The sequence below is a fragment of the Kitasatospora sp. SolWspMP-SS2h genome, from assembly GCF_003259315.1.
In the GTDB taxonomy this organism is placed as follows: domain Bacteria; phylum Actinomycetota; class Actinomycetes; order Streptomycetales; family Streptomycetaceae; genus Kitasatospora; species Kitasatospora fiedleri.
The window spans coordinates 1-46,862 of the sequence record NZ_QLLT01000040.1 but is presented as its reverse complement, the minus strand read 5'-3'; the positions used below and the strand labels follow the sequence as shown (position 1 = coordinate 46,862).

Annotated in this window: 42 protein-coding genes, 2 tRNA genes and 2 pseudogenes; 26 read left to right on the top strand and 20 right to left on the bottom strand. The window is 72.1% G+C overall.

What is annotated here, in order from left to right:
* Positions 1-549 (bottom strand): transposase family protein (locus K353_RS31560; protein WP_111556797.1); only part of this gene is annotated, 549 nt, incomplete at its 3' end.
* A 158-nt stretch (positions 550-707) separates the two neighbouring features.
* On the opposite strand from K353_RS31560, the gene K353_RS31555 reads away from it, so the two are divergent.
* From K353_RS31555 to K353_RS31545, 3 genes are read left to right on the top strand one after another with little or no spacing between them, the layout of a single operon-like run.
* On the top strand, positions 708-1,202 hold the full coding sequence (locus K353_RS31555) for a hypothetical protein (protein WP_111556912.1): 495 nt from the start codon (positions 708-710) through the stop codon (positions 1,200-1,202).
* Positions 1,202-2,566, top strand: coding sequence for a KGGVGR-motif variant AAA ATPase (locus K353_RS31550; protein WP_111556911.1), 1,365 nt, complete (start codon positions 1,202-1,204; stop codon positions 2,564-2,566). Before K353_RS31555 ends, K353_RS31550 begins: the two co-directional genes overlap by 1 nt.
* A complete protein-coding gene (locus tag K353_RS31545) occupies positions 2,563-4,035 on the top strand; it encodes a hypothetical protein (RefSeq protein WP_111556910.1) in 1,473 nt (490 codons plus the stop codon). The genes K353_RS31550 and K353_RS31545 overlap by 4 nt, the downstream gene beginning before the upstream one ends.
* Here K353_RS31545 and K353_RS36300 read toward each other — a convergent pair.
* Positions 4,032-5,354 carry a transposase gene (locus tag K353_RS36300; RefSeq protein WP_233533954.1) on the bottom strand — a complete coding sequence of 441 codons (1,323 nt, stop codon included), beginning with the start codon at positions 5,352-5,354 and terminating at the stop codon, positions 4,032-4,034. The two genes, K353_RS31545 and K353_RS36300, sit on opposite strands and share 4 nt — an antisense overlap.
* On the opposite strand from K353_RS36300, the gene K353_RS36295 reads away from it, so the two are divergent.
* Positions 5,259-5,678, top strand: a complete 420-nt coding sequence (locus tag K353_RS36295; protein WP_233533955.1) for a hypothetical protein — start codon at positions 5,259-5,261, stop codon at positions 5,676-5,678. The genes K353_RS36300 and K353_RS36295 overlap by 96 nt on opposite strands.
* Before the next feature lie 30 nt (positions 5,679-5,708).
* On the opposite strand, the pseudogene K353_RS36290 reads toward K353_RS36295, so the two are convergent.
* Positions 5,709-5,753: pseudogene (locus tag K353_RS36290) on the bottom strand (hypothetical protein); the annotation flags it as partial.
* 712 nt (positions 5,754-6,465) lie between these two features.
* A tRNA-Gly gene (locus tag K353_RS31535) sits at positions 6,466-6,539 on the bottom strand.
* 157 nt (positions 6,540-6,696) lie between these two features.
* Here K353_RS31535 and K353_RS31530 point away from each other — a divergent pair.
* A complete protein-coding gene (locus tag K353_RS31530) occupies positions 6,697-6,918 on the top strand; it encodes a hypothetical protein (RefSeq protein ID WP_100837305.1) in 222 nt (73 codons plus the stop codon).
* A gap of 71 nt (positions 6,919-6,989) precedes the next feature.
* Complete coding sequence (dcd, locus tag K353_RS31525) at positions 6,990-7,565, top strand: dCTP deaminase (protein WP_111556909.1); 576 nt, start codon at positions 6,990-6,992, stop codon at positions 7,563-7,565.
* A 67-nt stretch (positions 7,566-7,632) separates the two neighbouring features.
* Here the strand turns inward: dcd and K353_RS31520 are convergent, their stop codons facing one another.
* The 4 genes and pseudogenes from K353_RS31520 to K353_RS31500 form a co-directional block, all read right to left on the bottom strand.
* Positions 7,633-8,526: a metal-dependent hydrolase gene (locus tag K353_RS31520; RefSeq protein WP_111556908.1), complete on the bottom strand. Its 894-nt coding sequence runs from the start codon at positions 8,524-8,526 to the stop codon at positions 7,633-7,635.
* 178 nt (positions 8,527-8,704) lie between these two features.
* Entirely contained in the window at positions 8,705-9,715 is a 1,011-nt protein-coding gene (locus K353_RS31515) for a Yip1 family protein (protein ID WP_233533953.1), read from the bottom strand.
* 206 nt (positions 9,716-9,921) lie between these two features.
* Positions 9,922-10,995: pseudogene (locus tag K353_RS31510) on the bottom strand (sugar phosphate nucleotidyltransferase); the annotation flags it as partial.
* A gap of 283 nt (positions 10,996-11,278) precedes the next feature.
* Entirely contained in the window at positions 11,279-13,492 is a 2,214-nt protein-coding gene (locus K353_RS31500; protein WP_111556905.1) for a (Fe-S)-binding protein, read from the bottom strand.
* Between the two features lie 305 nt (positions 13,493-13,797).
* Between K353_RS31500 and dnaK the strand changes: the two genes are divergently transcribed.
* The 5 genes from dnaK to K353_RS31475 all read left to right on the top strand — a co-directional run bounded on the left by dnaK (position 13,798) and on the right by K353_RS31475 (position 19,254).
* Positions 13,798-15,645, top strand: a complete 1,848-nt coding sequence (dnaK, locus tag K353_RS31495) for a molecular chaperone DnaK (RefSeq protein ID WP_111556904.1) — start codon at positions 13,798-13,800, stop codon at positions 15,643-15,645.
* Positions 15,642-16,232, top strand: coding sequence for a nucleotide exchange factor GrpE (gene grpE / locus K353_RS31490; RefSeq protein WP_100837298.1), 591 nt, complete (start codon positions 15,642-15,644; stop codon positions 16,230-16,232). The genes dnaK and grpE overlap by 4 nt, the downstream gene beginning before the upstream one ends.
* A gap of 138 nt (positions 16,233-16,370) precedes the next feature.
* Complete coding sequence (gene dnaJ / locus K353_RS31485) at positions 16,371-17,519, top strand: molecular chaperone DnaJ (protein WP_111556903.1); 1,149 nt, start codon at positions 16,371-16,373, stop codon at positions 17,517-17,519.
* A 7-nt stretch (positions 17,520-17,526) separates the two neighbouring features.
* Positions 17,527-18,045, top strand: a complete 519-nt coding sequence (locus tag K353_RS31480; protein ID WP_233533952.1) for a heat shock protein transcriptional repressor HspR — start codon at positions 17,527-17,529, stop codon at positions 18,043-18,045.
* Positions 18,046-18,252: 207 nt separating this feature from the next.
* Positions 18,253-19,254, top strand: coding sequence for a hypothetical protein (locus K353_RS31475; RefSeq protein WP_146616632.1), 1,002 nt, complete (start codon positions 18,253-18,255; stop codon positions 19,252-19,254).
* Positions 19,255-19,280: 26 nt separating this feature from the next.
* On the opposite strand, the gene K353_RS34670 is transcribed toward K353_RS31475, so the two are convergent.
* Complete coding sequence (locus K353_RS34670) at positions 19,281-19,436, bottom strand: hypothetical protein (RefSeq protein WP_158585551.1); 156 nt, start codon at positions 19,434-19,436, stop codon at positions 19,281-19,283.
* A gap of 405 nt (positions 19,437-19,841) precedes the next feature.
* Here K353_RS34670 and K353_RS31470 point away from each other — a divergent pair, with 405 nt between their 5' ends.
* A complete protein-coding gene (locus K353_RS31470) occupies positions 19,842-20,450 on the top strand; it encodes a hypothetical protein (RefSeq protein ID WP_030905655.1) in 609 nt (202 codons plus the stop codon).
* Positions 20,451-20,492: 42 nt separating this feature from the next.
* Here K353_RS31470 and K353_RS31465 read toward each other — a convergent pair whose 3' ends face one another.
* The 6 genes from K353_RS31465 to K353_RS31440 form a co-directional block, all read right to left on the bottom strand.
* Positions 20,493-21,464, bottom strand: a complete 972-nt coding sequence (locus K353_RS31465; protein WP_111556901.1) for a LuxR C-terminal-related transcriptional regulator — start codon at positions 21,462-21,464, stop codon at positions 20,493-20,495.
* Positions 21,461-22,471: a LuxR family transcriptional regulator gene (locus K353_RS31460; RefSeq protein ID WP_111556900.1), complete on the bottom strand. Its 1,011-nt coding sequence runs from the start codon at positions 22,469-22,471 to the stop codon at positions 21,461-21,463. The genes K353_RS31465 and K353_RS31460 overlap by 4 nt, the downstream gene beginning before the upstream one ends.
* Positions 22,468-22,659, bottom strand: coding sequence for a hypothetical protein (locus tag K353_RS31455; RefSeq protein ID WP_111556899.1), 192 nt, complete (start codon positions 22,657-22,659; stop codon positions 22,468-22,470). The genes K353_RS31460 and K353_RS31455 overlap by 4 nt, the downstream gene beginning before the upstream one ends.
* Positions 22,652-23,677: a LuxR C-terminal-related transcriptional regulator gene (locus K353_RS31450; protein WP_111556898.1), complete on the bottom strand. Its 1,026-nt coding sequence runs from the start codon at positions 23,675-23,677 to the stop codon at positions 22,652-22,654. Before K353_RS31450 ends, K353_RS31455 begins: the two co-directional genes overlap by 8 nt.
* The gene (locus K353_RS37025; protein WP_146616631.1) at positions 23,670-24,767 is read right to left on the bottom strand and encodes a LuxR family transcriptional regulator; all 1,098 of its coding nucleotides are present in this window, start codon (positions 24,765-24,767) and stop codon (positions 23,670-23,672) included. Before K353_RS37025 ends, K353_RS31450 begins: the two co-directional genes overlap by 8 nt.
* 765 nt (positions 24,768-25,532) lie before the next feature.
* The gene (locus K353_RS31440) at positions 25,533-26,633 is read right to left on the bottom strand and encodes a C4-dicarboxylate ABC transporter (protein WP_111556896.1); all 1,101 of its coding nucleotides are present in this window, start codon (positions 26,631-26,633) and stop codon (positions 25,533-25,535) included.
* A gap of 70 nt (positions 26,634-26,703) precedes the next feature.
* On the opposite strand from K353_RS31440, the gene K353_RS31435 reads away from it, so the two are divergent.
* The 8 genes from K353_RS31435 to pyrE all read left to right on the top strand — a co-directional run bounded on the left by K353_RS31435 (position 26,704) and on the right by pyrE (position 36,981).
* Positions 26,704-27,633 (top strand): LysR family transcriptional regulator, encoded by a 930-nt coding sequence (locus K353_RS31435; RefSeq protein ID WP_111556895.1) that lies wholly within the window; start codon positions 26,704-26,706, stop codon positions 27,631-27,633.
* A gap of 181 nt (positions 27,634-27,814) precedes the next feature.
* Positions 27,815-30,418, top strand: coding sequence for an ATP-dependent chaperone ClpB (clpB, locus tag K353_RS31430; protein ID WP_111556894.1), 2,604 nt, complete (start codon positions 27,815-27,817; stop codon positions 30,416-30,418).
* A gap of 191 nt (positions 30,419-30,609) precedes the next feature.
* Positions 30,610-31,173 (top strand): YbjN domain-containing protein, encoded by a 564-nt coding sequence (locus K353_RS31425; protein ID WP_111556893.1) that lies wholly within the window; start codon positions 30,610-30,612, stop codon positions 31,171-31,173.
* Positions 31,174-31,362: 189 nt separating this feature from the next.
* On the top strand, positions 31,363-32,532 hold the full coding sequence (locus K353_RS31420; protein WP_111556892.1) for a pyridoxal phosphate-dependent aminotransferase: 1,170 nt from the start codon (positions 31,363-31,365) through the stop codon (positions 32,530-32,532).
* A gap of 419 nt (positions 32,533-32,951) precedes the next feature.
* Positions 32,952-33,602, top strand: a complete 651-nt coding sequence (locus K353_RS31415) for a DUF2617 family protein (protein WP_233533951.1) — start codon at positions 32,952-32,954, stop codon at positions 33,600-33,602.
* A 79-nt stretch (positions 33,603-33,681) separates the two neighbouring features.
* A complete protein-coding gene (locus K353_RS31410) occupies positions 33,682-35,379 on the top strand; it encodes a spermidine synthase (protein ID WP_199528306.1) in 1,698 nt (565 codons plus the stop codon).
* A gap of 149 nt (positions 35,380-35,528) precedes the next feature.
* Positions 35,529-36,410 (top strand): CoxG family protein, encoded by an 882-nt coding sequence (locus K353_RS31405; protein ID WP_111556891.1) that lies wholly within the window; start codon positions 35,529-35,531, stop codon positions 36,408-36,410.
* 34 nt (positions 36,411-36,444) lie between these two features.
* The gene (pyrE, locus tag K353_RS31400; protein ID WP_014136939.1) at positions 36,445-36,981 is read left to right on the top strand and encodes an orotate phosphoribosyltransferase; all 537 of its coding nucleotides are present in this window, start codon (positions 36,445-36,447) and stop codon (positions 36,979-36,981) included.
* Positions 36,982-37,103: 122 nt separating this feature from the next.
* Here the strand turns inward: pyrE and K353_RS31395 are convergent, their stop codons facing one another.
* Positions 37,104-37,826 (bottom strand): DedA family protein, encoded by a 723-nt coding sequence (locus K353_RS31395; RefSeq protein ID WP_100837280.1) that lies wholly within the window; start codon positions 37,824-37,826, stop codon positions 37,104-37,106.
* A gap of 289 nt (positions 37,827-38,115) precedes the next feature.
* Here K353_RS31395 and fbaA point away from each other — a divergent pair, with 289 nt between their 5' ends.
* The 4 genes from fbaA (at position 38,116) to K353_RS31370 (ending at position 41,831) form a co-directional block, all read left to right on the top strand.
* A complete protein-coding gene (fbaA, locus tag K353_RS31390) occupies positions 38,116-39,138 on the top strand; it encodes a class II fructose-bisphosphate aldolase (RefSeq protein ID WP_111556890.1) in 1,023 nt (340 codons plus the stop codon).
* A gap of 161 nt (positions 39,139-39,299) precedes the next feature.
* Positions 39,300-39,725 carry a DUF3151 domain-containing protein gene (locus K353_RS31380; protein ID WP_100837278.1) on the top strand — a complete coding sequence of 142 codons (426 nt, stop codon included), beginning with the start codon at positions 39,300-39,302 and terminating at the stop codon, positions 39,723-39,725.
* Positions 39,726-39,972: 247 nt separating this feature from the next.
* Positions 39,973-40,842 (top strand): DUF3152 domain-containing protein, encoded by an 870-nt coding sequence (locus K353_RS31375; protein WP_111556888.1) that lies wholly within the window; start codon positions 39,973-39,975, stop codon positions 40,840-40,842.
* A gap of 101 nt (positions 40,843-40,943) precedes the next feature.
* Positions 40,944-41,831, top strand: coding sequence for a nucleic acid/nucleotide deaminase domain-containing protein (locus K353_RS31370; RefSeq protein WP_111556887.1), 888 nt, complete (start codon positions 40,944-40,946; stop codon positions 41,829-41,831).
* Here K353_RS31370 and K353_RS31365 read toward each other — a convergent pair.
* The 4 genes from K353_RS31365 to purS form a co-directional block, all read right to left on the bottom strand.
* Complete coding sequence (locus K353_RS31365) at positions 41,810-42,622, bottom strand: maleylpyruvate isomerase family mycothiol-dependent enzyme (protein WP_199528305.1); 813 nt, start codon at positions 42,620-42,622, stop codon at positions 41,810-41,812. The two genes, K353_RS31370 and K353_RS31365, sit on opposite strands and share 22 nt — an antisense overlap.
* Positions 42,623-42,701: 79 nt before the next feature.
* Positions 42,702-44,957, bottom strand: coding sequence for a phosphoribosylformylglycinamidine synthase subunit PurL (purL, locus tag K353_RS31360; RefSeq protein ID WP_111556886.1), 2,256 nt, complete (start codon positions 44,955-44,957; stop codon positions 42,702-42,704).
* The gene (gene purQ / locus K353_RS31355) at positions 44,957-45,634 is read right to left on the bottom strand and encodes a phosphoribosylformylglycinamidine synthase subunit PurQ (protein ID WP_100837274.1); all 678 of its coding nucleotides are present in this window, start codon (positions 45,632-45,634) and stop codon (positions 44,957-44,959) included. Before purQ ends, purL begins: the two co-directional genes overlap by 1 nt.
* Positions 45,631-45,888, bottom strand: a complete 258-nt coding sequence (gene purS, locus K353_RS31350) for a phosphoribosylformylglycinamidine synthase subunit PurS (protein ID WP_100837273.1) — start codon at positions 45,886-45,888, stop codon at positions 45,631-45,633. The genes purQ and purS overlap by 4 nt, the downstream gene beginning before the upstream one ends.
* A 410-nt stretch (positions 45,889-46,298) precedes the next feature.
* On the opposite strand from purS, the gene K353_RS31345 reads away from it, so the two are divergent.
* Both K353_RS31345 and K353_RS31340 read left to right on the top strand, forming a co-directional pair.
* Positions 46,299-46,616 (top strand): Lsr2 family protein, encoded by a 318-nt coding sequence (locus tag K353_RS31345; RefSeq protein WP_014136949.1) that lies wholly within the window; start codon positions 46,299-46,301, stop codon positions 46,614-46,616.
* 152 nt (positions 46,617-46,768) lie between these two features.
* Positions 46,769-46,841: transfer RNA gene (locus K353_RS31340), tRNA-Gly, on the top strand.
* The last annotated feature ends 21 nt before the right edge of the window (positions 46,842-46,862 follow it).

The following is a 46,862-nucleotide window of genomic DNA, read 5'->3' as shown; positions in this document are numbered from 1 at the left end:
GGCGAAGGTGCCGCCGGCGCCGGTGTACGCCATGTCGGCCAGGGCTGGGATGCGGAGTCGGACGCATGTCTTCACGATGCGGTGAGTACGGGCGGCGGTCAGGTCGTGGGTGCGGCCGGGCAGGACGCGGGAGATCCACACGAGTTTGCCTGTCGGACCGGTGATGACCTGGTGGTCCACGCCGTGGCGGCGGTGCTTTCCCAAGTAGTCGGCGCGGCCGTCGCCGACGCAGTGGCACTCGGCGGGGGTGCCATTGACCAGGACGTACTCCACATCGGCGTCGCGCAGGGCCCGGGTCAGGCCGGGCGCCTTCCGGGCCAGCAGGTCAGTGACCTGGTGGACATAGGCGTGGGCGGTGCCGACGCTGGTCCGGAAGCCGGCCGCGATCTGCGCGAGGGTGTCGTGCCTGCGCAGGTACACCAGCGCGACCAAGGCGCGTTGCGAGGGAGGGAGTTTGCAGCGGCGGTCACCCTCGCGGGTGACCATGAGCATGGTGACCCACTCGACGAGCGCGTGCGGCAGGTCCAGTGCGGCAGGATAAGTGACCAACGAGGCTTCCTGGCTGGCTGCTTGAGACGTAAGACATCTCGCTCAACAGCCCGGGAGCCTCGTTCGTTCTGCCCTCATCCCCACCGCTCGACCATCACCCGTTCGGTGGCCGCCCTGAAAAGGCTCATTGGCTGCTTTCGCACTACTAGGATCCTGACGTGCCGCAGACACCAACCCAGCCCTCCCAGCCTGTCCAAGATGAGACGCAGTACGCGAAGGCTGCCAAGCGTCATTACGACGATGCCATCCACCTACACTCCATCAAGCGACTGGCCAACGCGGACTACCACTTCGGGTTCGCTGTGGAGTGCGCCCTGAAGAGTCTGTTGATGCGGTACGCCGGAGCGTCACTGAGCCCGAAGCCAAATGGGAGGGCAGCGAAGGCTCCATGGATCCTCGACGCTAGTGGCACGGTGAAGGAGCTTTCCCACCTACCAACGCTATGGACCGCCGTGGCACTGCACCTCCAGGGCCGACAGGGCGGCAGACTGAGCGCAGTGCTGCTAGCTAACAACCCCTTCGCCAACTGGTCAGTCGACCACCGCTACCTCGACGGGACCGCTGTCACAGAGAACGATGTGTCCGGTCACCGTACGGCCGCCGAGCAGATCCTTCGTCTGCATGACCACGCCCTGATTGCTGGAGCTCTCTGATGAACCTCTCTTCTGAACCGATCCGCTTCGACCACGTACGCGGTTTGGCCCTTGTTACCGCCAGGGAGGTCGCAGCGACCGGTATCGACGTGCTAATTGTTCGAGACCTTCTCGGCCGGATCACTCTGCTCATCGACGACCGCGAGCAAGCTCCAGACGAAGATTCACTGCTCGCCTGGGGTGAAAGCCTCAAACAGGCACTCGGCCCCTACGTATCGGGCCAAGGAATCGCGCTCGGATCCACACTATTCCAGGCCACCGCTTTGTTCGATTCCTCTCGTGTCCTCAATGAGATCACCTACGTACCCACAGCTAGCCAGGGGAACATTCGGTGGCTGGAAAACACAGTCGTGGGCGAGGACTGGACACGGGTGTCCGAGGTGCCCGAGCCAAGCATTGAACGTGTTCCAAAAGTGACCCTTTATGGCTTCAAAGGCGGCGTTGGACGCTCCACCGCGACAGCCGTTCTGGCCCGACACCTGGCAGACTCCGGAAAGCGCGTGCTCGTCGTCGACCTTGACCTGGAGTCACCTGGATCTGGCCCTCTATTGCTCACCATGGAGGAGACTCCCCAGTTTGGCTTGGTAGACCAACTCGTTGAGTCGGCTCTGGGTAACGCTAACGGGTTGGATCTGGTGGCTCCAGCATCCCATTACACGCCTACCCGAGGTGAGCTGTGGGTCGCGCCCGCTCGAGGCCGAGGCATTCCTGGCACCCCGTATTCTTACGTGGAAAAGCTGAACCGAATCTACACAGACTCCCCCACCGAGGACGATACTGACTTCGCAAACCGTCTAGCCGAAGCGATCACGGCCTGTGAGTTGGCAATGACAGAGGCCGTTGGAGCGCCAGAGGTTGTGCTATTGGACAGCCGTGCAGGCATTCACGACATCGCAGCTGTCGCAATCTCTCGACTTTGTGATGTCGCCCTGCTTTTCGGCGCCGACAACGCCCATACCTGGGCTGGATACAGCGACCTTTTCACTGCCTGGCGAGACTCAGGCCAAGCCCCTACTGTTCGAGAGCGGCTACACATGGTCGCATCGATGGTCCCAGATACTCCGTCGCGCCCCAAGGACTCTTACCTTGAGGAATTCCGTGACCATTCTTGGTCCTGCTTCTCCGTGCTCTACGACAACGAGGTCACCGACGGCTCCTCACCCCTCCCCAATGAGGCATTCAACCCCAGCCCAGAGGACGACTCGGCCCCGCACTCACCCATCCCCATCCTCTTCTCCTTGGACCTCATCGGTCTCGACTCAATCGCAACACCCGATTGGCCGAGCAGGGGATACATCCAAACCGCGTATGATGAGTTTTTGAAGACCACCACCCACCTGATCTTTCCCGAGGGATCCTCATGACGACCGAACTCACTGTCGGTGAATACCGAGACCTGATGAGTTCGGCGCTGCCATCGGCACAGGACGCCGACACCGTCGAGCCCTCGCTATCATCGCTGTTCACACCAGATAGCCACCGCGCAGCACTGCATGTCGACGCCACGGTGGTACGCGGTGGACGTGGTGTCGGCAAGACTTTCTGGTACCGCTCACTGCTAGACGAGGATCTACGTACTGTCGCTGCCAACGAGTACCGAATTGAGCGACTTCGAAACCTGACAGTCCACCAGGGATACGGGGCCGGCACGGCACCGGAGCTGTATCCGTCTCCCGGCGAGATGAGCAGCATCGTTGAACAGAACGTGCGCCCCTACGATCTATGGAACGCAGTACTGCTGACAGCACTGGGCCTACCAGAGCTGACTGCCCACTCTCATCAGAGATGGGAGGAGCGTGTCCAATGGGTGCGCTCCCACCCGAGCGAGCGGGACCATGCCATTGCGCAAGCGGATCGGCAAGCCACAGAAAAACGCACCACTGTACTGATCCTTTTCGACGCCCTGGAACACTTGCACTGGGATCGCGCCCAGGCAGACCGACTCGTGGCCGGAATCCTCCAACTGGCTCTTGAGATGCGACTGCGTACCAAGAGTATCCGATTCAAGGTATTCATTCGTCCCGACATGTTCGATGGAGCCCTCCTCAACTTTCCTGACGCCTCGAAACTCACGGCCAATGCGGCCAGCCTTCAATGGTCGCGAACAAATCTTTACGGACTCTTCTTCCACTACCTTGGTAACGACAGAAGCCAGGAGTCCGCCAGGTTTCGCGAGTTGACCGGAGATTGGACAGAGCACGTTGAGGGGCGACACCTACCGCCATCCACTCTGCGCGGCGATGAATCCATTCAAGCGGATACCTTCAGCGCGATCGCCGGCCCCTACATGGGAGCCAACTATCGAAAGGGGATCACCTACACATGGCTACCAAACCACCTAATGGACGGCGTCGAGCAGGTTAGTCCACGAAGCTTTCTCAATGCCCTAGTGAAGGCAGTCGAGGAAACTCGCGACAACTACGCCGGCCACGAGTACGCCCTGAATCATGAGGGAATTCGACGCGGGGTCCAATCCGCATCACAGGTCCGCGTTACTGAAATGCGCGAGGATATCCCCTGGGTGAATACTGCCGTAGAGCCGCTGAGAGGCCAGCAGGTCCCCATTGACCCTTCCCTGGTGCTGGATCTCTGGGCAGAATACCGCCTCACCGAACGACTTCATCGCGAGGTAGACCGCGCGGAGTCGATCAAAAGCACCGACAAAATTCGTACCGGTCCACGGTATGCAGATGATCCGCAACGCCTGATCGACGAACTAATCACACTAGGCGTGATGCGTCGACGCAAAGATGGCCGGATCGATCTTCCAGATGTCTATCGAATCGCTTTCTCCATTGGCCGCAAAGGCGGCGTCCCTATGGTTCAAATTTAACCCTGCCAAAAACCACCCCGCCCCAAATCTTTCCAGAATGAGCATGGGACTCTTACAGGAAAGATTACCGGGGCATTGGGCTCCGACCCCTGCCTGCACTGCCCTGGTCGCAGTCTTGATCGAAGGTCCGGACCGCACCTGCGGTCCGGAACTTCGCCGTTCTCAGCCTCCGCCCTCAGCTTGACTCTGTCGGGGATCTTGGCCGTTGTCCTTTCAGCTGACGGCTCGCCAGGAGCGTGGGCGTGGGATGCCGTGTTGGTCGAGGTGGTCCTGGAGGGTTGTCGGCAGTCGTGGGCGTGGGCTTTCGTCGGGGGCCTGCTCTTACTGAGGCGTTCGATGTTGACGGCGATTGCGGTCAGCACGTGCTGCAGATGGGCCTTGGCCTGCCCGCGGTAGCGGCAGTGGCGCATGCCGTGGTCGTGGGCGAACTCGCAGATGGTGCCCCCGATGCCGGACAGGACCGCGTATCGCTTGTGCCAGGCCGGGTCCTGCTGGTCGACGCGGTTGCGCAGTTGCAGTTCGAGCAGTTCGCGCGGAGGGAAGCCGACGGTGCGGTGAGCGTCGCGGGAGCTGGTGCACTTGGCACGTGCCGGGCAGGGCTGGCACTGGCTCTTGGCGAAGCGGGCGACGATCAGCGGGGCTGTGGTCGGTGAGGAGGTCGGGTAGGGGCCATGCCAGCCGGCGCTGGTCTGTCCCTGTGGGCAGGTGACCTTCTTGCAGTCGAAGTCGGTCCGGAAGTCGTCGCGGGCGAAGCCCTCGCTGCGGCGGTGCTGGCGGGTGGGATTGCCCGGCAGCGGTCCGACGAGGGCGATCCGGTGTCGGCGTTCGGCCTGTTCCAGGTGGGCAGAGAGATGTAGCCGGCGTCGACCAAGTGCTGGTCGGGTAGCAGCCCGCGGCGTTCGAACCGGGTGTGGACGCCGGGCAGGACCTCGGTGTCGGCGCTGGTGGCCGGCGTGGTCGCCACATCGGTGGCCACGTTGGGTTCCTCGCCCGAGCAGGTCTCGGCCGCATGGGCGAGGAATCCGGTCCAGCGGGTGACCTGTCCGCAGCGCGCGTAGCGGGCCCTCGGGTCGTAGGGCGAGACGATCCGGCTTGCCGAGGGCGGCAGGCCGCTGCCGTCGTCCTCGTCGCGCCAGCGGAAACGACCGGCGGGGTCCCCGTGGTAGTCCTGCACCAGGATCTGCCGCAGGGCCTGGACTTGAGGGCCTGCCGAGCAGGGACAGGTGGTCGCGGCTGAGGTGTTCGAGTGGGCGGCGGGCATCTTCACCGGTGGTGTTGATCCGGATCTTGGGCCGGGTGGGGTTCTTGCCCAGGCGCACCGGACGGCCGTAGCGGCGGCCCCAGTCCTCTCCGACCAGGCCGTCCAGTGCATGGTCGGCGGTGCGGGCGATTTCCTCCAGGGCCGCGCACACTACCTCGGTGACCAGTTCGAGGCGTGTCAGGTCGCGGACGGCAGCCAGGATGTGGGTGGAGTCGGTGCGCTGGGTGGTGCGTTCGCGGACCAGGCCGTCCTCTTTCAACGGACCAGGGTGAGATCGAGGAGGCGGTCCGCCTGGCCGTCCCGCAGCAGGTGGTCGCGGAAGTCGGTCAGCACGCTGTGGTGGAAGCCGGAAGCCTGGGTCGTCGAGTTCGAGGCCGAGTGAGTACTTGAAGTCGATGCGGCGGCGCATGGCCTCGGCGGCGTCGCGGTCGGACAGGCCAAGTAGGAACTGCAGCACGCTCACCGTGGCCAACTGGGCCGGGGAGAGGCCTGGTCGACCGTCGCGCAGGTATCAGTCGGCGAAGTCCTCGTCCCGTCATAAGCCGTCGAGACGGTCGCGCACCCACATCGCTGTTGTGCCACGGGGGTTGCTGGCCCTGGCTGTCCTCGCCGTCGACTCCGAGACCTCGGCGCCCGAACGGGGACGGACCGACATCTCGCGCTCCTTGGGACTCTCGCGAGCATCGTGCACCCGCGAGACTGGCGCATCACCATGATCACTTGCAGTCAAACACCAAAATTCCCGACAGAGCCAAGCTCGGAGCCCGAAAAGCTCATAGCTCAGGACGCGCCACGGAGGCGAAACGACGCGGAATCTGCCACTGTTGGCCGGCCCTCTGGACTACTCGTGCGCTACTCGTGCGCAACTACGACCAGGCTTCGCCCGCCCCACCCACCAACGGGCGGATCCGCCTCTCACGAAGGAACTTATCCACCAGAAGAACCCGGTCACTCATGGGCAAACGAAGCCAAGACCCGCTCCAGGAGCACTACCTGAGGTGGCCACAGATTCCGACCCGACAGCCCGCACGAATCCGATCCGGCGAACCTGACAGCGGGACTCCCGCTAGATCTCCAAGAAATGTCGAGAAATCCAAGCTCATAGCCTAAAACCCCGAATTGGTCTAGACAACCAGAAAGCCCCAGGCCGCTGACCTGGGGCTTTCTCATGGAGCGGGTGACGAGAATCGAACTCGCGCTCTAAGCTTGGGAAGCTCATGTTCTACCATTAAACTACACCCGCAGCTGACGGTCCGTCAGTGACGGCCCGATCAAGGACCACTGTACCCCATGGTGCGGGGCGGTGAGCACAGGGTTCCGGTGGCGGCGAGCCTGGGTGGGTGGTGTCCGGTAGATCCCCTAATGTGACGCTGTCGGCGGAGAGTGTGGGAAGGGGACCGATGGAGCAGCGCACCGTGGTTCGTTGTGTCGAGGGGCACGTGTTCAGTACGGCGGCGTTTCCGATGCAGCATCTGCAGGCGGGGCGGCTGGGGCCGGGGCGGTTGTTGCGGTGTCCCGGGTGCGGGCGGTTGCGGAGTTCGGTGCCGGCGGACGTGTCGGAGCTGTCGGCGGACGAACTGGCGCGCGGGCTGCGGCTGGTGGCGGTGGAGTCGCTGTCGTAGCGGGCGGCCGGAGCGGTCCACGGGGCGGGCGCTTTTGGGGCGCCCGCCCCGTGGCACGTACGCTCGGGGGCGTGCTGCTCTCCGACAACGACATCCGTGCCGAGATCGACAAGGGGCGGGTCGTGATCGACCCGTTCGAGTCGTCGATGGTCCAGCCGTCGAGCATCGACGTTCGACTGGACCGGTTCTTCCGGGTCTTCGAGAACCACCGCTACCCGCACATCGACCCTTCGGAGGAGCAGCCGGACCTGACGCGGCTGGTCGAGCCGGACGGGGACGACGCGTTCATCCTGCACCCGGGCGAGTTCGTGCTGGCGTCCACCTTCGAGGTGATCACGCTGCCGGACGACGTGGCCTCGCGGCTGGAGGGGAAGTCGAGCCTGGGACGGCTGGGGCTGCTGACGCACTCGACGGCGGGGTTCATCGACCCGGGGTTCAGCGGGCACGTGACGCTGGAGCTGTCGAACGTGGCGACGCTGCCGATCAAGCTGTACCCGGGGATGAAGATCGGGCAGCTGTGCCTGTTCCGGCTCTCCTCGCCGGCCGAGCACCCGTACGGCTCGGAGCGCTACGGCTCGCGGTACCAGGGGCAGCGCGGCCCGACGCCGTCCCGCTCCTACCTGAACTTCCACCGCACCCGGATCTGAACGGACGTGCGAACGAGGGCCGGCCCCGACGGACGGGGCCGGCCCTCGGCGTGTGCGGGGGCGGGCGTCAGGCGCGGACGGGGGTGGTGACGGCGACGAGTTCGGCGCCGTCCGCGGTGAGGGTGAGTGCGGTGCGCAGGCCGGTGAGCTGGCCGAGGCGGTGCAGGTGGGTGCCGCCGCAGGCGATGGCGGCGGGGCCCTCGGGGAGTTCGGTGTGCCAGCGGCGGCGGGCGGTGAGTTCGGGGCCGGGGGTGTCGATGCCGACGGGGGCGTCGGCGGCGACCCAGGCGGCGAGCCGGGCGTTGACGTCCGCGGTGAGGGCGGGGAGGGCGTCGGCGAGGGCCGGGAGGGTGTCGGTGGCGTCGACGGTGAAGCCCTTCTTCTTCAGCGACTTGCCGATCCGGTAGGTGTCGGTGCTGGCGGTGGTGTCCATCACCGAGCTGTCCATGGCGAGGCTGTCGAAGTCGGGGTGGCCGAGGGCGTCGGTGCGGCCGGGGTCCTTGCGCCAGCGCGGGGCGAGGGCGGCGTTCAGGGCGAGGGCGAGCAGGTGGCAGCCGGTGTGCGCGGCGGAGAGCGCGGCGCGGCGTCCGGCGTCGACGGCGAGGTGGGCGGTGCGTCCGACGGCCTCGGGTCCGAGCGCGTCGGCGGGGAGCACGTGCAGCACCAGCCAGGACCAGTCCTCGTCGCCGCGCCGGACCGGGATGTCGGCGCCGACCGCGAACTCGCCCGCGGGCCCGGCCGCGCCGGTGAGGCAGTCGACGACGGGGTGGGCGGTGCCGTCGAGGGTGAGGGTGCCGTGGTCGGCGGGCTGGTCGGGCCAGGTGTGGTCGACGGGGTGGAACGGGGTCGTCGCGGTGACCACCGCGGTGCGGCCGTCCGGCAGGGCGTGCACGGCGAGGACCGGTGACTCGCCGGTCACCTCCCCGGCCGGAAAGCTGACGTGGGTGGTGGGCAGGCTCATGCGCGGGCTCCGGACGGGGTGCGAGGGTGGGTCGAACACCTCACCCTACAAACCCGGCCGGACCGGGCCGGACGCCCGACCCGAGGGGGCCGTCCGCCCGGGCCCGGAGCCCCGGTGCTAGGCCCGGGGGCCTGGGTGCCGGGCCCCGAGCCCCGGTGCCGGGCCCGCGCGCCGCGCCTCAGCCCAGGGTCGGCAGCTTGATCAGCACCAGCAGCGCCAGCAGCTGCACCGCCGCCGCACCGGCCGCCTTGCCCCAGGGCAGGTCGTGGATCCGCCGCACCATGGTGGTCAGCAGGACCGCGCAGCCCACCCAGGTCGCCCAGCCGACCACCTGCACGACCGGGTTGCCGGCCGGCAGGAAGAGGGCGAGCAGCAGCCGCGGGGCGTCGGTGGTCCAGCTGATCAGCGCGGCCAGGCCGACCGTGGACTGCCAGGGGCCGTCGCCGCCGAACTGCCGGGCCAGGGCGTAGGTGACCGCGGAGAGCACCCCGCCGGCCAGCGTGAAGGCGACCGCGGCGCCGCCGATCGCCCACAGCGCGACCGCGAAGGTGGAGTGCACCACCTGGTCGTAGGTGGAGTCGAGGGCGAACACCGCGAGCACGCCGTACAGCAGCGACACGCACAGCGCGGGCAGCCACACCTGGTGGTCGCGCATCCGGTCGAAGGTGGCGCCGGGGCTGCGGTACATGCCGACCAGCAGCTGCCGCCAGGGCAGCCGGGGCCCGCCCGCGTGCGGCGCGGCCTGGCCGCCGGCCCGGTAGACGGCGACGTTGTCCGCCGCCCCGGGGGCGTAGCCGCCCGGCTCGGGGCCGTCCGGGTGGTGGCCGTAGCCGTAGCCGTCCGGCCCCGCCGGGTGGCCCGGGTGGCCGCCGTACCCGTCGTCGTAGCCCTGGCCGTCGTAGCCCTGGCCGTCGCCGTACGGGTACGGCTGCTCGCCGTATGGCTGCTCGTCGTAGGACTGGTCGCCGTACGGCTGGTCGCCGTAGGGCTGCTCGCCGAGCGCGAAGGCCCTGGTGTGGCCGGGCCGGTCGCCGGGGCCGGTGGGCCCGGGGTGCGGGGCGGTGAAGTACTCGGGGGCGCCGGTGGGCGCGCCGGGGTACGGGTCGCCCTGGGGGGTGCCAGGTGCGGGTGCCGTCCAGCGCTGCCGGGGGTCGGCGCCCCGTCCGTCGTCGTGTCGATTGCCAGCCACGCCTCGACGGTACCCGCAACGGCTGACCCACCGTCGGGTGATCATGGCGGCGGGACCGGATTGCAGCCGTCCTGTGACGGTGCGCCCGGCTCCGGCCCGACGTGTTCCGGCGGAGTCCGGGCGGGAGGGGCTCAGCCGGTGACGCCGGCGCCGGGCGCGTGCACCGCGGCGGCGTTGCTGAGGCCGGCCTCGCAGCCGCCGGGGCCCGCCGACAGCCGGACGGCGCCGACCGGGAGCCGGGTGCCGCAGGCGATCCGCAGGCCGGACGGGAGCTCGTTCTCGGCCTCCAGGACGGCGCCGTCGCCGATCACCACGCCGTCCAGCGAGCAGCGCTCGCCGATCTCGGCGTAGGCGCCGACGATGGAGTCCCGGACGTACGCGCCGGCCTCGATCCGGGCGCCGGGCAGCACCACGCTGCCCTCGACGATGGCGCCGGCGGCGACCCGGGCGCCCTCGGAGACCACGGTGCCGGAGCTGAGCACGGCGGCCGGGTCGACGTGCGAGCCGGGCAGCAGCAGCGCCTCGCCGGTGGGGCCGGGGACGGCCGGGGAGTCGACCTTGCCGAGCACCAGGTCGGCCGAGCCGCGGACGAAGGCGGCGGGGGTGCCCAGGTCCAGCCAGTAGGAGGTGTCGACGACGCCGCGCAGCAGCGCGCCGGTGGCGAGCAGTTCGGGGAAGGTCTCGCGCTCGACCGAGACCTCGCGGCCGGTCGGGATGCGGTCGATCACCGAGCGGGTGAAGACGTAGCAGCCCGCGTTGATCTGGTCGGTGACGATCTGCTCGGGGGTCTCGGGCTTCTCCAGGAAGGCGAGCACCCGGCCGTCCGGATCGGTCGGGACGAGGCCGAAGGCACGCGGATCGGCCACCCGGGTGAGGTGCAGGGTGACGTCGGCGCCGGAGGCGCTGTGCCCGTCGCGCAGGGCGGCGATGTCCAGGCCGGAGAGGATGTCGCCGTTGAAGACCAGCACCGGCTCCTCGGGGCCGCAGGTGAGGCCGGTGGCGGCGTTGCGGATCGCGCCGCCGGTGCCCAGCGGCTCCTCCTCGGTGAGGTAGACCAGTTCGATGCCGTAGGGGCTGCCGTCCTGGAAGTGGTCGACGAAGACCTCGGCGAGGTAGGAGGTGGCGAGCACCACGCGGGTGACGCCGGCGGCGGCGGCCCGGGCGAGCTGGTGCGCGATGAACGGGACACCCGCCACGGGCAGCATCGGTTTCGGCGTGTGGGTGGTCAACGGACGGAGGCGGGTGCCCTTGCCTCCGACCAGCATGATCGCCTGGGTCATGGTGCTGTCTCCCGTGGTCGAATTCCGGCGGCCCGGCACGACAGGGTCCGGTGCGCTCGCTCGGTGAACTGGCCGGGGCGGCGTGCCATGGCCTCCGACGGAACCGGTCCTTCCCGCGGTTCCGTCGCACACTCTATTTGCTCGAACATCGTCTGGGTGCCACCGCCCCGGTCGTTTCGGGCTGCGGACCCACGCGCCGGACCCCGGGGCCGCGACGGGCGCCCGGGGTCCGGGTGGTGCGGGTGGTGCAGGTGGTGCAAGCAGTGCGGGTGGTGCGGGGGCGTCAGGCCTCGACCGGCTCCGCCTCGGCGGCGGGGGCGGCCTTGACCGACTCCAGCAGCAGCTGGGCGACGTCGACGACCTTGAGGTGCTCCTTGGCCGCGCCCTCGTTCTTCTTGCCGTTGACCGAGTCGGAGAGCATCACCAGGCAGAACGGGCAGGCGGTGGAGACGATGTCCGGGTTCAGCGACAGCGCCTCGTCCACCCGCTCGGTGTTGATCCGCTTGCCGATCCGCTCCTCCATCCACATCCGGGCGCCGCCTGCGCCGCAGCAGAAGCCGCGCTCCTTGTGGCGGTGCATCTCCTCGTTGCGCAGGCCGGGCACCCGGCCGATGATCTCGCGCGGCGGGGTGTAGACCTTGTTGTGCCGGCCGAGGTAGCACGGGTCGTGGTAGGTGATCAGGCCCTCCACCGGGTTCACCGGCAGCAGCTTGCCCTCGTCGATCAGGTGCTGGAGCAGCTGGGTGTGGTGGATGACCTCGAAGTGGCCGCCGAGCTGCGGGTACTCGTTGGCGATGGTGTTGAAGCAGTGCGGGCAGGTGGCGACGATCCGCTTGGTGGGGGCGTCCTCCAGCGCGGCGTTCAGGGTCTCGACGTTCTGCGCGCCGAGCATCTGGAACAGGAACTCGTTGCCGAGGCGGCGCGGGGAGTCACCGGTGCAGGTCTCCTCCTTGCCGAGGATGGCGAACTTCACGCCCGCGGTGTGCAGCAGTTCGGCGAACGCCTTGGTGGTCTTCTTGGCCCGGTCCTCCAGGGCGCCGGCGCAGCCGACCCAGTACAGGTACTCGACCTCGGCGGGGTCGATGTCCTCGCCGATCACCGGCACCTCGATGCCGGTCTCCTTCTTCAGCTCCTTGACCCAGTCCAGCCGGGCCTTGGTGGCTAGGCCCCACGGGTTGCCCTTGTTCTCCAGGTTCTTGAGCATCGTCCCGGCCTCGGTCGGGAAGCTGCTCTCGATCATCACCTGGTAGCGGCGCATGTCGACGATGTGGTCGATGTGCTCGATGTCGACCGGGCACTGCTCGACGCAGGCGCCGCAGGTGGTGCAGGACCACAGCACGTCCGGGTCGATGACGCCGTTCTCCTCGGCGGTGCCGATCAGCGGGCGCTCGGCCTCGGCCAGGGCGGCGGCGGGGACGCCGGCGAGCTGCTCGGCGGTGGCCCGCTCCTCGCCCTCCATCGACTTGCCGCCGCCGGCCAGCAGGTAGGGGGCCTTGGCGAAGGCGTGCTCGCGCAGGCTCATGATCAGCAGCTTGGGCGAGAGCGGCTTGCCGGTGTTCCAGGCCGGGCACTGCGACTGGCAGCGGCCGCACTCGGTGCAGGTGGAGAAGTCGAGGATGCCCTTCCAGGAGAAGTGCTCGACCTGGGAGACGCCGAACACGGCGTCGTCGGCCGGGTCCTCGAAGTCGATCGGGGCGCCGCCGCTGGTCATCGGGCGCAGCGCGCCGAGCGCGGTGCCGCCGTCGTCCTCGCGCTTGAAGTAGATGTTGAAGAAGGCCAGGAAGCGGTGCCAGGCGACGCCCATCGAGGGGTTGACGCCGATGGTGATCGCCCAGGCGAAGGAGATGCAGATCTTCAGCATCGCGAACAGGTAGACCAGGTTGACCAGGGTGCCGTGCGCGGTGCCGTGGAAGGCGGCGGCGATCGGGTACGAGACCAGGTAGGCCGGGTCGTAGGAGTCGACGCCCTCCAGGGCGCCCTCCAGGCCGCGCAGCATCATGATGCACAGGCCGATGCCGAGGATCGTGTACTCGACGTAGAACGCCTGCCAGGCGATCGAGCCGGCGAACCGGGACTTGCGGCCGGCCCGGGAGGGCAGGCTGAGCAGGCGGATCACCATCAGGGTGAGGATGCCCAGGGTGGTGAGGGTGCCGATCAGCTCGACGAAGATGTTCCACGGCAGCCAGTGGCCGATGACCGGGAGCACGAACTCGGCGTCGAAGAGCTGCCCGAAGGCGTTCACCAGGGTGAGCACCAGCGAGAAGAACCCGACGGCGACGAACCAGTGGGCGACGCCGACGACGCCCCAGCGGTTCATCCGGGTGTGGCCGAGGAACTCCTTGGCCACGGTGGCGACCCGCTGCGCGGGCTGCCCGAATCGGGTGCCGTCGGCGGAGCCGGTGCGCACCACCTTGTAGATGTACAGCGCCGCACGGGCGGCGAGCGCGGTGCCGATCACGAATGTGACCAGCGAGATGACGATCGCTGCTAGCTGCATCGGCTCTCCGTCTCCAGCGGCTCTGGTCCGAGTCTTCCCTTGGGTCCCCCGCAGATTGTACTGGTCGGTAACTTGCAGGGTCGACGCGCCGGACATTACCGCGCGTTAACACTCCGCCAGAAGATGTTCAAGGTATGGCGGCAGTCACTAAGCCCAGACTCACCCGCCCGGAGCAGCCGCCGGACCCCTCGCGACATAAGCGCTCAGTAAAGTTGAGCGACACGGACTCAAAGCTGTTGACGCGGCCCGATCGGTCGTGCATCCTTGAGTCCGTACTGCTCAACTTCTCCTCGGAGGTATTCACGATGGCACGCGCGGTCGGCATCGACCTCGGTACGACGAACTCCGTCGTCAGTGTTCTTGAGGGCGGTGAGCCCACGGTCATCACCAACGCCGAGGGCGCTCGGACCACGCCGTCCGTCGTCGCCTTCGCCAAGAACGGCGAGGTGCTCGTCGGCGAGGTCGCCAAGCGGCAGGCGGTCACCAACGTCGACCGCACCATCCGCTCGGTGAAGCGCCACATGGGCACCGACTGGAAGATCGGCATCGACGGCAAGGACTTCACGCCGCAGCAGATCTCCGCCTTCGTCCTGCAGAAGCTCAAGCGGGACGCCGAGGCCTACCTGGGCGAGACGGTCACCGACGCCGTCATCACCGTCCCGGCCTACTTCAACGACTCCGAGCGCCAGGCCACCAAGGAGGCCGGCGAGATCGCGGGCCTGAACGTCCTGCGCATCGTCAACGAGCCGACCGCGGCCGCCCTGGCCTACGGCCTGGACAAGGACGACCAGACCATCCTGGTCTTCGACCTCGGCGGCGGCACCTTCGACGTCTCGCTGCTGGAGATCGGCGACGGCGTGGTCGAGGTCAAGGCCACCAACGGCGACAACCACCTCGGCGGCGACGACTGGGACCAGCGGGTCGTCGACCACCTGGTGAAGGTCTTCCAGTCCGGCCACGGCGTCGACCTGTCCAAGGACAAGATGGCCGTCCAGCGCCTGCGCGAGGCCGCCGAGAAGGCCAAGATCGAGCTGTCCTCGTCCTCCGAGACCTCGATCAACCTGCCCTACATCACGGCCTCCGCCGAGGGCCCGCTGCACCTGGACGAGAAGCTCACCCGCTCGCAGTTCCAGCAGCTCACCTCGGACCTGCTGGACCGCTGCAAGGTCCCGTTCCACAACGTGATCAAGGACGCCGGCATCCAGCTGTCCGAGATCGACCACGTGGTCCTGGTCGGCGGCTCGACCCGCATGCCGGCCGTCGCCGAGCTGGTCAAGGAGCTGACCGGCGGCAAGGACGCCAACAAGGGCGTCAACCCGGACGAGGTCGTCGCCATCGGCGCCTCGCTCCAGGCCGGTGTCCTCAAGGGCGAGGTCAAGGACGTCCTGCTGCTCGACGTCACCCCGCTGTCCCTCGGCATCGAGACCAAGGGCGGCATCATGACCAAGCTGATCGAGCGCAACACCACGATCCCGACCAAGCGCTCCGAGATCTTCACCACCGCCGAGGACAACCAGCCCTCCGTGCAGATCCAGGTCTACCAGGGCGAGCGCGAGATCGCGGCGTACAACAAGAAGCTCGGCATGTTCGAGCTGACCGGCCTGCCGCCGGCCCCGCGCGGCCTGCCGCAGATCGAGGTCACCTTCGACATCGACGCCAACGGCATCATGCACGTGGCCGCGAAGGACCTCGGCACCGGCAAGGAGCAGAAGATGACCGTCACCGGCGGCTCCTCGCTGCCGAAGGACGAGGTCAACCGCATGCGCGAGGAGGCCGAGCGCTACGCGGAGGAGGACACCAAGCGCCGCGAGGCCGTCGAGACCCGCAACCAGGGCGAGCAGCTCGTCTACTCGACCGAGAAGTTCATCGCGGACAACGCGGACAAGCTCCCGGCGGACGTCAAGACCGAGGTCGAGACCGCCATCGGCGAGCTCAAGGAGACCCTCAAGGGCGAGGACGTCGCGGCCATCCGCACCGCCACCGAGAAGGTCTCCACCACCGCCCAGAAGCTCGGCGCGGCGCTGTACGCGCAGGCCGACGGCGCGGGCGCGGCGGCCGGCGCGGCCGGGGCCGGCGAGGCGGGCGCCAAGGAGGACGACGTGGTCGACGCCGAGATCGTCGACGACGAGAAGCCCAAGGGCGGTGCGGCATGACGGAGAAGCCGCAGGGCGAGCAGCCCGGCGACGACTCCGCCGCCGAGGAGGCCGTGCTCAAGGCAGCCGAGGAGGCCGTCGCGGGTGCGGGTGCCGACGAACTGGCCGCCGCCAAGCGCGAGGCCGGCGAGCGCACCGCCGACCTGCAGCGGCTCCAGGCCGAGTACCAGAACTACCGCAAGCGGGTCGAGCGCGACCGGGCCACCGTCCGGGAGATCGCGGTCTCCAGCATCCTGGAGTCGCTGGTCCCGGTGCTGGACGACATCGGCCGGGCCCGCGAGCACGGCGAGGTGACGGGCGGCTTCAAGTCGGTCGCCGAGTCGCTGGAGACGGTCGTCGCCAAGCTCGGGCTGCAGCAGTTCGGCAAGGAGGGCGAGCCCTTCGACCCGACCATCCACGAGGCGCTGATGCACAGTTACTCGTCGGACGTGACGGAGGACACCTGCGTGCAGATCCTCCAGCCCGGGTACCGGATCGGCGAGCGGATCATCCGCCCGGCGATGGTCGCGGTCGCGGAGCCCCAGCCGGGCACCCAGACCACCGGCGAGCCGGACGGCGACCAGGCTGACGGCCCGTCCGACAGCTGAGTAGAGTCCCCGTGCGCTGCGGAGTCGTACGTCGTCCAGTACGACGGCCGGCTCCGCAGCGCCGTATCACGGCACCGCGCCGCGCGGTGCCGGCAGGCAACAGAACTTCGGGATTCCGGGAGGTGGCGGTCAAAGGCCATGAGCGCTAAGGACTACGTGGAGAAGGACTACTACAAGGTCCTCGGCGTGCCCAAGGACGCCACCGCCGCAGAGATCAAGAAGACGTACCGCAAGCTGGCCCGCGAGTTCCACCCGGACGCGAACAAGGGCGACGCCAAGGCCGAGGAGCGCTTCAAGGACATCTCCGAGGCGTACGACGTGCTCTCCGACGAGAAGCGCCGCAAGGAGTACGACGAGGCCCGCTCGCTGTTCGCGGGCGGCGGCTTCCGGCCCGGCGGGGCGGGCGCGGCCGGGGGCTTCGACTTCGGCGACCTCTTCAACGGCGGGAGCGGCTCGGCCGGTGGCGGGATCGGCGACGTGTTCGGCGGCCTGTTCAACCGCGGCGGTCGGCAGACCGCCCAGCCGCGCCGCGGGGCCGACGTCGAGACCGAGGTCACGCTGAACTTCGAGGAGGCCGTGGACGGCGCGACGGTGCCGCTGCGGATGACCTCCCAGGCCGCCTGCCGCGCCTGCGCCGGGACGGGCGCCAAGGCCGGCACCACCCCGCGGGTCTGCCCGACCTGCGTCGGCGCGGGCACCGTCAGCCGGGGCCAGGGCGCCTTCGCGCTCTCCGAGCCCTGCCGGGACTGCAAGGGCCGCGGCATGATCGTCGACGACCCGTGCACCGTCTGCCACGGCAGCGGCCGGGCCTCCTCGGCCCGGACCATGCAGGTGCGCATCCCGGCCGGGGTGCAGGACGGCCAGCGGATCCGGCTCAAGGGCAAGGGCGCCCAGGGCGAGCGCGGCGGCCAGCCTGGAGACCTGTACGTCACGGTGCACGTCGACCCGCACCCGGTGTTCGGGCGCAAGGGCGACAACCTCACGGTGACCGTGCCGGTGAGCTTCCCCGAAGCCGCGCTGGGCGGCACCATCGAGGTGCCGACCCTGAACGGTCCGGCCGTGAAGCTCAAGCTGCCGCCCGGCAGCGCCAACGGCCTGACCATGCGGGCCCGGGGCAAGGGCGCCACCCGCAAGGACGGCACCCGCGGCGACCTGCTGGTCACCGTGGAGGTCTCGGTGCCCAAGCACGTCGACGGAGACGCGCTGACCGCACTGGAGCAGTACCGCGAGGCCACCGCCTCGGACGACCCGCGAGCCGCCCTGTTCAAGGCGGCGGAGGGAGCGTGAGACCCCGATGAGTCCCCATCCCGACAGCAGCCGCGACGGCACCGGCCGGATCGGCACCGGCCTGGGCGAGGGCCTGCCCGGCGGCGGCCGCCCCCGCGCCGCCGCCCCGCCGTACGTGCTCACCGAGGACACCCCGGTCTACGTCATCTCGGTCGCCGCCGAACTCTCCGGGCTGCACCCGCAGACCCTCCGCCAGTACGACCGCCTCGGCCTGGTCAGCCCCGACCGCACCGCCGGCCGCGGCCGCCGCTACTCCGCCCGGGACATCCAGCAGCTGCGCGAGGTCCAGCGGCTCTCCCAGGACGAGGGCATCAACCTGGCCGGCATCAAGCGGATCATCGAGCTGGAGAACCAGGTCGCCGCCCTGCAGTCCCGCGTCACCGAACTGGTCGACGCCCTGGAGAGCGCCGCCGCCACCCTCCAGCAGCGCGAGGCCGCCGTGCACGCCTCCTACCGCCGCGACCTGGTCCCCTACCAGCAGGTCCAGCAGTCCAGCGCGCTGGTGGTCTGGCGGCCCAAGCGCTGAGCGCCCGGCACCGAGCCGCCGACACCCCTCCCGTTCGGGGGGTGCCGGCGGCTTCCGCGTCCTGTCAGAGTTCTTTTCCGGAGCGCCGCCCGGCTGTCCGCAGTCCGGTAATCCGAGGGGGATCGGGAGACCTTCGCTCTATGATGCGGGCCGGAGGGCACGCGCCGGATCCACCAAAGGCCCCAGCTCAGGCAAGGAGTCATGGACATGAGCACTGAGCGGAGGAACCCCGCCGCGGCCCCTGGCCTTTCCCCCGAGGCCCGGGCCCTCTACACCCGGGCCGTGCAGAGCGGCGGGAAGCTGACCGGGCGCCACGCCCTCCCCGCCGACCGGGACGACCCCGCGCTGCACGAACTGCTGGACGTCGGGCTCCTGCAGCCCGAGGTGGGCCCGGCCGGGACGTACGCGGTGAAGGACCCCCAGCAGCTGGCCGAGGCATTGTCACTGGGCTTCCAGCTGGAAGCCACCAGAATCCTGCACCGCTCGATGGCGACCACCCAGGCCCTGCAGGAACTCCACCAGGAGTACCTGGCCTACATCGCGCACCCCGAATCCGGCGGCGCCATCGAATACGTCCAGGGCCGGGGGAACATCAACGAAAACCTGGCGGCGATCATGGCCAGCGCGTCGAATGAAATGCTCACGGCACAACCCGGCGGCGGCCGCGGCGAGGACGCCCTGAAGATAGCGATCGCCCGCGATATGGAATTCGTGGAACGCGGCGGGACGATCAGGACCATCTACCAGCCGAGCGCCCGCTATTCGAACCCGACGATCAGCTACGTCCAGGCGGTGACCCAAGAGGGTTGCCAGGTGAGAACACTGGACGAGGCCTTCGCCAAGCTGATCGTGATCGACCGGAAGGTCGCCGTGATAACCGTCGGCGACGAACAGAACCGGGACCGCGCGGCCTTCGTCCGGGACGACGCCGTCATCGACTACATCGTGGGCGTCTTCCACAGTCAGTGGGAGCGGGCCATCCCCTTCACCGGCGGCCACGAAATACCGCCGCAGGTGGTGTCCAGCATGCGCAAGCAAATCGTCCGCATGATGCTGGAGGGCATCGCGCACCGCACGATCGCCCGGCGCATCGGCCTCAGCGAGCGCACGCTGGCCCGCCACATCGCCGAAATGCGCGAGGAGTACGGGGTGGAGACGCTCTTCCAGCTCGGGTGGAAGATCGCACAGGCCGAGGGGCCGACGGGCTGAGCTCGGCGGCCCCTCGACGCCGGGGCCTACCAGTGGCTGTCCATGTCCGCCGCGAGGGCCTTCTGCACCACAGTGGTCTCGGAGGCACTCCAGTAGGAGTCCGCGCTCGCCGGGCCGGCTCCGAGAAACACAGTGATGCCCAGCAGAACAGTCGCGATCAGGATACGACGGACCTTCAGCACAACATCACTCCTTTCGGGACAAATCCATCGCGAGCATCGCCCGCTCGAACGATGGCCGCACCAATTTCCGACATATGATTCCCCATCAACCGCCCTCACGTCACCCCACCCCCCTCATCATGCCGGGGATCGGTCGCTGAAATGTGCATGTCGGCGCGCACGAACGGGGGTCGCGGGCCGAGGTGTCATCTATCCGCCAGGCAGCCAGATGCCACCGTGCGCCAGTGGACTCGTTGACACCCGGCGATGGACGATCAGCTAGTCGTAACCGCAGTAGCACAATCCAGCGCGTCCACCGCACCGGCCGCCGAACCCGGAGCGCGGCAATCTCCGGGTCCTCAACCGCCGTTCCGACGGACAGGGGGCATCGGACCCGACGGCCGAATCACCACACCCGGAGTCGACATGAGTGAGCACCACCTGCAACACCGCGCCGAGGGGCGCCGCGCACGCGTGTTCCTGGCCGCGCCGCTGATGCGGCTGACCGGCCCGGCAGACAGTGTGGTGACGCTGGCCAGCCGGACCAGACTGACCACGCTGCGCAGCACGCTGCTGGACAGCGGGGCCGCGGTGTACAGCGCGCACCACAGCGACGCGTGGACGGTGGCCGGACGGGCACCGGAGCAGCGGGTGCCGTCGGACTTCCGGGCGATGCAGAGCGCGGACCTGGTCTTCGCGTACGTGGGCGCCCCGCTGTCGGCCGGGGTGAGCCTGGAGCTCGGGTGGGCGTCGGCGCTGCGCAAGCCGATCGTGCTCCTGGTGGACGAGGCGATCACGCACAACCCGCTGATCGCCACCATCGAGCAGGTCTCGCCGGTGCTGCCGCTGGTCTTCGACGACACCTGGTCGCAGGAGGCGCTGCACCACACCGTGGAGACCGCGCTGGACTGGGCCGGGATGGCGCTGTCGCTGCGCGGCGGCTTCTGGACCGCGCCCGGCGACCAGTTCCCGCGGCCGCGCCGCGAGCACACCGGCCCGTACGGCTTCTGGTCCCCGGAGATCGCCACCGGCTGACGGCCCGTCCGCCCCGCGCCACCGGCCCGCCCGCTCCCCCGGTCACCCGGCTCCCCGTATCTGCCAGCCCAGCTGGAAGAGGGTCTCCGCGCCGTGGAGTTCGCGCAGCCGGGAGATGTGCGCGGCGACGGTCCGCTCGGACAGGCCCAGCCGGGAGGCGACGGCCTTCTGGGTCAGGCCCCTGGCGAGCAGCCGGCCCACCTGCTCGTGGACCGGCACCGCGCTCTCGTCCGCGCCCCCGGGCTCGGCGGAGCGCCACTGGACCCGCTCGGCCCGCTCCCAGTCCCGCTCGAAGGCGGCGACCAGGAACGCGACCACCGCCGGGTCCTCGACGAAGGCGGCACCGGAGCCGTCGGCCGACGCCGGGACGACGGCGATCCGGCGGTCGAAGACCAGCAGCCTGCTGAACGGTTCGCTCAAGGTGCGGAACCGGCCGCCCCAGCCGGTCACCCGCTCCGCCCAGCGCACCGTCGGCCCGTCCAGCAGCGCGGCCGGCTCGTGGACGGTGCGGACGGCCGCCCCGCGCTCCAGGAAGCGGCGGGTGCGCTCCGGCGACCGGTCCAGCAGGGGGGCCGACCCGGCCCCGCCGGGGTGCAGGGACAGCTCCTCCTCGCGCGCCCCGTCCGCCAGCCGCCGGACGCGCCGCCGGATCTGCTCGGTCCGCTCGACGTGCTGCACCACGCTGGAGCGGTCGGCCCGGCGCGGGGTCGCGTCGTAGGCGTGGGTGAGGTCCTCCAGCAGCGCGGGCAGCTCCTCCGCGCGCAGCAGCAACCGGGTGCCCTCGGCGCGCAGCCGGGCGCTGATCCGGTCGCCGACCGCCCGCGGGTCGGCCGCCGTCAGCACCCGCGCGGCGGCGTCGTGCACCAGCAGCCCGAGCTCCAGCAGCCGCAGCACCCCGGCCGGGTCCTGCTCGACCGCCTCGCGGAACGCCACCCGCCCGCCCTGGTCCAGGACCTGCTGGTAGAGCCGCCGCTCCGCCTCGCTCGGCAGGGCGACCGGGTTCGCCTCGCTCACGGGTCCCGCTCCTCCTCAGCCGTCCGCGCGGGGCGCTGCCCCGGCGGCGCGGCGGGTCGTCCGGACGCCCCGCGCAGCTGCCAGCCCAGCTGGAACAGGGTCTCCGCATCGTAGAACTCCCGCAGCCGGGCGATGTGCCCGGCCACCGTCCGCTCCGAGAGCCCCAGCCGGGAGGCGATCGCCCGCTGGGTCAGGCCCGCGGCCAGCAGGTCGGTGAGTTCGGGCGGCACGCCCGTCCCGCGCGGGCGGCCGGCGGCGGCGTGCCAGTCGACGGTCGCGGCGCGGGCCCAGTCGCGCTCGAAGCGCTCGACCAGCAGGGCGACCAGGGCCGGGTCCTCGACGAAGGCGGCGCTGGAGTGGTCGGCGGCGGCCGGGATGACGGCCACCTTGCGGTCGAAGACCAGCAGCCGGGTGAACGGCTCGTCCAGGACCCGGATGCGTTCGCCGAGGTCGGTGACGTCGGCCGCGTAGGAGGCGGTGGGCGGGTCGGCGAGCGCGCCGGGCGCGTAGAGGGTGCGCAGGGCGATGCCGGCGTCCAGGTGGGTCCGGGTGAGTTCGAGGGACTGCTCCAGGAACTGCCGCGGCCGGGCGCCGCCGGGCTGGGCGGCCAGGATCTCCTCGCGCGTCTCGGACTCGACCTGGAGGATGCCGTGCCGGATCTGCTCCACGTCCCGGACGTGGTGCACCACGCTGGAGCGGTCGTCCCGGCCGAGCGCCGACTCGTAGGCCAGGCCGAGCGGTTCGAGCAGCGCGGGCGTCTCCTCGGCCCGCAGCAGCAGCCCGGCCCCCTCGGCCCGCATCCGGGCGCCGAGCCGGCCGACGGCGGTGCGCGGGCTGACGGCGGTCAGCGACTCGTCGACGGCGTGGTGCACCAGCAGTCCGAACTCGACCAGGCGGTGCACGGCGTCCGCGTCCAGCCGCGCCGCCTCGCGGAACATCATCCGGCCGCCCCGGGCGAGGACTTCGCGGTACAGGGCGCGTTCGGCGTCGCTCAGCAGGGGGTTCACCTCGTTCCCTCCCGCACCGGCCGGCCGGTGGCGGCGCGCGGGTCGACGGCGGTGGGCCGCTCGCCTCCATCGTGCTGGACCGGCGGCCCGGGGGCGAGCAGCCGCGCGGAGGCGGCGGCGTCCGGCTCGGGGGCGTCCGGATCGGGCTCGGGGGCGGGTCCGGGCCGGGGCGGCGGGGTGTCAGGCACCCGGCTTCTCCCGCCGCATCAGCCAGCCGAGTTGGAAGAGCGTCTCGGCGCCGTGCAGGTCGCGCAGGCGGGAGATGTGCCCGGCGACGGTGCGTTCGGACAGGCCCAGGCGGGAGGCGATCGCCTTCTGGGTCAGCCCGGCGGCCAGCAGGCGGCCGACCTGCGCGGAGGCGGTCCGGGTGGGGTCGCTGTCCAGGAGGCTGTGCCAGGGGACGCGTTCGGCGCGGGCCCAGTCGCGTTCGAAGTTGGCGACGATCATGCCCACGGTCGCGGGGTCGGAGAGCACCGCGGCCCGGGAGAAGTCCTCGGCGGCGGGCACCACGGCGGTGGCCCGGTCGAAGACCAGGGTGCGCTGGAAGGGCTCGTCGAGCAGCCGGACCTCACCGCCGGCCCTGGTGACGGTGGCGGCGTAGCGGATCACGGCGGGCTCGGTGAGCACGGCCGGCTGGTAGAGGGTGAGGATGCGGCAGCCGCGGCGCAGGACCGGCAGTTCCTGGCGCAGGGACAGTTCCAGGGCGGCGGGCAGCGGCTTCCCGGGCTGCGAGGTCAGGGCCTCCTCCCGGCAGGCGGAGCCGAGTTGGGCGATCCGCTGGCGGATGTGCTCGCGTCCGGTGATCTGGAGGTCGGCGGGGACGGGCCCGGCCGGGCGGGGCACGCTGTCGTAGGCGGCGATCAGCGGTTCGAGGTCGGCGGCCAGGCGTTCGGCCCGGTTGAGCAGGCGGGTGGCCTCGGCGTTCATCTCGGTGCCGAGGGTGTCGGCCACGAAGCGGGGGTTGACGGCCAGGTAGGAGTCGTCGTGGCCGTCCAGCATCAGCAGGCCGGTGCGCAGCAGTCCGGCGAGGGCGGGCCGCTGCGGGGCGGGGAGGGCGTCGGCGGCGACCCGGCCGCCGGCTTCCAGGACGTCCAGGTAGAGGCGCCACGCCTGCGCGTCGATCGGACCACAGGCCGAGGGGGCGGGGGCGGGGGCGGGGGCCGGGACGGCGCCTGCGGGGGCGGGGGCGGGGGTCGGGTCAGCCACGTCCGCCGCCGCCTCTCATCAGCCAGCCGAGCTGGAACAGGGTGCCGGCCCCGTACAGGTCGCGCAGGCGGGAGATGTGCCCGGCGACGGTGCGCTCGGACAGGCCCAGGCGGGTGGCGACGGCGCGCTGGGTGAGGCCCTGGGCGAGCAGGCGGCCGACCCGTTCGGTGATGGCGCGGGTCAGGGTGCGGCTGTCGAGGCCGTGCCAGTGGACCTGCTCGGCGCGGGCCCAGTCGCGTTCGAAGCCGGCCACCAGGTAGGCGATCGCGGCGGGGTCCTCGACGAACGCGGCGCGGCTGTGGTCCTCGGCGGCGGGGATCACGGCGATCCGCCGGTCGATGACGATCAGCCGGAGGAACGGCTCGTCCAGGACGCGCAGTTGGGCGCCGTGCTCGGTCATCGCGGTGGCGTGCCGGACGGCGCTGTCCTCGGTGAGCGCGACGGGCTGGTAGAGGGCGCGCAGGGTGGCGCCCCGGCTGAGCATCCGCCGGTCCTGGGTGTGGGCGAGTTCGAGGACGGCGGGCGGGCGGAGCCCGGGCTGGGCGCTGAGCAGTTCGAGGCGGCAGTCCGAGACCAGTTGGGCGATCCGCAGCCGGATGCCCTCCTGGCCGTCGATGTAGACGGCCTGCCTGGTCCGGTCGGCGGGCCGGGGGACGGCGTCGTAGGCGCGGGCGAGCGGGTCGAGCGCGGCGGGCAGCCGGCCGGCGTCGAGCAGCAGGCGGGTGGCGCGGGAGCGCAGGTCGGCGCCGAGGCGTTCGGCGACGGCCCGCGGGCTGACCGCGACGTAGCAGCCGTCGATCCGGTTGGGCAGCATCAGGCCGATCGCCACCAGCTGCTCCAGCAGGGCCTGTTGGCGCTCGGGGGTGAGGTCGGTGCCGAGCGGGGGCGGCGCGTCCAGCGGGACGCGGCCGCCGGCGGCGAGGACGGCCAGGTAGAGCCGGGTGGCGTCCTCCTCGGGCAGTCCGGCGTCCGGGTCGAACGGGGGGCCGAAGGACAGGCCGCCGAGGGAGTGGCCGTCGGGCGGCGGGCCGTCGAGGGAGGTGTCGCCGAGGGACGGGCCGTCGGGCGTGCCGGGGATGCCGGGGGTCACGGGTGGGGCCGATGTCACGGGTGCGCCGGGCCGGTCGGTGTCCGGATCGGACTTCGGGTGGTCCGCTGCCACGTCGAGCACTCCCTGCCGTGTTCCTCCGTTTGCGGATGATGATCCCAGAGGGCCGTCGGGCTCGACGGCGGGAGTCACCCCCGCGGGCCGGGCGTGCCCCCCGGGCCGGGTGCCGTCGGCACCCGGACCCCGGAGGACCCGCTCGTGTCACGCCAGCGTCATGGCGCTTCGGCGAGGCGGAGCAGCAACGCCTCGCCGAGCCGGTCGGGCAGCCACCACCACACGTGGCGTCCCGGCCGGTGCTCTTCCCCCCGTTGCGCAGATGCGAACGCACCTGTCGCCCCCACGCGAAGAGCAAGTCGCCGACTCGGGCTGCGGCTGCCCCGGACGACTTGGCGTGTCTACACCCTCACAGCGGGGCGCGCTCCGAACAAGTGCTCTCCGGCTGCAGGTTCCCGCAAGTGCAGGAACATGCAGCAAACGTCCCGGCCCGGTGCCCGGAATGACGCTTTCCGCGCATTGCCCCCCTCCCCCGAACAGGCATTCGAAAAAAGGGGAGAGGGGCCCTGACCGGGGGCGTCGCGGCCGGGCGGAATGTCACTGCCCGGAACGGGAATTCGGCAATCCTCCGCCGAACCCGCCGATCCGGAATCCACTGCGCCGAATATCGGCCGGACCCGAACGTCCCGCCCGAACGCCGCTCCGGCCGCCCGCGGTGACCGCCCGCGGCGGTCCCGGCGGCCCCGGCGGGCCTCAGAGCAGGCGGCCCGCCCGCAGGCCGGCCGCGGTCCGCGCCAGCGCCACCGCCCAGGCGGCGAGCAGCAGCAGGTAGAGCCCGGCGGCGAGGGCGGTGAATCCGCCGAACCTGGTGTGCCGGGCCAGCGCGGTGGTGCCGGTGACCAGGGTGCCGACCGGGAAGGTGAAGGCCCACCAGGTCATCGCGAACGGCATCCCGGCCCGCAGGGCCCGCAGGTTCGCGGCCAGCGCAACCGCCAGCCAGAGCAGCGCGAACCCCGTCACCGCGACGCCGTACACCTCGGCCAGCGCGCGGGCCGCCGCCCCGGCGCCGGGGCCCGCGCCGGGCAGCGCGAGCGGCAGCGCGTCGGCGAACTGGTGGACGGCGGTGGTGGACTGGCCCAGCGGCCCGAGCACCAGGAACAGCGACGGGGTGAGCACCAGGGCGGGCAGCTTGCTGTGCAGCAGCCCGCCGAGGACCACCGGCAGCAGCGCCAGGGTGGCCAGCAGGCCGGCCCCGAACATCGCCACGCACCCGTACAGCAGCGCCTGCCGGGCCGCCCCCGCGGGCAGGTGCGGCACCAGCGCGGGGCCGAGCGCCGCGGACACCATCGGTGCGACCACCGGCAGCAGCCAGGTCGGGTTGGCCTCCAGCGCGGACAGCCGGTGCCGGGTGACCATCAGGTACGGCAGCCCGGCGGCCACCGCCAGCGCGTACGCGGTGCCCGCCGTCCACAGCAGCACGTCCAGCGCGAGCGCGGCCGGCTCGCCGAGCACCGGGCCGCCGACGGTGAGCGCGCCGTGGCCGACGGCCAGCAGGGCCATCGGCGGGCAGCCGTAGAAGACGGCGGCGGACGGGTCCGCCAGCAGGGTGTGCCGGGCCTGCTCGCGGTGCCGGGTCAGGTGGACGGCGCGGCCGGCCAGCAGGGCGGCCAGCATCAGCAGCGAGAGCGTCCAGACCGCCTCGGCGAAGGCGGTGCGGCCGGGGACGTCCACCGGCAGCGCGGCGGCGGCGTTGCCGGTGATCGCGGTGCCCATCACGGCGGCGTACCAGTGGGGTCCGAGCCGGGACAGGTCGGGGGTGCGCAGGGTGGTGCGCGGCGCGAGGAGGGTTGCCATGCCTCCACCGTCCCCGCGCGGGCGGGACGGCGGTAGCGAGCCGCCCGCTATGAGGACATAGCCTGGGCCTATGGCTCTCTCCCCGCACGTCCCGGAACTCGGCGCCCTGGAGCTGCTGCTCGCCGTGGCCCGGCTGGGCAGCGTCGGGCGGGCCGCCGCCGAACTGGGCGTCAGCCAGCCCGCCGCCAGCGCCCGGATCAAGGGCATGGAACGGCAGATCGGGGTGCCGCTGCTGGAGCGCTCGCCGCGCGGCTCCCGGCCCACCGAGGCGGGCCGGCTGGTGGTCGAGTGGGCCCGGCAGGTGGTCGAGGCCGCCCAGGCGCTGGACGCCGGGATCGACGCGCTGCGCGGCCGCCGGGACGCCCGGCTGCGGGTGGTGGCCAGCCTGACCGTCGCCGAGTACCTGATGCCGGGCTGGCTGCTGGCCCTGAACGAGGCCATCCCGGGCACCGCCGTCACGCTGCGCACCGCGAACTCGCACGACGTCGCCGCCCAGGTGCTGGCCGGCGAGGCCGACCTGGGCTTCGTCGAGGGCACCTCCACCCCGCCCGGCCTGTCCGGCGCGGTGGTGGCCGCCGACCGGCTGGTGGTGGTGGTCTCCCCCGAGCACCGCTGGGCCCGCCGCCGCACCCCGGTCACCGGCGCCGAGCTGGCGGCCACCCCGCTGGTGCTGCGCGAGGTCGGCTCCGGCACCCGGGAGGTGCTGGAGGAGGCGCTGGCCCCGTACGGCGGCCCGGCCGCGCCCCGGCTGGAGCTGGCCTCCTCGACGGCGCTGAAGGCGGCCGCGATGACCGGCGCGGGCCCGGTCTGCCTGAGCGAGCTGGCGGTGACCGAGGAACTGGCCACCCGCCGGCTGGTCGCCGTGCCGCTGGCCGGGCTGGAGCTGCAGCGCCCGCTGCGCGCGGTCTGGCCGGCCGGCCAGCGCCCGGCCGGGCCGGCCCGCGAGCTGCTGGGGCTGACCCGGGCGCCCGGGCCGGGCCGGGGCGTCCGGAAGGGCTGAACGCGGGGGCAGGAGGGGCCGGGCGGCTCCGTCCGGCCGGGCTGAGCGGAGCGGCCGGACCGCCCGTCCGGCCGTACTGAGCGGAAACCCTTCGTAAAACCTGAGCGGAATACACTCAACTTAGTGCATGCTGTACTCATCAGACTCGTACCAGTCCCGAGACGAGAGGGGTACGCCCGCAGTGGACGCCAGTAAGTTCACCAGCAAGACGCAGGAGGCCCTGTCCTCCGCCATCCGGCAGGCCAGCGCCGCGGGGAACCCGGACGTCAAGCCGGTGCACGTCCTGCTGGCCCTGCTCGACCAGCCGGAGGGCCTGGCCCGTCCGCTGCTGGAGGCCGTCGGGGCGGACGCGGGGCGGGTCGCCGCCGCCGCCCGCCAGCAGGCCGCCGCGCTCCCGGCCGCCCAGGGCTCCACGGTCGCCGCGCCGAACCTCGCGCGCGACACCCTGGCCGTGCTGGAGGAGGCCGGCCGGCGCGCCGCCGACCTGGACGACCAGTACGTCTCCACCGAGCACCTGCTGGTCGGCCTGGCCGCCGAGGGCGGGCAGGCCGCCGAGCCGCTCCGGCAGCAGGGCGCGACGGCGCAGGCGCTGCTGGCCGCGTTCAAGGAGGTCCGGGGCAGTGCCCGGGTCACCTCGCCGGACCCGGAGGGCACCTACAAGGCCCTGGAGAAGTACGGCTCCGACCTGACGCAGGCCGCGCGGGACGGCAAGCTCGACCCGGTGATCGGCCGCGACCAGGAGATCCGCCGGGTGGTGCAGGTGCTCTCCCGGCGGACCAAGAACAACCCGGTGCTGATCGGCGAGCCCGGCGTCGGCAAGACCGCGGTGGTCGAGGGCCTGGCCCAGCGGATCGTCGCGGGCGACGTGCCGGAGTCGCTGCGCGGCAAGCGCCTGGTCGCGCTCGACCTGGCGGCGATGGTCGCGGGCGCGAAGTTCCGCGGCGAGTTCGAGGAGCGGCTGAAGGCCGTCCTGAACGACATCAAGGCCTCCGACGGCCAGGTGGTCACCTTCATCGACGAGCTGCACACCATGGTCGGCGCGGGCGCCGGCGGCGACTCCTCGATGGACGCGGGCAACATGCTCAAGCCGATGCTGGCCCGCGGCGAGCTGCGCATGGTCGGCGCCACCACGCTGGACGAGTACCGCGAGCGGATCGAGAAGGACCCGGCCCTGGAGCGCCGCTTCCAGCAGGTGATGGTCGGCGAGCCCAGCGTCGAGGACACCATCGCGATCCTGCGCGGCCTCAAGGGCCGCTACGAGGCGCACCACAAGGTGGAGATCACCGACGCCGCGCTGGTCGCCGCGGCGACGCTCTCCAACCGGTACATCACCGCCCGCTTCCTGCCCGACAAGGCGATCGACCTGGTGGACGAGGCCGCCTCCCGGCTGCGGATGGAGATCGACTCCTCCCCGGTGGAGATCGACGAGCTGCAGCGCGCGGTCGACCGGCTGCGGATGGAGGAGCTGGCGCTGGAGAAGGAGTCCGACCCGGCCTCGGTCGAGCGGCTCGGCCGGCTCCGGCGCGACCTCGCGGACAAGCAGGAGCAGCTGAGCACCCTCAACGCCCGCTGGGAACAGGAGAAGAAGTCGCTCAACCGGGTCGGCGAGCTCAAGGAGCGCCTGGACGACCTGCGCGGCAGCCTGGACCGCGCCCAGCGCGACGGCGACTTCGAGCGCGCCTCCAAGCTGATGTACGCCGAGATCCCGGCCGCCGAGCGGGAGTTGACCGAGGCGCAGGACCGCGCGGCGGACGAGCCGAACACCAGCATGGTCAAGGAGCAGGTCGGCCCGGACGACGTGGCGGACGTGGTCGCGTCCTGGACGGGCATCCCGGCCGGCCGGCTGCTGGAGGGCGAGAGCGCCAAGCTGCTGCGGATGGAGGAGGAGCTGGGCCGCCGCCTGATCGGCCAGCACGAGGCCGTCCGCGCCGTCTCCGACGCGGTGCGCCGCACCCGCTCCGGCATCGCCGACCCGGACCGCCCGACCGGCTCGTTCCTCTTCCTCGGCCCGACCGGCGTCGGCAAGACCGAGCTGGCCAAGGCCCTGGCGGACTTCCTCTTCGACGACGAGCGCGCCATGGTCCGGATCGACATGAGCGAGTACGGCGAGAAGCACTCGGTCTCCCGCCTGGTCGGCGCCCCGCCCGGGTACGTCGGCTACGAGGAGGGCGGCCAGCTCACCGAGGCGGTCCGCCGCCGCCCGTACAGCGTGGTCCTGCTGGACGAGGTGGAGAAGGCCCACCCCGAGGTGTTCGACGTGCTGCTCCAGGTGCTGGACGACGGCCGCCTCACCGACGGCCAGGGCCGCACGGTGGACTTCCGCAACGCCATCCTGATCCTCACCTCCAACCTGGGCTCCCAGTACCTGGTCAACCCGGCCACGCCCGAGGAGCGCAAGAAGGAGCTGGTGCTGGAGACGGTGCGGCAGTCCTTCAAGCCGGAGTTCCTGAACCGGCTGGACGACATCGTGGTGTTCGACCCGCTGGGCACCGAGGAGCTCAGCCGGATCGTCGACCTCCAGGTCGCCGCGCTGGCCCGCCGGCTGCACGAGCGCCGGCTCACCCTGGACGTCACCCCGGCCGCCCGGGACTGGCTCTCGCTCACCGGCTACGACCCGGCGTACGGCGCCCGGCCGCTGCGCCGGCTGGTGCAGTCCGCGATCGGCGACCAGCTGGCCAAGGAGATCCTCTCCGGCCGGGTGCACGACGGCGAGACGGTGGTGGTCGACCACGACGGTTCCTCCGACCGGCTCAGCGTCGGTCCGCGCGCCTCGCTGGAGAAGTGACGCCCCGTCGGTGGGCGGGGTCCCGCCCGGGCCCCGCCCACCGGCCCGCGCCGGCCGCGCCGCGGTCGGCGGGGACATGATCACGCGGCGGAGTGCACCCTGTGCCGCTGGCCCCGAATGAGGCAGGATGGAGACCAGGAGAGGCGGCCCCCCATCGGCAGCCGACCGTGCACCGTGAAAGGGACATCCCCGTGAGCATCGACCCGTCGTCCATCCCGTCCTTCGGCCTGCCGCAGCCGCCGCAGGGCGGCGGCCAGCCCGGTGGCGCTCCGGCCGGGCCGCCGCCGGTGATCGTCCCGAACCAGGACCTGGTCGCCCAGCTGCTCGACCAGATGCAGCTCAAGCACGTGGTGGACGAGGAGGGCGACCTCACCGCCCCCTGGGAGAACTTCCGCGTCTACTACATGTTCCGCGGCGACCACAAGGAGCTGTTCGCGGTCCGCGCGTTCTACGACCGCCCGTTCCCGCTGGAGCAGAAGCCCGAGATCCTCGCCCTGATCGACGAGTGGAACCGCGAGACCCTGTGGCCCAAGGTCTACACCCACACCCACGACGACGGCGTGGTCCGGCTGATCGGTGAGTCCCAGATGATCGTCGGCAACGGCGTCAACCTGGAGTACTTCGTCGGCACCACCGCCAACTGGACCCAGGCCGCGGTCGGCTTCGAGCAGTGGATGGTCGAGCAGCTCGGCGAGCAGGCCAAGGACGCCGACGGCGACGCCGCCCCCGAGGACGGCCCGGCCGACGAGGCCTGAGCCCCTCCCCGCAGCGCCCCGGACGGGCCCGCCACCCCCACCCGGGCGGCGGGCCCGTCCGCACGACCGCCCACCCCGCCGGGGGCCGCCCCCGCGCACACCCCCGGGCGCTCCCGGGCTGAGGGCCCTTGGCGTCCACCGCGGGTGCCTGGATGATGAGGCCCGACCACCGTCTGTGAGGAGCCACCGATGAGCACCAGGCCGCTGCTGAACCGCCGGCTGGCGGGCATGGGGACGACGATCTTCGCCGAGATGTCCGCGCTGGCCACCGCCACCGGCTCGATCAACCTCGGGCAGGGCTTCCCGGACACCGACGGGCCCGAGGAGGTCCGGGAGGCCGCCATCCGGGCGCTGCGGGAGGGCCACGGCAACCAGTACCCGCCGGGGCCGGGCGTGCCCGAGCTGCGACGGGCGGTCGCGGAGCACCAGGAGCGGTTCTACGGGCTGGCGTACGACCCGGACACCGAGGTGCTGGTGACCGCCGGGGCCACCGAGGCGATCGCCGCCGCCATGCTCGCGCTGCTGGAGCCGGGCGACGAGGTGATCGCCTTCGAACCGTTCTACGACTCCTACGCCGCCTGCATCGCGATGGCGGGCGCCGTCCGCGTCCCGCTCACCCTGCGCGCCCCGGCCTTCCGGCCCGACCTGGACGAGCTGCGGGCGCTGATCACCCCGCGCACCCGGCTGCTGCTCGTCAACACCCCGCACAACCCTACCGGCACCGTGCTCACCCCCGAGGAACTGGCCGGGATCGCCGAACTCGCCCTCGAACACGACCTGTTGGTGGTCACCGACGAGGTCTACGAACACCTGGTCTTCACCGGTGCCCACCACCCGCTGGCCGCCCTGCCCGGCATGCGCGAGCGCACCGTGGCGATCTCCTCCGCCGGCAAGACCTTCTCCTTCACCGGCTGGAAGGTCGGCTGGGTGACCGGCGCGCCCGCCCTGGTCTCCGCCGTCCGCACCGCCAAGCAGTACCTCACCTACGTCTCGGCGGGCCCGTTCCAGTACGCCGTCGCCGAGGCCCTGCGACTGCCCGACGGCTACTACGCGGACTTCCGGGCCGACCTGCACCGCAAGCGCGACCTGCTCGCCCGGGGGCTCGCCGCGGCCGGGTTCCGGGTCTTCGAGCCGCAGGGCACGTACTTCGTCACCACCGACATCACTCCGCTGGGCGAGAAGGACGGCATCGAGTTCTGCCGGGCCCTGCCCGAGCGCTGCGGGGTGGTCGCCATCCCGAACGCCGTCTTCTACGACGACGCCGAGGCCGGGCGCAGCCAGGTCCGGTTCGCCTTCTGCAAGCGGGTGGAGGTGCTGGAGGAGGCGGTCTCCCGGCTGCGCGGCCTGCGCGACGGGTAGCGGAGCGCGTCCGGCCCCGGTGGCGGCGGTGCCGCGCCACCGGGGCCTTCGCGTGCCCGGGGCCGGTGCGGTCGGGGTGCGGCGGGGCGGGTGGGCCGCGGTGGGAGCGGGCGCGGGCGGAGCGCGCCACCGGCGTGCACGGCGCGTGGTCCCCGCGCGGGGGAGTGCGGTGGGCAGAGTACAACCCGGGACCGATCACACCCAGTCGGGCACGGGCCCCAGAACGGTGAATGCGTGCCAAACATGGGTAAATCCCTGACGGACCCGGAGAATTCGTGCTTCTCTGCTGCTGAATCTCCAGCCGGAATCCTTCCTTCCACGGTCGGCAGCGCCCCGGATCGGACAGTCTGGAAACCTCAAGGACGAGGGCGGACTCCGGTCGCAGGGGGCGCGCACGGAGCTGAAACGCGGAGCCGAGCATGCTCACCACCCTGCAGACCTCCTACACGGACACCCGCGCCGGCGACCTGGCCTGGCAGCTGGGCGGCGAACCGCTGCCCGCGCTGGCCGTCCGCGACCTCAGACTCGACGGCGCCTGCGGTGCCCCGGACGGCCTTCGGGGCACCCTCCAGCTGCGGCTGCTGGGCGCCTCGCACCAGGTGGTGCTGGCGGCCGGCCCGGGCGACTGCCTGGAGACGGTGGCCTGCCTGCCGGGCCGCCGCACCCCGCTGCCGGCCCGGGTCGCGGAACAGGTGGCCGGCTGGGAGTACGAGTTCGCCGCCCGGATCGAGGAGCTGCCGCCGTACGTGTTCGAGGCCCGCGCCCAGGAGCTGCTGGCCCTGGTCGAGGGGCACCCGCGGGCACTGGCGGGCGTCTTCCCCGGCGATCCGAGCGCGTTCACCGCCCTCGTCGCGCACTGCGAGGACCGCCGGGTGCACTGGCGGACGTGGCACGCCTACCCGCAGGAGGGCCGGCTGGTGTGCACCCGCTCCTCGCTCTCGCTGCCCGGCGACGGCCTGCTCGCGGCGGTGGGTGCGGCAGGAGCGGCGATGGGAACGGCGGGAACGGCGGCAGGGGCGGTGGGTGCGGCGGCGGGTGGACCGGTGGGAGCGGCGCAGGTCGGCTGGTGACCGGACGTCAATCCGGCACCCCGCCCTGTCCCCCGGATGGGCGCAGCCATTCACCCGGGCTCTCGCCTAGCGTTCATTCATGATCAACCACCCGGTCGGACGACCCGCGCAGCCGGGTCCGGACGCCACCTCGCCGCCGACCCCGTCCCCGCCCGCGGCCGACTCCCGGCCCGCCGCCCCCCGCGCCACGGGCCCCGGGGGCGCGGTCCGGGCCGGCGGCGCCATACGGCCGGCGCTGGCCCCCGGCCCGGCCCGGGTCCTGGTGTTGCTGGCCGCCTTCGTCTGCGCGGCCTGCGGCCTGGTGTACGAACTCGAACTGGTCGCCCTCGGCGGCTACCTGCTGGGCGACTCGGTCACCCAGACCTCCGTGGTGCTGTCGGTGATGGTGTTCGCGATGGGCGTCGGCTCGCTGCTCGCCAAGGGCCTCACCCGCCGCCCGGCCACCTCCTTCGCCCTGGTCGAGTACGCGCTCTCCCTGGTCGGCGGCCTGTCCGCGCTCGCCCTGTACTGCGGCTGGGCCTGGCTGCACCAGCCGCGCGCCACCCTGGTGGCGCTGATCGCCACCACCGTGCTGATCGGCCTGCTGATCGGCGCGGAGATCCCGCTGCTGATGACGCTGATCCAGCGGATCCGGCAGGAGCACGCCGGCCGCGCCGTCGCCGATCTGTTCGCCGCCGACTACGTGGGCGCGCTGATCGGCGGCCTGGCCTTCCCGTTCGTCCTGCTGCCCGCGCTCGGCCAGGTCGCCGGGGCGCTGCTGACCGGCGCGGTGAACGCGGTGGCGGGCGCCGCCGTGGTGCTCTGGCTGTTCCGCGCCGAGCCCGCCCCGCGCACCCGGCTGCTGCTGTGGACCGGCTGCGGCCTGGTGCTCGCCCTGCTCGCGCTGGCCGCCGCCTGCACCGGGGCGATCGAGCGCGCCGCCCGGCACGCGCTGTACGGCGGCCCGATCCGGTTCGCCGCCCAGAGCCGCTACCAGGAGATCGTGCTGACCGGCGGCGCGGACGCCGCGCCCCGGGTGCCCGCGCAGCGCGCCGCGCCGCCGCTGGAGCTGTTCCTGGACGGCCGGCTGGCGGTCTGCGGCCCCGACGAGTACCGCGACCACGAGGCGTTGGTGCGCCCCGCGCTGGCGGCCGGGCCGAGCGGCCGGGTGCTGGTGCTGGGCGGCGACGGCCTGGCGCTGCGCGAGGTGCTGCGGCACCCGGCGGTGCGCAGCGTGCTGGTGGTGGAGCGGGACGCTCAGCTGCCCGCGCTGGCCCGCCGGGACGCCGCGTTCGCCGCGCTCACCGAGCACTCCTTCGACGACCCGCGGGTGCGGCTGGTGCAGGCCGAGCCGATGGGCTGGCTGCGCGGGTCCGCCGAGCGGTTCGACGTGATCGTCTCGGACCTGGACGGCGGGGCCGTGGGCGGCAAGTACCGCTCCCTGGAGTTCTTCGGCCTGGCCGCCGGGCGGCTGGCCCCCGGGGGCCGGCTGGCGGTCCGCGGCGGGGCGCCGGACGCCCCGGCCGGCGGGCTGTGGGCGACCGAGTCCGGGCTGGCCGCGGCGGGCCTGTCGGCCGTCGCCTACCAGGCCGGCGCGCCGGCCGCCGAGGACTGCGGGGGGTCCGGCCCGGCGGCGGCCTTCCTGCTGGCCGCCCGGACCGCCCCCGCGCTGGGCCTGGCCCCGGACGCCCCGGCCCCGCGCTCGCTGACGGTGCCCGCGCTGCGGGCCGCCGAGGCTCGGCTGGCGGCCGGCCGCCCGTCCCCGCTGCCGCCGCCGCACACCCTGCTGGGGCCCTGAACCCGCCCGACCGGCCGGGGAGTTCGCCGCGCCCGCCGGGCGGCGGGGGCGGCCGGGGCCGGGGCGCGGTGCGTCCATTGGCGGGTTGGTCGGCCCGGCTTCGCGTGGAGGGCTCGGCACGGCGGCGGGCGGTCGGTAGGCTCGCCGGTATGGAGCATGAGGTTGTCGTCCCGCTGCCCGCCGAGGTGGTCCGGGAGGCGCTGCTGGACCGCGAGCTGGTGGCCCGCTGCGTGCCGGGGCTGAGCGCGGTCGCGTCGGCGTCCGCGCCCGCGGGGGCCGACAGCCGGCTCAGGATCAGGGTCGCCGGGTCCACCATCACCTTCGCCGGCCGGCTGGCCGTGGACGGCTGGCGGGACGGTGCGCTCGCCCTGCGGCTGAGCGGCGAGGAGATCCGCGGCGCGGCCCCGGCGGCCGCCGGGCTGCGGATCACCCTGGCCGAGCGCCCCGGCGAGACCGCGATCCGCTTCGCCGCCGAGCTGACCGCCTCCGGGCGGCTGGCCGGTTTCGAGGCCGAGGCGCTGGAGTCGACCGGCCGCCGGCTGATCGACCGGGCGGTGGCGGCGCTGGTCGCCGAGCTGTCCGAACCCGCCGGGCCGGACGGCGACGAGGCGGACGACGACCCGTCCGACGGCGCGACGGTGGTCTTCCTGGACGACCGCGAGCGCGGCCAGGACCTCGACGACGACCTCTCCGACCTGATCTCCTTCGACGACGCGGACGACCTGCCCGCCCCGGTGCCGGCCGCCTCCCGCCCCGAGCCCGGGTACGACCAGGAGGGCGCCCCGGTGCGGCGCAGCATTGTCGGCCGCTCCGCCGAGGAGGTCGACCACGCCCCGCCGCACGGCCGGTACGCGCCCGCCCCGCCGTCCCACAGCGCCCGGGCCCGGGCGGCCTCCCGCTGGGGCGGCGCCGAGCCGACGCTGCTGCCCGGCGCGGTCGGCGAGCGCAACGCGCTGCCGTGGATGATCGGCGGTGGGGTCGCGCTGATCGGCGGCGCGGTGGTGCTGGTCCGGGCCCTGCGGCGGCGCTGAGCGCCCCGGTGGGCACCCACTAAGCTGGCTGTCCATGAGCAACGACCGGGACGCCCTGCTGGCGCAGATCAAGGACAAGGCCGTCGTGCACGGCAAGGTCACCCTCTCCTCCGGCCGGGAGGCCGACTACTACGTCGACCTGCGCCGGATCACGCTGGACGCGGAGGCTGCGCCGCTGGTCGGCACGGTGATGCTGGACGCGGCGGCGGACCTGGAGTTCGACGCGGTGGGCGGCCTGACCCTGGGCGCCGACCCGGTGGCCGCGGCGATGCTGCACGCGGCGGCGGCCCGCGGCCGCAAGCTGGACGCGTTCGTGGTCCGCAAGGCGGGCAAGGCGCACGGCCTGCAGCGCCGGATCGAGGGCCCGGACGTGAAGGGCCGCCGGGTGCTGGCGGTGGAGGACACCTCGACCACCGGCGGCTCGGTGCTGACCGCCGTGGAGGCGCTGCGCGAGGCGGGCGCCGAGGTGGTCGGCGTCGCGGTGATCGTGGAGCGCGGCGCGGCCCCGGCGATCGCCGAGGCGGGCCTGCCGTACGTCACCGCGTACACCCTGGACGACCTGGGGCTGTGAGCCCCGTTCCGCGTTCCACGTGGAACAACGGCGAGGGCCCCGACCACCGGACGGTGGTCGGGGCCCTCGCCGTTCGCCGGGGTCCTCGCGGTTTCCCGTGCCGATCGGGCCGGTCGCCGGGCTCAGTGCTTGCGGTGGCGGCCGGTGGGCACCGGCTCGTGCTCCGGCGCGACGGCGCCCGCGGCCGCCGCGGCCTTCTTCTTCTTCCGCTCGCGGATCACCTCGACGAAGATCGGCGAGACCGAGATCAGGATGATCAGCGCCATCGCCGGCAGCAGGTACTTGTCGATCACCGGGGCGAGCTGGTCGCCGGTGAAGTAGCCGATCAGGAGCATGGTCTCGGTCCACAGCACCGCGCCCACGACGTTCCAGACGAAGAAGGTCTTGGCGGGCATCTGCAGGGTGCCGGCGACCGGGTTGAGGAAGGTCCGCACGATCGGGATGAAGCGGGCCATCACCACGGCCTTGGCCGGGCCGAACTTCTCGAAGTACTCCTCCGCCTTCTCCACGTACTCGGGGCGCAGGATCTTCGAGTTCGGCTTGTCGAACATCCGCGGGCCGACCTTCCGGCCCAGCAGGTGCCCGAGCTGGGCGCCGACGACGGCGCAGATCGGCGCACCGACCAGCAGCAGGGCGATGTTCATCTGGGCGCCTTCGCCGAGCACCTTGTCGGCGGCGCTGGAGGCGGCGACACCGGCCAGGATGAGCAGCGAGTCACCGGGGAAGAAGAACCCGACCAGCAGGCCGGTCTCGGCGAAGATGATCGCCAGGATCCCGATGGCGCCGACGGAGGCGACGAGCGATTTGGCGTCAAGGACGTTGACGGCGAGCTGGATGTGTTCCACGCGCGCAGGATAGCCCGTACCGCTTTGCGAAGCCTTAACCGGCGGCCTCCGGAGCGGGGCGCGGGGGCGTCCGGGGCGGGGCGCGGGGGCGTCCGCCCGGTCGGCCGTCCCAAGTGGCGGGCCGCTGGGTGTGTCCCCGGGGGGAGTCTGGGAAGATGGCCGAGGTGTCCGGCCCGCGGTCGAGCTGCCACCCTCATCGCTCGTACCGCATCGATGTCGTGAACCACAGGCGTATCGAGCCTTCGGACAGCGTCGTCCGATCGCCCCACACCGACAGGAGCGGATTCGCATGCCCATCGCAACTCCCGAGGCCTACAACGAGATGCTCGACCGGGCCAAGGCGGGCAAGTTCGCCTACCCGGCCATCAACGTCACCTCGACGCAGACCCTGCACGCCGCCCTGCGCGGCTTCGCCGAGGCCGAGAGCGACGGCATCATCCAGATCTCCACGGGTGGTGCGGAGTTCCTGGGTGGCCAGTACAACAAGGACATGGTGACCGGCGCGGTCGCGCTGGCCGAGTTCGCGCACATCGTCGCGGCCAAGTACGACATCACCGTGGCGCTGCACACCGACCACTGCCCGAAGGACAAGCTGGACGGCTACGTCCGCCCGCTGATCGCGATCTCCGCCGAGCGGGTGGCCCGCGGCGACAACCCGCTATTCCAGTCGCACATGTGGGACGGCTCGGCCGAGACCCTGGCCGACAACCTGGCCATCGGCCAGGAGCTGCTGGCCCAGGCCGCCGCCGCCAGGATCATCCTGGAGGTCGAGATCACCCCGACCGGCGGCGAGGAGGACGGCGTCTCGCACGAGATCAACGACGAGCTGTACACCACCGTCTCCGACGCGGTGCGCACCGCCGAGGCGCTCGGCCTGGGCGAGAAGGGCCGCTACCTGCTGGCCGCCTCGTTCGGCAACGTGCACGGCGTCTACAAGCCGGGCAACGTGGTGCTGCGCCCGGAGCTGCTCGCCGACCTGCAGGCCGAGATCGGCAAGAAGTACGGCAAGCAGGACCCGTTCGACTTCGTCTTCCACGGCGGCTCCGGCTCCACCGAGCAGGAGATCCTGACCGCGCTGGAGAACGGCGTCGTCAAGATGAACCTCGACACCGACACCCAGTACGCCTTCACCCGCCCGGTCGTGGACCACGTGTTCCGCAACTACGACGGCGTGCTGAAGGTCGACGGCGAGGTCGGCAAGAAGAACACCTACGACCCGCGCACCTGGGGCAAGCTGGCCGAGGCCGGCATGGCCCACCGCGTCACCGAGGCCGCGCAGCAGCTGCGCTCGGCCGGCAAGCGCATGAAGTGAACGCGTGAAGTGAACGCGTGAAGCGAGGCGCCCGCGCGTCCGGGCGCCCGCCGTCGGAGCCCCCGCCCCGTCCCCGTCCGCGGGGAGGAGCGGGGGCTCCGCCGTTCCGGTCCGGTCCGCCCCGGTCACCCGGCCGGGCCCGGATGGCAGACTGGCACACCATGGAGATGCACAAGAACCTGCTCGACGGCCCCGAGCCGACCCTCCTGCCCGAGGAGGAGCAGCCCTACCGGATGCTCGCCGAGGAGTCGGCCTCGCCGACCCAGGTCGCCGCCGAGTACCCGGCGTTCTGCCTGGCCTGGGCGATGCTCGCGGACGACGCCTTCGCAGCCGGCCGGACGGTGGAGTCCTACGCCTACGCCCGCACCGGCTACCACCGCGGCCTCGACGCCCTGCGCCGCAACGGCTGGCACGGCCACGGCCCCGTCCCGTGGGAGCACCGCGGCAACCGCGGCTTCCTGCGCTGCCTGGCGGCGCTCGCCCGGGCGGCCGGGGCGATCAAGGAGACCGAGGAGGAGGCCCGCTGCTGGCAGTTCCTGAAGGACAGCAGCGCCGAGGCGTACACCGTGCTCAAGCAGGAGCACTGAACGTCCACCCGCCGTCCGGACGGGCCGCCCCCACCGCGGGGGCGGCCCGTTGCCGTCCTCCGGGGACCCCGCCTGCCGGTACGCGCCGGGGAGGGGGCGGGAGCGACGTGCGGCGCCGTGGCCGGTAGCGGCCGATCGGGGCGGGGCGGGAACCAAGCGGCGCCATACCGCGTATGTAGACGGTACGGCACGGGTGTGCGAACGCACCGTCCGCGCCGCCCCGTCGTCGCCCCGAGGAAGCCGCCAGATGCGCGCAGCCCACCGAACGCCACGCCGCCGCGCCCGCCGCCGGCCGGCCCTCGCCCTGGGCTGCGCCACGGCCCTGGCCGTCCTGGGCACGGCCGGGTACGCCGCCCTGCGGCTGGACTTCCGGCAGCACCCCGCCGGCACCGCGACCGCCCAGGCCCGGGCCGCCCCGCCACCGGCCTCGTCCCCCGGCTCCCCCGCGCCGTCGACTCCCCCACCCGCCGCCGACCCGCCTCCGGCCGACCCGCCCCCGACCGGCGCGCCGCCGTCCAGCGGGCCGCCGTCCAGCACGCCCCCGGAGATCGTCGTCCACGGCGGCGGCGTCTTCACCACGGCCACCGCCACCGGCGGCCGGGCCGGCACCGGGGCGACCCTGCGCCGCTACCGGGTGGAGGTCGAGGACGGCATCGGCATCGACCCGAACGCCGCCGCGGCCACCGTCCAGGCCATCCTGTCCGACCCGCGCGGCTGGACCGCCGACCGGCGCGACAGCTTCCAGCTGGTCTCCTCCGACAGCTACGACTTCACCGTGAAGATCGCCTCCCCCGACACCGCGGACGCGGTCTGCGCGACCGGCGGCCTCGACACCCGGGGCGAGGTGAACTGCGACGTCGGCAAGCAGGTGGTGGTCAACTCCAAGCGCTGGCTGACCGGTTCGCCGCAGTTCGACGGCGCCCTGGACGACTACCGGGCGCTGATCGTCAACCACGAGGTCGGCCACCGGATCGGCCACGGCCACCAGGCCTGCCCCGGCCCGGGCAGGCCCGCCCCCGCGATGATGCAGCAGATCTACGGCCTCAAGGGCTGCGTCGCCAACGCCTGGCCGTACGACGCGCGGGGCACCTACCTCGACGGGCCGCCCGCCCCCTGAACCCCGGCACCCCGCAGTGCCCCGCGGGTGGCTCACTAAGCTGGCGGCAGGAGGCCCGCCGGACCCGGTCGGCCTCCCGCGACCCGATCGACCGGAGCACCATGACCACCGACCTCGCCCAGCGCCTGCTCGACCGCTTCGGATCGGACGGCCTGCACCGCCCCGACCCCGCCGCGCTCGCCGCCACCGCCGTCCCCGCCGGGGCGGCGGCGCTGCTCTCCGGCGCCGGCCTGCCGCTGCGGGTCGGGCCGTACTTCACCGCCGACCCCGGCCGTCCGCTCCGGCTCGCCGACTGGGCCCGCACGGCCGGGCTGTCCACGGACGGACGGCCCGAGGCGGACTGGGCGCGGCTGGGCAGCGACCGCGGCGCCGAGCTGTGCGTGGACGGCGAAGGCCGGGTCCGGGCGGTGTACCTGGCCTTCCGGGGGCCGTCCGTCCCGGTCGACGCCACCCTCGGCGCGTTCCTCGACAACCTGGGCACGCTGGAGGAGAACCTGCGGGCGCTGGCCGGGGCCGAGCGGCCGGACGAGGTGTTCCGGCTGTTCTCGGCGGCGGAGGGCCGGATGCGCGGCACCGACCTGCGCGCCTTCGAGAGCGACGAGCAGTGGTGGCCCCGGGTGCTGGAGGACGTCCGGCACACCCGGGGCGTGCCCGGCTCCGCGGCGTTCACGCTGCGCGGGCCGGACGGCGAGCCGCGGGTCGTCACCGCCCACGGCTCGCTCGCCCGGCACGCCGAGGAGGCGCTGTGGGAGCGGCTGGCCGCGTCCGGGGTCGACCCGCGGGACGTGGTCGAGGTCTACACCGAGCTGCAGTCCTGCGTGCTGCCCGGCCACTACTGCGCGCTGTGGATGGCCCGGACGTTCCCGAACGCCGAGTTCACCCACAGCCACGACTACGGCGACACGGCCGCCGAACGCGAGGCGGGCGTGCGGGAGTTGGCCGCCGCGCTGGCCGGGGGCCCGGGCCCTCAGCCCAGCACCGGCAGGTAGCCGCTGAGGTCGCTGCGCTCGCCGCTGGCGGTGAGCGCGGTGTCGACGGCGTCGGCCCAGGCGGTCCGGCCGGTGGCGAGCCGGATCCAGGTCAGCGGGTCGGTCTCCACCACGTTCGGCGGGGTGCCCCGGGTGTGCCGGGGACCCTCGACGGCCTGCACCACCGCGTACGGCGGGACGCGCAGCTCGACGGCTCCGCCCGGCACCTGGACGGCGAAGGCGTCGGCGAGCAGCCGGGCCGCGGAGGCCAGCGCGAAGCGGTCGTGCGGGAAGGGGTCGAGGCCGAGGGCGGCGGCCAGGTCGTCGCCGTGCACCACGGTCTCGACCAGCCGGGTGACCAGGAAGTCGGCCAGGGCCATCGGCCCGAACCGCATCGGGATGACCAGGTCGGGCCGCCGGCCGTCCGCGCTGTCCAGGGCCTTCCACAACTCGCCGATCTGCCGGTCGAGTTCGCCGGACACCTGGGCGGCGTCGCCGGAGAACTGCTCGGCCACCAGCTCGACGGCGGTGGCGTTGACGGCGGTGGCCGCGGTCCTGGTCCGGGACGCCCAGTGCAGCGGGGTGATCGGGGCCTGCGGCGGCAGCGGGTCGTGCAGGTGCAGCGGCACCCAGCTGACCACCATGCCGAGGTGGGCGACGAGTTCGCGCACCCGCCACTCCCCCAGCCGGGTGGGCCGGGCGAGCTGCCCGTCGTCCAGGGCGCGGACGGCGGCGGAGATCGCGTCGAGCTGCCCGGTGAGCGCGGCACGCACCTTCACCGGGTCGTAGGTTCGGGTCTTCACGGTGGGCATGCCCCGCAGCGTACAAAACGCCGCGGGGCGGCCGGCCCGGCAGTACCGGACCGGCCGCCCCGCGGGGGTTGACGCGCCGTCAGGCGAGCAGCGCCTCGATGACGCCGGTGTGGGCGTCGCGCAGCTCGGCCAGGGTGACGGTGAACTGGCCCTGGACCTCCAGCGCCTCGCCGTCGACCACGCCGATCCGGGCGGCGGGCAGGCCGCGGGCGCCGCACATGTCGTTGAACCGGAGCTCCTCGCTGCGCGGGACGGCCACCACGGCGCGGCCGGCGGACTCGGAGAACAGGAACACGAACGGGTCGACGCCCTCGGGGACGACGATCCGGGCGCCGTTGCCGCCCTTGAGGCAGCTCTCCACCAGGGCCTGCGCGAGGCCGCCGTCGGAGAGGTCGTGCGCGGCGTCGACCATGCCGTCGCGGGAGGCGGCAATCAGGATCTCGCCGAGCAGCCGCTCGCGCTCCAGGTCGACCTTGGGCGGCAGGCCGCCGAGGTGGCCGTGCACGACCTGCGACCAGGCGGAGCCGCCCAGTTCGTCGGCGGTGTCGCCGAGCAGGTAGAGCAGCTGGCCCTCCTCGGCGAAGCCGACCGGGGTGCGCCGGGTGACGTCGTCGATGACGCCGAGCACCGCGACCACCGGGGTCGGGTGGATGGCGACGTCGCCGGTCTGGTTGTACAGCGAGACGTTGCCGCCGGTGACGGGGGTGCCGAGCACCTGGCAGGCGTCGGCCAGGCCGCGGGTGGCCTCGGCGAACTGCCACATCACGTCCGGGTCCTCGGGGGAGCCGAAGTTGAGGCAGTCGGAGACCGCGAGCGGCTTGGCGCCGCCGGCCGCGACGTTGCGGTACGCCTCGGCGAGGGCCAGCTGGGCGCCGGTGTACGGGTCCAGCTTGGCGTAGCGGCCGTTGCCGTCGGTGGCGACCGAGACGCCGAGGTTGGTCTCCTCGTCGATCCGGATCATGCCGGAGTCCTCGGGGGTGGCGAGCACCGTGTTGCCCAGCACGTAGCGGTCGTACTGGTCGGTGATCCACGCCTTGGACGCCTGGTTGGGCGAGCCGGCGACCTTGAGCAGCGCGTCCTTCAGCCCGGCGCCGTCGGTCGGGCGGGCGAGGCGCTCGGCGGTCGGGGCGTCGGCCTGGAGCGCGTCCTGCCAGGACGGACGGGCGAACGGGCGCTGGTAGGTCGGGCCCTCGTGGGCGACGGTGCGCGGCGGCACGTCGACCACCAGCTCGCCGTGCCAGAAGATCTCCAGCCGCTCGCCGTCGGTCACCTCGCCGATGACGGTGGCGATGACGTCCCACTTCTCGCAGATCTCCAGGAAGCGGTCGACCTTGCCGGGCTCGACGATCGCGCACATGCGCTCCTGCGACTCGCTCATGAGGATCTCCTCCGGCGAGAGCGTGTGGTCGCGCAGCGGCACGGTGTCCAGCTCGATCCGCATGCCGCCGGTGCCGGCCGAGGCCAGCTCCGAGGTGGCGCAGGACAGGCCGGCGCCGCCGAGGTCCTGGATGCCCGCGACCAGGTCCTCCTTGAAGATCTCCAGGGTGCACTCGATGAGCAGCTTCTCCTGGAACGGGTCGCCGACCTGGACGGCGGGGCGCTTGGCCGGGCCGGTCGCGTCGAAGGTCTCCGAGGCGAGCACCGAGACGCCGCCGATGCCGTCGCCGCCGGTGCGGGCGCCGTACAGGATGACCTTGTTGCCGGGGCCGGACGCCTGCGCGAGGTGGATGTCCTCGTGCTTCATGACGCCCACGCAGAGCGCGTTGACCAGCGGGTTGCCCTGGTAGCAGGAGTCGAAGACGACCTCGCCGCCGATGTTCGGCAGGCCCAGGCAGTTGCCGTAGCCGCCGATGCCCGCGACGATCCCGGGCAGCACCCGGCGGGTGTCCGGGTGGTCGGCCGCGCCGAAGCGCAGCGGGTCCATCACGGCGACCGGGCGGGCGCCCATCGCCAGGATGTCGCGCACGATGCCGCCGATGCCGGTGGCCGCGCCCTGGTAGGGCTCGATGTACGACGGGTGGTTGTGCGACTCGACCTTGAAGGTGACCGCGTAGCCCTGGCCGACGTCCACGACGCCGGCGTTCTCGCCGATGCCGACCAGCATGGCGTCGTTCTCGGGGGCCTTCTCGCCGAACTGCTTGAGGTGGACCTTGGAGCTCTTGTACGAGCAGTGCTCCGACCACATCACCGAGTACATGGCGAGTTCGGCGCCGGTCGGGCGGCGGCCCAGGATCTCCCGGATCCGCGCGTACTCGTCCTGCTTGAGGCCGAGTTCGGCCCAGGGCTGGTCCGCGTCCGGGGTCTGTTCGGCGTTCTTTACCGTGTCGAGGCTCATCAGGCGTTCACCAGCTGCTTCAGGACGGAAGTGAAGAAGCCCAGGCCCTCGGTGGTCGGGCCGGTGAGCGGCTCCACGGCGTGCTCCGGGTGCGGCATCAGGCCGACGACATTGCCGGCCGCGTTGGTGATGCCGGCGATGTCGCGGTACGAACCGTTCGGGTTGACGTCCAGGTAACGGGCCACGATCCGGCCCTCCGCCTCCAGTTCGTCGAGGACGTGCCCGTCGGCGACGAACCGGCCCTCGCCGTTCTTCAGCGGAACGACGATTTCCTGGCCGGCCGAGTAATCCCGGGTCCAGGCGGTGTCGGCGTTCTCGATGCGGAGCTTCTGGTCGCGGCAGATGAAGTGCAGCGAGTCGTTCCGGGTGAGCGCGCCGGGCAGCAGGTGCGATTCGCACAGCACCTGGAAGCCGTTGCAGATACCGAGGACCGGCATTCCGAGCTTCGCCTGCTCGATGACGGTGTCCATCACCGGCGAGAAGCGGGAGATGGCACCGCAGCGCAGATAGTCGCCGTAAGAGAATCCGCCGGGCAGGACGACGGCGTCGACCTGGTGGAGATCCTTGTCACGGTGCCAGAGGGCGACCGGCTCGGCGCCGGCCAGCCGGACCGCGCGCTGGGCGTCGCGGTCGTCGAGGGAGCCGGGGAAAGTGACGACGCCGATACGGGTGGTCACTTGGCGTCCCCGTCCTCGATCCGGACGGTGAAGTCCTCGATCACGGTGTTGGCGAGGAAGGTCTCGGCGGCCTCGCGGATGCGGGCGAGCGCGGCGTCGTCGACCGGCCCCTCCAGCTCCAACTCGAAACGCTTGCCCTGGCGGACGTCGGCGATCCCGGCGAACCCGAGACGCGGCAGTGCACGCTGCACCGCCTGGCCCTGGGGGTCGAGGATCTCCGGCTTGAGCATGACGTCGACTACGACGCGTGCCACTGGCACTCCCGGTGGTGATTGCGTGAAGGCGGGGGAACTCCAGACTACCCGGGCTGCGGGGCCCTCTTGCGGGCCACCGGCGGCAACGCGCGTAGACCCACACCCCTTACGCCCCAAGGGCAGTCGGCCCCGGGCGGCTCCGGCGCGCACCCGATTTCGCCGGTTTAATCCCGTCTCCGGCGGGCGGGTATCCGCTCCGGAGGGAAGCACGTGAATATCCAGAAAAAAGGAATCCCCAACTCTACGATTTCACCGGCCTTCGGGTGCAGAATAGGGCGACCGGCAGCCGGACGCGCCGCATCTCGGCGCGGGCTCCCCTGCCCGCCTGCGGATGCCGCGATCCCGGCCCAGCGGACCGGCGGGGCATCCGAGACCCCCGACGGCCGAATTGCCCGAGAGGATTGACACCCATGGCTCAGCGTGTAGTCGTCACGCTCTCCGACGATCTGGACGGCGGCACCGCCGCGGAAACCGTTCACTTCGGCGTGGACGGGAAGTCGTACGAGATCGACCTGTCCGCCGACAACGCGGAAAAGCTCCGGGAGGCCCTCGCCCCGTTCGTCGCCGCCGGTCGCCGGCAGAGCCGGAGCGGAAAGTCCTTCCGCCGCACCGCGCTCACCCCGGACCCGGCCGCCGTGCGCGCCTGGGCCCAGTCGAACGGGCACGAGCTGCCCGCCCGCGGCCGCATCCCGAAGCACGTCTACGAGGCGTTCGCCGAGAGCAACTGATCGTCGCCACGGGCCCGTTCCGGGCCCGCCGGCCTTCCCCGGCCGCACCGCCGGGGAAGGGTGGGGCAAGCAGGCCGATTGATGTTGTAGAGTATTTCTCGTCGCCGCAACCGGGGGAACCCCGAGCGGGGCGGCCGGTGCCCAGGCACCGTGCGGACGTGGCTCAGTTGGTAGAGCATCACCTTGCCAAGGTGAGGGTCGCGAGTTCGAATCTCGTCGTCCGCTCGCAGTCAGCGTGAACAGACT

Coding starts and splice junctions, on each gene's coding strand:
- K353_RS31550 (WP_111556911.1), top strand. CDS start 1,202: ATGAACCTCTCTTCTGAACCGATCCGCTTCGACCACGTACGCGGTTTG.
- K353_RS31545 (WP_111556910.1), top strand. CDS start 2,563: ATGACGACCGAACTCACTGTCGGTGAATACCGAGACCTGATGAGTTCG.
- K353_RS31530 (WP_100837305.1), top strand. CDS start 6,697: ATGGAGCAGCGCACCGTGGTTCGTTGTGTCGAGGGGCACGTGTTCAGT.
- K353_RS31520 (WP_111556908.1), bottom strand. CDS start 8,526: ATGAGCCTGCCCACCACCCACGTCAGCTTTCCGGCCGGGGAGGTGACC.
- K353_RS31500 (WP_111556905.1), bottom strand. CDS start 13,492: ATGCAGCTAGCAGCGATCGTCATCTCGCTGGTCACATTCGTGATCGGC.
- dnaK (WP_111556904.1), top strand. CDS start 13,798: ATGGCACGCGCGGTCGGCATCGACCTCGGTACGACGAACTCCGTCGTC.
- grpE (WP_100837298.1), top strand. CDS start 15,642: ATGACGGAGAAGCCGCAGGGCGAGCAGCCCGGCGACGACTCCGCCGCC.
- dnaJ (WP_111556903.1), top strand. CDS start 16,371: ATGAGCGCTAAGGACTACGTGGAGAAGGACTACTACAAGGTCCTCGGC.
- K353_RS31480 (WP_233533952.1), top strand. CDS start 17,527: ATGAGTCCCCATCCCGACAGCAGCCGCGACGGCACCGGCCGGATCGGC.
- K353_RS31475 (WP_146616632.1), top strand. CDS start 18,253: ATGAGCACTGAGCGGAGGAACCCCGCCGCGGCCCCTGGCCTTTCCCCC.
- K353_RS31470 (WP_030905655.1), top strand. CDS start 19,842: ATGAGTGAGCACCACCTGCAACACCGCGCCGAGGGGCGCCGCGCACGC.
- K353_RS31440 (WP_111556896.1), bottom strand. CDS start 26,633: ATGGCAACCCTCCTCGCGCCGCGCACCACCCTGCGCACCCCCGACCTG.
- K353_RS31435 (WP_111556895.1), top strand. CDS start 26,704: ATGGCTCTCTCCCCGCACGTCCCGGAACTCGGCGCCCTGGAGCTGCTG.
- K353_RS31420 (WP_111556892.1), top strand. CDS start 31,363: ATGAGCACCAGGCCGCTGCTGAACCGCCGGCTGGCGGGCATGGGGACG.
- K353_RS31415 (WP_233533951.1), top strand. CDS start 32,952: ATGCTCACCACCCTGCAGACCTCCTACACGGACACCCGCGCCGGCGAC.
- K353_RS31410 (WP_199528306.1), top strand. CDS start 33,682: ATGATCAACCACCCGGTCGGACGACCCGCGCAGCCGGGTCCGGACGCC.
- K353_RS31405 (WP_111556891.1), top strand. CDS start 35,529: ATGGAGCATGAGGTTGTCGTCCCGCTGCCCGCCGAGGTGGTCCGGGAG.
- pyrE (WP_014136939.1), top strand. CDS start 36,445: ATGAGCAACGACCGGGACGCCCTGCTGGCGCAGATCAAGGACAAGGCC.
- fbaA (WP_111556890.1), top strand. CDS start 38,116: ATGCCCATCGCAACTCCCGAGGCCTACAACGAGATGCTCGACCGGGCC.
- K353_RS31380 (WP_100837278.1), top strand. CDS start 39,300: ATGGAGATGCACAAGAACCTGCTCGACGGCCCCGAGCCGACCCTCCTG.
- K353_RS31375 (WP_111556888.1), top strand. CDS start 39,973: ATGCGCGCAGCCCACCGAACGCCACGCCGCCGCGCCCGCCGCCGGCCG.
- K353_RS31370 (WP_111556887.1), top strand. CDS start 40,944: ATGACCACCGACCTCGCCCAGCGCCTGCTCGACCGCTTCGGATCGGAC.
- K353_RS31365 (WP_199528305.1), bottom strand. CDS start 42,622: ATGCCCACCGTGAAGACCCGAACCTACGACCCGGTGAAGGTGCGTGCC.
- purL (WP_111556886.1), bottom strand. CDS start 44,957: ATGAGCCTCGACACGGTAAAGAACGCCGAACAGACCCCGGACGCGGAC.
- K353_RS31345 (WP_014136949.1), top strand. CDS start 46,299: ATGGCTCAGCGTGTAGTCGTCACGCTCTCCGACGATCTGGACGGCGGC.